The sequence below is a fragment of the Pseudomaricurvus alcaniphilus genome, from assembly GCF_011440395.1.
GTDB classification, from domain to species: domain Bacteria; phylum Pseudomonadota; class Gammaproteobacteria; order Pseudomonadales; family Cellvibrionaceae; genus Pseudomaricurvus; species Pseudomaricurvus alcaniphilus.
In genome coordinates this window covers 1,277,744-1,335,414 of record NZ_JAAOIX010000001.1, presented here as the reverse complement: position 1 = coordinate 1,335,414, position 57,671 = coordinate 1,277,744, and the positions used below count along the sequence as shown (strand labels likewise).

At 53.2% G+C, this 57,671-nt stretch carries 45 protein-coding genes (2 of these 45 running past the window's edge); 35 read left to right on the top strand and 10 right to left on the bottom strand.

Annotation, left to right across the window (positions count from 1 at the left end):
• The 10 genes from hrpA to G8764_RS05590 all read left to right on the top strand — a co-directional run.
• Window positions 1–717, top strand: the 3' end of a protein-coding gene (gene hrpA / locus G8764_RS05635) for an ATP-dependent RNA helicase HrpA (protein ID WP_279538401.1). Its footprint begins 3,219 nt before the window's first position; 717 of the gene's 3,936 nt are visible here — the last part of the coding sequence; the start codon falls outside the window, past its left edge; its stop codon occupies window positions 715–717.
• Window positions 718–735: 18 nt separating this feature from the next.
• Complete coding sequence (locus tag G8764_RS05630) at window positions 736–1,728, top strand: hypothetical protein (RefSeq protein ID WP_166162690.1); 993 nt, start codon at window positions 736–738, stop codon at window positions 1,726–1,728.
• 259 nt (window positions 1,729–1,987) lie between these two features.
• Window positions 1,988–2,425, top strand: a complete 438-nt coding sequence (locus tag G8764_RS05625) for an HvfA family oxazolone/thioamide-modified RiPP metallophore (protein WP_166162688.1) — start codon at window positions 1,988–1,990, stop codon at window positions 2,423–2,425.
• Between the two features lie 71 nt (window positions 2,426–2,496).
• On the top strand, window positions 2,497–3,366 hold the full coding sequence (locus G8764_RS05620; protein ID WP_341806305.1) for an HvfB family MNIO-type RiPP peptide maturase: 870 nt from the start codon (window positions 2,497–2,499) through the stop codon (window positions 3,364–3,366).
• 10 nt (window positions 3,367–3,376) lie between these two features.
• A complete protein-coding gene (locus G8764_RS05615; RefSeq protein WP_166162684.1) occupies window positions 3,377–4,135 on the top strand; it encodes an HvfC family RiPP maturation protein in 759 nt (252 codons plus the stop codon).
• Between the two features lie 352 nt (window positions 4,136–4,487).
• Window positions 4,488–5,426 carry a porin gene (locus G8764_RS05610; protein ID WP_166162682.1) on the top strand — a complete coding sequence of 313 codons (939 nt, stop codon included), beginning with the start codon at window positions 4,488–4,490 and terminating at the stop codon, window positions 5,424–5,426.
• 176 nt (window positions 5,427–5,602) lie between these two features.
• On the top strand, window positions 5,603–6,124 hold the full coding sequence (locus tag G8764_RS05605; RefSeq protein ID WP_166162680.1) for a hypothetical protein: 522 nt from the start codon (window positions 5,603–5,605) through the stop codon (window positions 6,122–6,124).
• Window positions 6,125–6,207: 83 nt separating this feature from the next.
• Complete coding sequence (locus G8764_RS05600; RefSeq protein WP_166162678.1) at window positions 6,208–6,921, top strand: MlaA family lipoprotein; 714 nt, start codon at window positions 6,208–6,210, stop codon at window positions 6,919–6,921.
• 217 nt (window positions 6,922–7,138) lie between these two features.
• Complete coding sequence (locus tag G8764_RS05595; RefSeq protein WP_166162653.1) at window positions 7,139–8,344, top strand: fused response regulator/phosphatase; 1,206 nt, start codon at window positions 7,139–7,141, stop codon at window positions 8,342–8,344.
• A complete protein-coding gene (locus tag G8764_RS05590; RefSeq protein ID WP_166162651.1) occupies window positions 8,341–8,835 on the top strand; it encodes an STAS domain-containing protein in 495 nt (164 codons plus the stop codon). The genes G8764_RS05595 and G8764_RS05590 overlap by 4 nt, the downstream gene beginning before the upstream one ends.
• Before the next feature lie 122 nt (window positions 8,836–8,957).
• Here G8764_RS05590 and G8764_RS05585 read toward each other — a convergent pair whose 3' ends face one another.
• The 3 genes from G8764_RS05585 to G8764_RS05575 are packed head-to-tail and all read right to left on the bottom strand — an operon-like array spanning window position 8,958 to window position 13,683.
• Complete coding sequence (locus G8764_RS05585; protein WP_166162649.1) at window positions 8,958–9,407, bottom strand: tellurite resistance TerB family protein; 450 nt, start codon at window positions 9,405–9,407, stop codon at window positions 8,958–8,960.
• Window positions 9,408–9,409: 2 nt separating this feature from the next.
• On the bottom strand, window positions 9,410–10,510 hold the full coding sequence (gene dusA, locus G8764_RS05580) for a tRNA dihydrouridine(20/20a) synthase DusA (protein WP_166162647.1): 1,101 nt from the start codon (window positions 10,508–10,510) through the stop codon (window positions 9,410–9,412).
• Window positions 10,511–10,530: 20 nt separating this feature from the next.
• Entirely contained in the window at window positions 10,531–13,683 is a 3,153-nt protein-coding gene (locus G8764_RS05575) for a hypothetical protein (RefSeq protein ID WP_166162645.1), read from the bottom strand.
• A gap of 51 nt (window positions 13,684–13,734) precedes the next feature.
• Here G8764_RS05575 and G8764_RS05570 point away from each other — a divergent pair, with 51 nt between their 5' ends.
• From G8764_RS05570 to G8764_RS05545, 6 genes are all read left to right on the top strand, one after another.
• Window positions 13,735–14,589: a S1 family peptidase gene (locus G8764_RS05570; RefSeq protein WP_341806304.1), complete on the top strand. Its 855-nt coding sequence runs from the start codon at window positions 13,735–13,737 to the stop codon at window positions 14,587–14,589.
• 15 nt (window positions 14,590–14,604) lie between these two features.
• Window positions 14,605–15,096, top strand: a complete 492-nt coding sequence (locus tag G8764_RS05565; protein WP_166162643.1) for an arsenate reductase/protein-tyrosine-phosphatase family protein — start codon at window positions 14,605–14,607, stop codon at window positions 15,094–15,096.
• A 172-nt stretch (window positions 15,097–15,268) separates the two neighbouring features.
• Window positions 15,269–16,015 carry a PEP-CTERM/exosortase system-associated acyltransferase gene (locus G8764_RS05560; protein ID WP_166162641.1) on the top strand — a complete coding sequence of 249 codons (747 nt, stop codon included), beginning with the start codon at window positions 15,269–15,271 and terminating at the stop codon, window positions 16,013–16,015.
• Between the two features lie 24 nt (window positions 16,016–16,039).
• Window positions 16,040–18,010: a ThiF family adenylyltransferase gene (locus G8764_RS05555; protein WP_166162639.1), complete on the top strand. Its 1,971-nt coding sequence runs from the start codon at window positions 16,040–16,042 to the stop codon at window positions 18,008–18,010.
• A gap of 38 nt (window positions 18,011–18,048) precedes the next feature.
• Window positions 18,049–19,266, top strand: coding sequence for an ABC transporter permease (locus G8764_RS05550; RefSeq protein WP_166162637.1), 1,218 nt, complete (start codon window positions 18,049–18,051; stop codon window positions 19,264–19,266).
• A 114-nt stretch (window positions 19,267–19,380) separates the two neighbouring features.
• Window positions 19,381–20,535 carry an ABC transporter permease gene (locus G8764_RS05545; RefSeq protein ID WP_207951674.1) on the top strand — a complete coding sequence of 385 codons (1,155 nt, stop codon included), beginning with the start codon at window positions 19,381–19,383 and terminating at the stop codon, window positions 20,533–20,535.
• Window positions 20,536–20,549: 14 nt separating this feature from the next.
• Here G8764_RS05545 and G8764_RS05540 read toward each other — a convergent pair whose 3' ends face one another.
• Window positions 20,550–21,401: an outer membrane lipoprotein-sorting protein gene (locus G8764_RS05540; RefSeq protein WP_207951673.1), complete on the bottom strand. Its 852-nt coding sequence runs from the start codon at window positions 21,399–21,401 to the stop codon at window positions 20,550–20,552.
• 57 nt (window positions 21,402–21,458) lie between these two features.
• Window positions 21,459–22,859, bottom strand: a complete 1,401-nt coding sequence (locus tag G8764_RS05535; RefSeq protein WP_341806315.1) for a DUF1302 family protein — start codon at window positions 22,857–22,859, stop codon at window positions 21,459–21,461.
• A 214-nt stretch (window positions 22,860–23,073) separates the two neighbouring features.
• On the opposite strand from G8764_RS05535, the gene G8764_RS05530 reads away from it, so the two are divergent.
• The gene (locus G8764_RS05530; protein ID WP_166162631.1) at window positions 23,074–24,288 is read left to right on the top strand and encodes a glycosyltransferase; all 1,215 of its coding nucleotides are present in this window, start codon (window positions 23,074–23,076) and stop codon (window positions 24,286–24,288) included.
• Window positions 24,289–24,425: 137 nt separating this feature from the next.
• Here the strand turns inward: G8764_RS05530 and G8764_RS05525 are convergent, their stop codons facing one another.
• A complete protein-coding gene (locus G8764_RS05525) occupies window positions 24,426–25,277 on the bottom strand; it encodes a PEP-CTERM sorting domain-containing protein (RefSeq protein WP_166162629.1) in 852 nt (283 codons plus the stop codon).
• A gap of 435 nt (window positions 25,278–25,712) precedes the next feature.
• Between G8764_RS05525 and prsT (G8764_RS05520) the strand changes: the two genes are divergently transcribed.
• From prsT (G8764_RS05520) to G8764_RS05505, 4 genes are all read left to right on the top strand, one after another.
• A complete protein-coding gene (prsT, locus tag G8764_RS05520; RefSeq protein WP_166162627.1) occupies window positions 25,713–28,496 on the top strand; it encodes an XrtA/PEP-CTERM system TPR-repeat protein PrsT in 2,784 nt (927 codons plus the stop codon).
• Between the two features lie 49 nt (window positions 28,497–28,545).
• Entirely contained in the window at window positions 28,546–29,217 is a 672-nt protein-coding gene (locus G8764_RS22900) for a DapH/DapD/GlmU-related protein (RefSeq protein WP_166162625.1), read from the top strand.
• 374 nt (window positions 29,218–29,591) lie between these two features.
• The gene (locus tag G8764_RS22895) at window positions 29,592–30,860 is read left to right on the top strand and encodes an N-acyl amino acid synthase FeeM domain-containing protein (RefSeq protein ID WP_166162623.1); all 1,269 of its coding nucleotides are present in this window, start codon (window positions 29,592–29,594) and stop codon (window positions 30,858–30,860) included.
• A 470-nt stretch (window positions 30,861–31,330) separates the two neighbouring features.
• Window positions 31,331–32,884, top strand: a complete 1,554-nt coding sequence (locus tag G8764_RS05505; protein ID WP_166162621.1) for a TIGR03013 family XrtA/PEP-CTERM system glycosyltransferase — start codon at window positions 31,331–31,333, stop codon at window positions 32,882–32,884.
• A gap of 67 nt (window positions 32,885–32,951) precedes the next feature.
• Here the strand turns inward: G8764_RS05505 and G8764_RS22430 are convergent, their stop codons facing one another.
• The 3 genes from G8764_RS22430 to prsK form a co-directional block, all read right to left on the bottom strand.
• Window positions 32,952–34,499, bottom strand: a complete 1,548-nt coding sequence (locus tag G8764_RS22430; RefSeq protein WP_243748551.1) for an ATP-binding cassette domain-containing protein — start codon at window positions 34,497–34,499, stop codon at window positions 32,952–32,954.
• A gap of 48 nt (window positions 34,500–34,547) precedes the next feature.
• Window positions 34,548–35,900, bottom strand: coding sequence for a PEP-CTERM-box response regulator transcription factor (gene prsR / locus G8764_RS05495; protein ID WP_166162619.1), 1,353 nt, complete (start codon window positions 35,898–35,900; stop codon window positions 34,548–34,550).
• A 99-nt stretch (window positions 35,901–35,999) separates the two neighbouring features.
• Window positions 36,000–38,078: an XrtA/PEP-CTERM system histidine kinase PrsK gene (gene prsK, locus G8764_RS05490; RefSeq protein ID WP_207951672.1), complete on the bottom strand. Its 2,079-nt coding sequence runs from the start codon at window positions 38,076–38,078 to the stop codon at window positions 36,000–36,002.
• Window positions 38,079–38,464: 386 nt separating this feature from the next.
• Here prsK and G8764_RS05485 point away from each other — a divergent pair, with 386 nt between their 5' ends.
• The 4 genes from G8764_RS05485 (at window position 38,465) to G8764_RS05470 (ending at window position 44,667) form a co-directional block, all read left to right on the top strand.
• A complete protein-coding gene (locus G8764_RS05485) occupies window positions 38,465–39,508 on the top strand; it encodes an SDR family oxidoreductase (RefSeq protein WP_166162617.1) in 1,044 nt (347 codons plus the stop codon).
• 55 nt (window positions 39,509–39,563) lie between these two features.
• On the top strand, window positions 39,564–40,874 hold the full coding sequence (locus G8764_RS05480; RefSeq protein ID WP_166162615.1) for a nucleotide sugar dehydrogenase: 1,311 nt from the start codon (window positions 39,564–39,566) through the stop codon (window positions 40,872–40,874).
• A gap of 194 nt (window positions 40,875–41,068) precedes the next feature.
• Complete coding sequence (gene prsT, locus G8764_RS05475; RefSeq protein ID WP_166162613.1) at window positions 41,069–43,885, top strand: XrtA/PEP-CTERM system TPR-repeat protein PrsT; 2,817 nt, start codon at window positions 41,069–41,071, stop codon at window positions 43,883–43,885.
• A 188-nt stretch (window positions 43,886–44,073) separates the two neighbouring features.
• A complete protein-coding gene (locus tag G8764_RS05470) occupies window positions 44,074–44,667 on the top strand; it encodes a hypothetical protein (protein WP_166162611.1) in 594 nt (197 codons plus the stop codon).
• 155 nt (window positions 44,668–44,822) lie between these two features.
• On the opposite strand, the gene G8764_RS05465 is transcribed toward G8764_RS05470, so the two are convergent.
• The gene (locus G8764_RS05465; protein ID WP_166162609.1) at window positions 44,823–45,695 is read right to left on the bottom strand and encodes an ExeA family protein; all 873 of its coding nucleotides are present in this window, start codon (window positions 45,693–45,695) and stop codon (window positions 44,823–44,825) included.
• Window positions 45,696–46,174: 479 nt separating this feature from the next.
• On the opposite strand from G8764_RS05465, the gene G8764_RS05460 reads away from it, so the two are divergent.
• The 10 genes from G8764_RS05460 to G8764_RS22890 all read left to right on the top strand — a co-directional run.
• Window positions 46,175–46,771: an XrtA/PEP-CTERM system exopolysaccharide export protein gene (locus G8764_RS05460; protein ID WP_166162607.1), complete on the top strand. Its 597-nt coding sequence runs from the start codon at window positions 46,175–46,177 to the stop codon at window positions 46,769–46,771.
• A gap of 63 nt (window positions 46,772–46,834) precedes the next feature.
• Window positions 46,835–48,376, top strand: coding sequence for an XrtA system polysaccharide chain length determinant (locus tag G8764_RS05455; RefSeq protein ID WP_166162605.1), 1,542 nt, complete (start codon window positions 46,835–46,837; stop codon window positions 48,374–48,376).
• Between the two features lie 4 nt (window positions 48,377–48,380).
• Entirely contained in the window at window positions 48,381–49,418 is a 1,038-nt protein-coding gene (locus G8764_RS05450; RefSeq protein ID WP_207951671.1) for an XrtA-associated tyrosine autokinase, read from the top strand.
• 4 nt (window positions 49,419–49,422) lie between these two features.
• On the top strand, window positions 49,423–50,919 hold the full coding sequence (locus G8764_RS05445; RefSeq protein WP_166162603.1) for a TIGR03016 family PEP-CTERM system-associated outer membrane protein: 1,497 nt from the start codon (window positions 49,423–49,425) through the stop codon (window positions 50,917–50,919).
• An 18-nt stretch (window positions 50,920–50,937) separates the two neighbouring features.
• Window positions 50,938–52,095, top strand: coding sequence for a non-hydrolyzing UDP-N-acetylglucosamine 2-epimerase (gene wecB / locus G8764_RS05440; protein WP_341806302.1), 1,158 nt, complete (start codon window positions 50,938–50,940; stop codon window positions 52,093–52,095).
• Window positions 52,080–53,036: an XrtA system polysaccharide deacetylase gene (locus G8764_RS05435; RefSeq protein ID WP_341806301.1), complete on the top strand. Its 957-nt coding sequence runs from the start codon at window positions 52,080–52,082 to the stop codon at window positions 53,034–53,036. Before wecB ends, G8764_RS05435 begins: the two co-directional genes overlap by 16 nt.
• Entirely contained in the window at window positions 53,014–54,564 is a 1,551-nt protein-coding gene (gene xrtA, locus G8764_RS05430; RefSeq protein WP_166162598.1) for an exosortase A, read from the top strand. The genes G8764_RS05435 and xrtA overlap by 23 nt, the downstream gene beginning before the upstream one ends.
• Complete coding sequence (locus G8764_RS05425; RefSeq protein ID WP_166162596.1) at window positions 54,564–55,922, top strand: O-antigen ligase family protein; 1,359 nt, start codon at window positions 54,564–54,566, stop codon at window positions 55,920–55,922. The genes xrtA and G8764_RS05425 overlap by 1 nt, the downstream gene beginning before the upstream one ends.
• Window positions 55,923–55,932: 10 nt before the next feature.
• Window positions 55,933–57,405 carry an oligosaccharide flippase family protein gene (locus tag G8764_RS05420; protein ID WP_166162594.1) on the top strand — a complete coding sequence of 491 codons (1,473 nt, stop codon included), beginning with the start codon at window positions 55,933–55,935 and terminating at the stop codon, window positions 57,403–57,405.
• A 122-nt stretch (window positions 57,406–57,527) separates the two neighbouring features.
• Window positions 57,528–57,671, top strand: partial view of a phosphotransferase gene (locus G8764_RS22890; RefSeq protein ID WP_166162592.1) — the 5' end (the start) only. 1,458 nt of this gene lie beyond the right edge of the window; the window shows 144 of its 1,602 coding nt (coding positions 1–144); its start codon is at window positions 57,528–57,530; its stop codon lies off the right edge, out of view.

Here is a 57,671-nt window from a genome sequence, read left to right as displayed (position 1 = left end):
GCCTATTTGTCGCGCTTCGGCGTACTGCGGCTGGCGCTGTTGCAGCTTGGCGGCAGCGTCAAACACCTGCGCAAGGACCTGCTCAAGGGCAAGGACCTGGGGTTGAGTGTGGTGGCGCTGGGCAAGCGCGACGCAGTGGTGGACGATATGCTGATGGCGGCGGTACAGGATTGCTGTTGCAGCGGGCCGCTGCCGCGCACCCGAGCCGAGTTTAACGCTGCACTCGAGGCTGGCCGCAAACAGATCGGCGCGCGGGCCCTGGCACTGGAGAAACTGCTGTTGGAGGTGCTGGTGCAGGTGGTGGCCATCAAGAAGACCATCAAGGGCAGCAAGAATGCCCTGGCCATCGCGGTGGCGGCCGGGGATATCCAGCAGCAATTGCAGCGCCTGATCTACCCGGGCTTTATGCACCGCACGCCGAGCCGCTGGCTGGAGCAATACCCGCGCTATCTGGCGGCCATCCAGCAGCGCCTTGACAAGGCGGTGATGCAGATGCAGAAAGACAAGCTCTGGAGTGCGGAAGTCGATGAGCTGTGGCAACCCTGGCAGCAGCGCCTGGAGAAAGACGGTGAGGCTGCGGTGATGAGCAACGAGGGGCTGCAGGAGTATCGCTGGATGCTGGAGGAGTATCGGGTATCGCTGTTCGCCCAGTCGCTGAAAACCCTGATGCCGGTGTCGGCCAAACGCTTGCGCAAGTTGTGGCAGGAGGTGGCATGATGGCAGCAGGGCGCAGCAGTGTTAGAGGTGGAACTGGCAGCAGTGATTGAATTTCAATGGCGGGATACACGTTTGCAACAGAGCAGCTATCGAGTGCAGGTGGGCGAGCAGTCGCAACAGTCGCAACATGAGTTGAGCCTGCAGCGCTGCTACCGCGACCCCGAGGGGCCGGTGGTGTTTATGCTGAGCGGGTTTGGCCGCGACAGTCGCCAGTTTTGGCCGGTGGATACGGATACTGGCCTGGCACCCTGCCTGGCGGCGGCGGGTTTCGATGTGTATGTGGCCGCCTGGCGCGGCAAGGGCGCGGGCACGCCGCGAGCGGGGCGCGATTCGCGCTGGGGGGTGCACGAGATTATCACTGTGGATATTCCGGCCCTGCTCGGCCAGGTAGCGCTATTGCGACCGGAGGCACCGTGCTTCTGGGTGGGCCAGGGGTTGAGCAGTGTATTGCTGGTCGCCAGCCTCTGCCGCCCCGGCGTGATTGCCAAGCCGCCGCTGGGTATCGTGCATTTTGGCGCTGCCCGTCGCAGTCACAGCGTTTGGCGGCGCATTGCGCTGGCCGGCTGGCAGGTGCGTTTGCAGTTGTCACGCTTGCTGGCCGGAGCCGCCGCTGGCTGGATCAGTCGCGAGAGTGAGCGCCTGTTCGACGATTATCGCCAGTGGTGCAGTGAGCAGCAGTGGAAGGACCCGGTAGATGGCTTTAATTACCGGGCGGCGGCCAGTTGTACCCGGCTGCCACCGAGCTTGTATTTGCAGGCGCCGGACATGCCCAGGATGCCAGGGGTGGCGGCGGACGGTGGTAATACCGAGATCAGGCTGTGGCTGCAGGAGCTGGGCCGCCACGATGCGCGGATCATCAACCTCAACCGGCACAACGGTAATTTGCACAATTATTTAGCCCGTAACACGCTCAGCCACAGGGACGCTTGCGACGATCATTTTGAGCAAGTAAAGGGCTGGTTTGCGGAAACCATGGCGGACAAGCAGGGGCTGGGCACCGGTCAGGCTTAAGCCGCCGCCAGTGCGCCTGACGCGCTAACGCGGTTATAAAGGGCTGCTTTTTGAGATTTTTTTGCACTTGCAAGTAACCGCTTCTGGCCTGTATACGTATTAACTTGTGTAGGTATTAACAATTACAGGTAACTGCCATTCGATGCGGGCAGTGGTTGCTATCATCGGTGCTACAATCAATACGGGTTGTTCCGTAGATTTGCAATGCGCTGTGACACCAAAACACTTTTTTACCACAACCAACTGAAAGGAAAAGGTTATGTCCAGGAAAATGATAACTCCGTTAGCGGCGGCTGTAGGTGCGGCATTCGTAGCCTCTGCCAGTATCGCTCCTTTGGCCTCGGCGGCTGAAAATCCGTTTGCGGCACAGCCCCTGCCTTCCGGCTATAACCTCGCCGCCCATCACGAAGGCAAGTGTGGAGAGGGCAAGTGCGGTGAAGGCAAAATGAGGGAAGGTAAAAAGAAGGAAGGCAGCTGCGGTGAAGGCAAAATGAAAGAAGGCAGCTGCGGCGAGGGCAAGATGAAGGAGGGCAGCTGCGGCGAAGGCAAGATGAAGGAGGGCAGCTGCGGTGAGGGCAAGATGAAGGAAGGCAGCTGCGGCGAGGGCAAGATGAAGGAAGGCAGCTGCGGCGAGGGCAAGATGAAGGAGGGCAGCTGCGGCGAAGGCAAGATGAAGGAAGGCAGCTGCGGTAATTAAGGGCAATTGCCACCGCAATACCCGCCGACGGAGTTGACTGCATGGGATTGAATCCCCCAGGGAAAGCAGCTGTGAAACCTGCAGGTGCAATCCAGGGCGCCGGTCTTGGTTTGCGCCGTGGGCTGCTGGACGGGCTGGTTGATGTCAGTCCGGCCGAGGTGCAGTTTATGGAGGTGGCACCGGAGAACTGGATTCACGTCGGCGGTCGCCTGGGTAAGCAATTTCGCCAGTATACCGAGCGCTTTCCGTTCGTTTGTCACGGCTTATCGCTGTCTATCGGTTCCACTGATCCGCTGGACTGGGATTTGCTGGCGGCGATCAAAGAGTTTCTCAAGACCCACAACATCCACCGCTACACCGAGCACCTCAGCTACTGCAGTGATGGCGGGCACCTGTACGACCTGATGCCGATACCGTTTACCGAAGAGGCAGTGCGGCATGTGGCCGGACGGATTGGGCAGGTGCAGGACTTTCTCGGCCAGCGTATCGCCGTGGAAAACGTCTCCTATTACTGCGCCCCGCAGCAGGAGATGGCGGAAATTGACTTTATCAATGCGGTAATCGCCGAGGCGGACTGTGACCTGCTGCTCGATGTGAACAATATCTACGTCAATAGCATCAACCATCGCTACGATCCCCTCCAGTTTCTCCAGCAACTGCCCGGTGAGCGGGCGGCGTATATCCATGTGGCCGGGCATTATGAGGAGGCGGAAGACTTGCGAGTGGATACCCACGGTGCCGATGTTATCGACCCGGTATGGCAGTTGCTAATGGCCGCCTACCAGCGCTTTGAGGTGGTTCCGACCCTGTTGGAGCGGGACTTCAATATTCCGCCTGTGGCGGAGTTACTGGGCGAGGTGAGTAAAATCCGCGCGCTGCAGTGCCAGTCCACAGCGGCGCCGCAGTCACAGCTCCGGTCCGCCGCGGCACCGGTTCGCTGAGTCGCTGGCAGTGAACAAGCCCACCAGTGCCTTTGCCCGAACCCAGCAGCAGCTGGCCAATCACCTGCGCGACCCCCGCCGGCACGAGCCACCGGCCAACCTGGAAGATCGGCGCCTGCAGATCTATCGCGACCTGGTGTTCAACAATATCGAAGGTTTCCTGAGTAGCGGCTTTCCGGTGCTGCGCAGCCTCTACGACGAGGCCAGCTGGCAGCAGCTGGTACGGGATTTTATTGCCTCCCACCGGGCCCATTCCCCCTATTTCCTGCAAATCAGCGAAGAGTTCCTGGCCTGGCTGCAGGAGAAGCGGCAACTGCGCGAGACCGATCCGGCGTTTATGCTGGAATTGGCTCACTACGAGTGGGTGGAATTGGCGCTGGATGTGTCCGAAGAGAGCCTGCCGGTAAGTGGTGACGAGCGCCTGTGCACGGACCTGTTGGCGCAGCATCCCCGGGTTTCACCCCTGGCCTGGCTGTTGAGCTATCAGTACCCGGTGCACAAACTGGGCCCCGACTACCAGCCCCAGGAACCGCCGCCGGAACCCACGTTTATTATCGTCTACCGCAACCGCCAGGACCGGGTGCAGTTTATGGTGACCAATGCGGTTACCGTGCGCTTGCTCAACCTGCTGGCGGCGGATACCGAACTCAGCGGGCGGGCTGCGCTGCAGCTATTGGCTGAAGAAATCCAGCACCCGGACCCCGAGCAGCTGCTGGCCATGGGGCACAACCTGCTGCAACAATTGCAGGCCAGCGATATCCTTTTCTGATCCCGGCTATTTTTACCTGGTGTTCAAGACTCCATAAATTTCAATCGGTTACTGGATCCCCGCCTGCGCGGGGATGACAGTCTGCGCGGGGATGACAGCCTGCGCAGGATGACAATAAGTCGTGTTTTTGGATGAGTATTAACTAATTGATTTTCAAACGGCTAGCCCTTTCTGCAATTGGAATTTTAGCGGCCCACAGCAAAACACAGCAAAAATTTGAATTATCACCAGGTCGTCATATTACTGAAATATTTCCCCATCAGAATGCGCCTCAAGACCTAATTGATGAGAAAATAGGTTGCGTCACAGAATTTTAGTTGGTTACCGAATTCACTACCTAAGGGGAAACACCATGAAAAAAGCACTTTTGCCATTGGCTATTGCCGCGCTGATGCCTGCCACTGTCCTGGCCGCTGGCCCTATCGATGGCAAGGTTTACGGCAAGGTCAATGTCTCTGTTGTTCAAGCCGATGACGGTGATGACAGCGTATGGGAACTGAACAGCAATGCTTCACGCATCGGCTTTTCCGGCAAAACCCAGTTGAACGAAGACCTGAGCGTTATCTACAAGCTGGAATACGAAACTTCCGTTGACGACGGTGAAAAGGACGATCAAACCTTTAACCAGCGCAACATCTACCTGGGTTTGACTGGCGGTTTTGGTACCCTGTTGGCCGGTAAGCACGACACCCCGACCAAACTGGCGCAGAACAAGATCGACCTGTTCAACGACCTGGAAGGCGATATCAAGAACACCTTTGAGGGTGAGAACCGCGAAAGCAATATCGTGATGTACACCACCCCCGAGCTGGGCGGTTTCGCCGCAACTTTGGCGGTTGTGGCCTCTGAGGGCGACGATATTGATGGCGACGGCCAGGAAGACGACGGTTTTGACGGCACTTCAATTGCGTTGAGCTACACCGCTGACAGCATTTACCTGGCGCTGACCAACGACCAGGACATCGACGGCATGGACAACCTGATGCGCGCCGTCGCCCAGTTCAATATCGCTGACCTGCAGCTCGGCCTGATGTACCAGGACGCGGAAAAGCACAATGGTTACGAAGAAGACGGTTATTTCTTCAGTGCCCAGTACACAATCGGTAAAGTTGCCCTGAATGCCCAGTACGGCGAGACTGAGGGCGACGGCAATCACGAAGAAGAGACCTTGTCCTTCGGTGCCGATTACAAGCTGGGCAAGGCCACCAAGGCGTTTGCTTTCTACACTGCTAACGAAGACAACGGTGCTGATGAAGACTACTTCGGCATCGGTCTTGAGCACAAGTTCTAAGCTGAACCCGGTCTCCTGAGCCTGCAAAGGGGTGCATAATGCACCCCTTTTTGCGTATCAGATGATTTAAAATAGCAGATCGTAGAGCCGCTATATGGTTAACAAACGTAGATCACTTTAAAAGCAGATCATTGGAAAAGAACGCCCCGCAAACCGGGCCCTTGTGGAGACCCCCTATGAAATTGAGTATCGTCAAGTCGCTGTCGCAGGCCGTGCTGATCTGTTGCAGTGTTACCGCGGCTACTGCCCTGGCAGAGGAGTGTGAATCCCAGGTGGATATGGCCGACAGCCTCAATTTTCACAAAATGCACATTGAATGCAGCGATGACGCGGTGATTCTGTACGATCCCAAGCCCTCGCCAGAGGATAAGAATGGCGTAAAAACCTACCAGCGCGACCCGGCAGCGGCTGCCGCTGATGCTGCACGGGGTGATGGCCCCGTTGCCAGCGCTGCCACTGTTGCCACAGGTGTTGCTGCGACCGCCCCGAAAAAGGGTGCCCTGGACCAGGACAATGCCGGCGTGATTTTCAATATTCGCGAGCCGTTCACACTAACCGGTGGCCCCCACTCAGCCATCACCGGGCTGTTTGCCCAGATGACACATTATTGTCCTGGCGGCTGGAGCAAGCTGAAAGAGTGGGCAGAGCCCGATCAAAACGGCTATTATTTGCACTATCAGTTCCGGTGCGCAGACTAGGACGCCAGATTAATGCACGTTATTGATGCCCTGCGCGGTCGGCTGAGCTAAACTTCGGCCCTGAGTTTTTAGGGAGTAGGTCAATGTTGTTAAAGTCACTGCAAAAATACACGCTGGTCGGAATGGCCGTGGCGGTGTTTGGTGTGGCGCAAGCTGCCAGTGGCAGCGAGCAAGACCCCTGGGAAGGCTTTAACCGCAAAGTGTTTGCCTTCAATGATACGATTGATCGCTATCTCGTGAAGCCTTTGGCCAAAGGCTACAAGGCCATTACCCCCGACCCGCTGGAAACCGGGATCACCAACTTTTTCGACAACCTGCTCGAAGTGCGCAATATCGTCAATGACCTGCTGCAGGGCAAACTGGGCCAGGCCGGTAATGACGGCGGTCGCCTGCTGATCAATTCAACAGTGGGTATCGCCGGCTTCTTCGATGTGGCCAAGCACTGGGGGCTGCCGGAAAACAGCGGTGAAGACTTCGGCCAGACCCTGGCCGGGTGGGGCACGGGACAGGGCCCCTATATGATGTTGCCCCTGTTAGGCCCCAGCACCCTGCGGGATACCTTTGGCATGCCGTTCGACGGTTTTCTCAGCCCGGTTCAGTATGTGGATGATGTGCCGACGCGCAACACCATCCATGGCGTGAGTCTGCTGGATAAACGCGCCTCACTGCTGGACGCCGAGTCCCTGGCCAACGGCGATAGATACGTATTTCTGCGCGAAGCCTATCTGCAGCGGCGCAATTACCTGATCAACGATGGCCAGGTGGCGGACGATTTTGAATCCGAAGAGGATTTTTAAGTGGCTTGGGTTGCGCCGGCTGCGGGCGTCGATGATTGATGACGGGATAATAAAGGAGTAGTGTTGGCCTATCCTAATACACTGCTGAAGTTATCAGGCAGTTTTCCATGCAGTTCCATACCCTTATATAAGACAGTTTGGCCTGAGACAATTTGGTTCAAGACAGTTTGGTACCAGACGGTTTTGGCAATCTGCTCCCAGTCCCTACCGGTGGCCAATGCTCCCCAGTAATCGCAGTTTACTCATTATCGACGATGATACTATTGTCCGGAAAAGTATTGTCGCCTATTTGGAAGACAGCAGCTTCCGCGTCCTGCAGGCCGATTGTGGCCAGCAAGGGCTGGCCCTGTACGCGCAACACCTCCCGGATGTGGTGGTGACCGACCTGCGGATGCCGGGTATTGATGGGCTCGATGTGCTGGGCAAGATCCATGAAATATCCCCGGATACGCCGGTTATCGTGATGTCTGGCGTGGGGGTTATCGCCGATGTGGTGCAATCCCTGCGGTTGGGGGCGGCCGACTTCCTGATCAAGCCGCTGGGCGATATGGAAGTGCTGGTACACTCCATCAATAAATGCCTGGAAACCCGGGAGCTGGTGGCGGAAAACCAGCGCTATCGGGAAGAGCTGGAAGTGGCCAACAGTGAACTGAAGGAACATGTCCAGACCCTGGAGAAAGACCAGGAGGCCGGACGCCAGGTGCAGCGCCGCTTGCTGCCGCCGACGCCGGTGTTGCGCGGTGACTACCGGCTGGAACATCGGGTAATCCCCTCGCTGTTTCTCAGTGGCGACTTTATCGATGTCGCCTATCGCTCTGAGCGCTATATGTCGTTCTACCTCTCCGATGTATCCGGCCACGGCGCATCGTCGGCGTTTACCACCATCTGGTTGAAACACGCGGCCACAGAGATCGTCAACGAAAACCAGTTATTCTCCCGCAAGGAATGTATCGTTGAAGATCTCAATCATTGGTTAACGGAGGTCAATCGGCAATTGCTCGATACCCGTTTGGGCCACCATATGACCTGTCTGCTGGGGGTTGTGGATCTGGAGTTGCACCTGCTGCACTATGCGGTGGCCGGGCACCTGCCCCTGCCGGTTTTGGTCGACCGCAGCGGGGCTCGCTTTTTACCCGGCAAAGGCCGGCCGCTGGGGCTGTTCCCCAACCAGCAGTGGCAGGCCCATGAGGTGGCGTTCCCCCCCGGGGCCACCGTTCTCGCTTTCTCCGATGGTATACTTGAGGTTATGCCAGAGGGTGACCTGCTGGAAAAAGAACAGAATCTGCTGCGCATCCTGGCGTCCGGCGGGTCGGGCATGGCGCAAGCCTTTGCTGCACTGGGGCTGGATGCAATCGCCGAGTCGCCGGACGATATTGCTATTCTCAGTATCGAGCGGGGCAGGCAGGGGTTTGACACGTTATGAACAAGGGCAAAATATGGGTCGCTAACAACGACGGCGTCTACCTGATCAAAATGGTAGGGGACGTGCGCTTGACCCTGTGTATGTCGTTCGACAAATTTATTAAATCCATGTTCGCTGCCGATGACTACAGCGCCATCATCTTTGATTTAACCGACGCCGAATCCATCGACAGCACCACGCTGGGGCTAATGGCCAAGATCGCACTGGGTGCGGCGCAGCGGAAAAACCTGAAACCGGCGGTTATCGCCACCGCACCGGGTATGCATCACCTGCTGGAGAGCATGGGCTTTGACGAGATATTCGAGCTGATGGATGACTCCCCGGTGGAAGACTTGCCGGCCACTGGCAGCGATTGCCTGGAAACCGGTGAGTACATCGAGCAGACCATCAAGCAAAAGGTGCTTGAGGCGCACAAGATCCTTATGGACCTGAACCGGCAAAACGCGGAAACCTTTCGCGACCTGGTAAAAACCCTGGAGGACAGTCGATAGGCGCGGCCAGTGAGGCGCCCCATCCCTACTCGTTACGGTCTTTTTGAGGCTTGAGTCGCCCTAAGCCTCTCCAAACATCCAGCCTCGCTCCCTCAAGCCTGTATTCGCCTCAACCCACTGGGCTAGTCCGGCCGTGCCAGCTGCTTGGCCCTGATAAACTGGCTGTGGGGCAGGTGGATCAGGTCGGCGATGCGGCGAATCAGGTGCTCTTCGTATTTATCCAACTGGCCATCGGCGTAAGCGATGCGCCACATGCCGGTCATCAGGTTAAGCTTTTCCTGGTTGCTGAACTCGTCGTTGATACAGCGGGTAAACTGGTAGAGGGAGGTGGCATCCCGGCTCTCGGAGCGGGCCAGGGCGATCATGTCGTCCAGCGCCTGGCCATCCACGGCAAACTGTCGTTGCAACTCGGCTTTCAGGGTTGCCAGCTCCTGCGCGTCGAAATGCTCATCGATGGTGGCCACTTCGATCATCAGGGCCGCTGCGGCCAGCTGCCGCAGCGCGTCCGGGTCGGCCGGGGGCTCGGTTTGCGGTAACAGTTCTGACAGTAGCGCTTTGAATCCTTGCAGCATGACTATGGGTCCACTGGGTTGGGCTGGTCCACGGCGGTGGTGTGGTCCATTGGGTTAACAGGATTGGCTTCATCGACCAGGGCAATGGCGTCCTCCAGTACCGCCAGCGAGGCACCGGGCTGATGCATGTTTTCACTCAGGTGGCGGCGAAAGCGGCGCGCCCCGCGTTGGCCCTGGAATAAACCGAGTACATGCCGGGTCATATGATTGAGGCGGTTGCCCGCCGCCAGCTGCTCGCGACAGTAGTCCACATACTGGGCGGCAATGGCCAGCCGCGATGGCGCTGGCCGCCCGGAGTTATAAAACAACCGGTCCACATCCACCAGTATATAGGGGTTGGTGTAAGCCTCCCGCCCCATCATCACTCCGTCCAGCTGGCCCATTTCAGCCAGGCATTGTGGCAGGGTGTGCAGGCCGCCATTGAGGACAATGTTCAGCTCCGGAAACTCCTGCTTCAAGCGCTGCACCATGTCGTAGCGCAGCGGCGGAATCTCACGGTTTTCCTTGGGGCTCAAGCCTTTGAGCCAGGCCTTGCGCGCGTGCACGATAAAGGTTCGACAACCGGTTTTGGCGACAGTTTCGACAAAATCCACCATGCCGGCGTAGTCGTCCATGTCGTCGATACCGATGCGGTGCTTGACGGTGACCTCGATGCCCACGGCGTCCTGCATGGCCTTGATACAGTCGGCCACTTGCTGCGGGTGGGCCATCAAAATAGCGCCGATCATATTGTTCTGCACCCGGTCGCTGGGGCAGCCGCAGTTGAGGTTGACCTCGTCGTAGCCCCACTCTTGCGCCAGTTTGCTGCACTGGGCCAGTTCGGTCGGGTTACTGCCGCCCAGCTGCAGTGCCAGCGGGTGCTCGCTTGGATGGTAGTGTAGAAACCGCTCCTGGTCGCCGTGCAGCAGCGCCCCGGTGGTCACCATCTCGGTATAGAGCAGGGCGTGTTGGGATATCAGGCGCCACAGGTAGCGACAGTGGCGGTCGCTCCAGTCCATCATGGGGGCGACGCAAAAGCGGTGGCTGTGGCAGCTCTTGTTGGCACGATCTGCACCGGCTGGGGCGGGATCGGCGGCGGAATTGGTTGGGTGATTTGGCAACATGCGCGCATTGTACCGCAGCTTTAGCGATTGTACTTGTCCAGGTGCGGAATGGCCGGAGCGGGGGCGAGGCCGGCGGCTTTACGGTTGGGGAAGGTTATGTTGGCAGCGGAGTCGATACCGAGAATACGGCCGATCACAATGTTGTTTTCGATGAGTTTAAACGCAGGATTTGATTTGATCGCTATCAGGTTGGCAAAGGGTTTGTCGGAGATGATCAGGTTGTCCTCGATCAAAATGCCGCCCTGGTGCTTGAATCCCTCTACCCCCCAGCTGAATAAATCCGCATTCTCGCTGTTTGGACCCTCGACAAAGACATTGTTCTTTAGCACCAGGTTGCCGCCGTTGGGAATGTCCACCAGCCGGCTGTCGCGACTGGTGGGTGCGGCGACGATAGAGCTGGTGATTTCCGTGTGGCGGGCCCGGGATTTGATTTCGTGCCCTTCGGTGTGGGTGTTCAACAACACCGTATTATGGACTTTTAGCGAGTTGACCCCGCTCAGTGCATAGATACTGTGGAAAAAAGCACCGTCACCCATGTCCTCGAAGCGGCTGTTCTGGACGACAATGTCACCGCCGCCGGCGCCCAATAACCCGCCCTGGGAATGATGGAAGTAGACATTGTCGAGGGTGAGACCGCTCCCCTCCAGGCGAACGCACACGCCATTGTCGTTGCGCACGGCAATCGAGTGGCACTCCAGCCCGCTGATAAAGGTATTGTTGCCCAGTATCAGCAGTGCGGCTTTGTCGGCCGTCGCCTTGCCAAATACTACTGCACCCGGCTCCGCAAGAATCTGCACATTATTCGCTTCCAGGGTCGCGGCTTCATTAAAAATGCCGGCCCCAAGCTGAATAATGCTGCCATCTCGGGCGGCATCGAACGCCTGCGCGAGGCTGGTGACCGCTTCGCCATCCAGATAAATAGTGCCGGGGTAGCCGCTGTTCTTTAACTCGGAGGTAAGCCCGGGCTGATCGCTGTATCCAATATTGTCGGATTGCCCGAACAGTGTGTTCCAGGGATTCATCCAGTGGCGGTGCGCTACGTAGCGGTCAGCGATCAAGTAGAAAGTTATCGCCACCATGGCGCCGGCCAGTAGCAGCGATCGGCGCCTGTAGCGCGCGCTAAGAGCGGTTGTGGTGAGGCTTTGCAGGCGAGCGGCCCAGTTTTGCGGGGCGGGGAATTGATTGGGTGCGGTCAGCGCTTGAGCGTCGGAGCTGACTTGCAGGGAGGGGGCGCCCAGGGTAAAGGTGACCCACACCAGCAGGTAGAACAGCAGGGTAATTCTGGGTTCGTCAAACAGGCTGTCAAACATGCCTACCATCACCGCGGCGGCGATCGAGGCGCTGATCGCCAGGGCCAACTTGAAGCCCTTATTGATGCTGCGCAACAATTTGATATAAAGCGCAATCAGCAGCAGCAAGAATACGCCCAGCCCGATCCAGCCTCCCTCAAAATAGGCATCCACAAAGATATTTTTTATGTGCCAGGCCTGGCGATCACTGGAGTAAAGAACCCAGTGGTCCCAGCCCCGGCTGAAGTCGGTATTTTGCAGCAGTTGCTTGCCGGAAGGGCTAAACAGCTCCACTGTGCCAATATCCAGTGGTTGTAGCACCCCACGGCTGAGTATGGCAATTTCGACCGGGCGGGAGCCATACCAGTGTGCGGCGCCGAAGTCGGTGAGTTGCAGGGATTTGTTAAAGGTTTGCCACTGGCTGGAATCCTTGTGGGTGTCTATGTCCAGCCAATGGCACTCTTTGTAGGCCTTGTATACCAGCCGTTCGCAAAACTCCACCAGCAGTCGTGCGCTGGTATCTTCGGTGGGGCGCAAACGGACTTTTAGTTGATAGTTGCCCGGTTCCTGAAACGGGAATTTCTGCCGGATATAGAGTGAACCCTTGCGGTCACCCTGGCTCAGGCGGATATAGCTGTCACTGCCGTCCTGCACATGCTCGGCAGTAGCGGCACTCTCGCTGTCCGCTTGTGACCAATAATAAATACGCGGAAAACTGCCTTTGCCGCTGCCCAAATTGAGTAGCGAGTCGTCCTTGCCAGGGTTTAGCGCCTTGTGCCAATGATCAAAACGCGGTTGCAGGTCTTCGGAGGTGTCTGCGAAACGGTTGGAGGTAAACTGGTTCCAGAGCACCAGCACAGTCAGCAGCGGCACCACGATTGACCAGAACCAAAAGTGCCTGGGTAGATTGCCGGTAAACTGCAGGCGCTGCCTCGGTTTTAATAAGCTGTAGATCTGGTATGCCCAACCCAGGGCAAATACTGTCAAACTCACCGCCAGCGCCGGGTAGTTGGCGCGACTGAAGGTAATCATGGCGGCGTAAACGCCGAGGCAGCAGGCCAGAGCGGTCAGCAGGAGTACCCAGGGCTTGTCGCGCCAGATGATAACCGGCAGAAGTAGAAATGGCAGGGTTAATAACAGGTGAGCTTCGGCCGCGGAGCCACCAGTGGCGGCGCCCGAGAACAAACCTGTGCCGTGATAGTCTGCGCTGAAATTCAGCAGCCCGGTAAACAGGGCTCGTTCCCAGCCGAGCGCCACTGCTGCGCCCAGGCAACTGAGAATCAGGCCGATAGTGATGATCTTGCCCGTTTGCTCCTGGCGGGCCAAACTTTGTCCAAGCAGTGGAATTAACAACAAGGCGAGGAAAAAGCCTTTCGCCAGGCGCAGGCTGTTGTAGTGGCTGTAGAAGCTGGTAAAGCTGTTGGCGTCAATGGGCTGCAAGGGCAGTAGCCCGCGCAAGGTGGTCACTGCTTGCCAGCCCACTAATATAATGAGCATGCACCAGAAGGATTTACGCCAGCCCAGCGGTTTGACCCAGGTCTCCCGTCGCAACAGCGCAACGGCAACGCTGGTTAATACCAGCAGGTCGAATTCATTGAAGAATATGCGCCCGGACCAGAGGTTCAGGTCCAGCACTGGCAGCAGTGCCGGTATTGCCACCATCCACAACCAGGGAAAGCGCACCAATAGCAGGCCGTAGAGCAGCAGGCCGATGCTGAGCTCCCACCGGGCTACAGGGAATCCGCCCAGTGTGGCGGCGACTATCGCAAACAGTGACAGAGATATGAGAAACTGCAGCACCCAGCCCCACAGGCGCAGGCGGGCACGAGGCTGTGAGCCAGCAGCGGCTGTGTCAATTGCAGGAGAGACTGCTTTCACTGTCATAGTGGTCTTCTGGCTCACCTGTGAAAATTAATTACCCAAGGATAGATCATTGTGCTTTTAAAAAATACGCAGCGGACGCTTCAGGAACAGTTTTTTACTGGAAAGTTCATCTCGCCAGCTGCAATTCGTCAATGGACGCTGCTGCTGGTGTGGATGCTTGCCACAGTTTCCGGTCGAGCCATAGCGCACGACACTAATTCGGTGTTGCCCGCCACCATCGCCAGCATCAAGCCTGGTGTGGTCGCTGTTGGCACCATGCGCCCGGTCAAGCGCTCAAACGCCGAGCGGCCGCCGGTAACCTTCAAAGGGTCGGGGTTTGTGGTGGGCAATGGCCGTTACGTGGTCACCAACTTGCACGTGTTGCCCGAATCTCTTGACAGCGATAACGATGAAACACTGGCGATATTTTCCGGTAGCGGCGGGCAAACCCGGGGCATGCCGGTAAAGATCGTACGCAAGGATGAGCTGCACGATCTGGTGGTACTGGAAATGCAAGGCGGGAAGCTACCTGCCTTGTCGCTGGCAGGGAAGGAGTTTCTGCAAGAGGGGATTGAAGTTGCCTGGACCGGTTTCCCGATTGGCATGGTGCTGGGGCTGTATCCGGTGACCCACCGGGGCATAGTGTCCGCCGTGACGCCGCTGGTGATACCCGCACACAATTCAGGCCAGCTGACGGCAGAACATATCCGCAGGCTGAAAGCACCCTTCGAGGTCTATCAATTGGATGGGATCGCATATCCGGGCAATAGCGGCAGCGCGGTCTATAATATCGATTCAGGGACGGTAATTGGTGTGGTCAACAGTGTGTTTGTAAAGACGTCCAAGGAGTCTGCGTTGAGCAGCCCCTCCGGGATTACCTATGTTATTCCCGTCAAGTACGTCATAGATCTGCTGCAGGGAATATAAGAAAGGCTAAACGAAGTGGAAAAACTGGTGATATTGGTGGTGTGTCGGGCAAACATTTGTCGCTCACCGCTGGCGGAAGGAGTGTTGAAATCGATAGTGAGCGAGAGAGGACTCACAAAAACCATCAAAGTGGATTCCGCGGGCACCCATGCCGGGTTAATATCCTCAAGACCTGACTTGCGAGCCCAGCGGGTCGCAGAAGAACACGGCATTAATATTCGCAGGTTAAAATCCCGGCGGATTCGGGCAAAAGACTTCCAGCGTTCCACCCATATACTGGCCATGGACCAGGACAACCTGAAAAATTTGCGGGAAGATTGCCCGAGTGAGCAGCAACACAAATTATCCTTACTGCTGGATTATTCAACAACTATTGAATCGAGCGAAGTCCCGGATCCTTACTATGGCAGTGAAAGCGGGTTTTTACAGACCTATCAAATGCTGCACACCGCGCTGAATGAATTTGTCGACAGTTTGATTGCAAAACAGTCAGCAGATGGCGAATAGTGGCGTACAAATCATCATCCGTTGGATGATTTCTCGTTTATAGACAATACTGAATAAGCTGCAGGTGTATTTATCGAGGGTATTCTTGCGCAAGACTAAACAGCGGCGAGCTATATGATATCGGCGCCAATGTACGAGAGCATAATTTTGTGCCTCAGGAGAGTAACCCCCTATGACCGAGCTATCGATTGCCGCGAATTTCGATAAGTATTTTGAAGTTAAAATCGCTGATACAGACGCACTGCGCGACCAGGTATACGGTATACGTTACCGGGTTTACGCGGAGGAGTTCGGGTTCGAAAAAGCCGAAGATTTCCCCAACAAGCTGGAGAAGGATGAATTTGACAATAAGTCGATTCACTGCCTGATTTCCCATAAGGCCTCGGGCAAGCCTGCGGGCTGCGTCAGGGTAGTGCCAACTTTCGGAAGTAGCGAGAAGGAGTTGTTACCGCTGGAAAAATACTGTGCGGCGAGCCTGGACAGGGAGTTTATCCAGGCCATGGACCACCCGCGAGACAGTATCTGTGAAATATCGCGCCTGGCAGTCGACACCGCGTTCCGGCAGCGGCCGGGGGAGAAAAAGACGCGCTTGGGTTCTGTCGATGAAACGATGCACAGCAAAGAGGAAATCAGAAGCTTCCCATTAATTGCTGTCGCCGGCTTTCTGGCCTGTATCTCAATCACCAAGCTGGTAAAGCGGCCGAATACGTTTATGATGACTGAGCCATTTTTACCTAGGCTATTGGCCAGATCTGGAATTTTGGTGGAACGGGCGGGCTCCGATATTGATTATCACGGTATAAGGGCCCCTTATTTTATTACATCTCAGAAAGCGGCGGCCGGCCTGCGTAGCGACCTGAAAGAGCTATATGCTTTGATTGCCCCGAGGCTTGAGCAACACCCTGCACTAAGGGGATAAAATGTGCATCTGTGGCACCTATAAATGAACAATCATCTACAAGAATTTAATTACCAGGACGCATTCTCTCGAAACATCGGTTGGGTAACAGAAGCTGAACAGCAGGTGTTGCAGTCGAAGCGAGTGGCGATTGCAGGCGTCGGCGGTGTTGGCGGTGTGCATCTGCTGACCCTGACCCGGCTTGGCATTGGCAATTTTAATATTGCTGACCTGGATATATTCGAACAGGGCAATTTTAACCGCCAGGCCGGTGCTTTTATGCACACGGTAGGGCGGCAAAAAGTTGAAGTAATGGAGGAAATGGCGAAGGGGATTAATCCCTCGCTGGATATCCAGAGCTTTGCCAATGGCGTGTCATTCGACAATATTGATGCCTTTTTGGACGGTGTAGACCTCTATATCGACGGGTTGGATTTTTTTGTGCTGGATATTCGCCGGGCGGTATTTGCCGCCTGCGCCGAAAAAGGTATCCCGGCGATCACTGCCGCGCCGCTGGGCATGGGCACAGCATTTTTGAATTTCCTGCCCGGCAAAATGACTTTCGAGGAGTATTTCAGGCTGGAGGGACGTTCGGCAGAGGAACAGCAATTGCTCTTTATGCTGGGGTTGTCACCGTTAATACTGCAAAAAAAATACCTGGCAGATCACTCCAGAGTTCGCTTTGGCAATAAAAAAGCCCCCTCTACACCGATGGCTTGTGAGCTGTGCGCCGGTGTGGCGGCAACCAATGCATTAAAAATATTGCTTCGCCGGGGCGATGTTGTTGCGGCTCCCCACGGATTGCATTTCGATGCATACCTTAATGTTTTGAAAAAAACATGGCGGCCCTGGGGCAACAATAACCCCATTCAGAAGTTGATGTTCCTGGTGGCAAAGCGGTTTATCGACAAGGCCGGGGCCAGTGAAATAGAGGAAGCACCGCCGTTGCTGACCCCCCTGGAGCGAGTTCTGGACAAGGCCCGTTGGGCCCCCAGTGGTGATAACACCCAGCCCTGGAAGTTTGAAATCCTTGACGACGCCAGCTTTCGCATCCACGCCTCCGATACCCGTGACTGGTGTTTTTACGATCTGAATGGCCAGGCCAGCCAGATCGCGGTGGGTGCCTTGCTGGAGACCATAAGCATTGCCGCCAGTGGTGAGAAGCTGGCAGCAAAATTTACCCGGCAGGCAAGCGCGCCCGAAGACAAGCCCGTTATCGATGTGGAGTTGGTTCCCTCTGACCAGGGCCCCAGCCCGTTGCTGCCTTATATTCCAGTTCGATGCACGAACCGGAGGCCATTCCAGTCCACGCCACTGACCAGCATACAAAAGCGGGAGTTGGAGCAATGCCTCGGCAGTGACTACAAGGTCATCTGGATTGAAGGCGAACATCGCAAGCAGATGGCCAAACTGCTGTTTGACAGCGCCGAGATTCGCCTGACGACGGAGGAGGGGTACCGGGTTCACAGTCAAATTATCGAGTGGGACAAGCAATTCAGCGAGACCAAAATCCCGGACCAGGCCGTGGGCTTTGATGCGTTTACACTCAAGCTGATGCGTTGGAGCATGCAAAGCTGGCAGCGCGTGCAATTCCTGAACAAATACCTGGCGGGTACTTTGGCACCCCGTATTCAATTGGATTTGCTGCCGGGCAGAAAATGCAGTGCGCATTTTATTCTGCTCGCCAAAAATGAGCTGACTGATATAGATGACTTTCTTGCGGGTGGCAGGTTACTGCAACGCTTTTGGTTGACCGCGACCAAGCTGGGGCTCCAATTCCAGCCTGAAATGACGCCGTTGATCTTTTCGAGATACGTGGCAGATGGGGAGCCCTTTACGGAAAATGAAAATGCTCGCGCGACGGCCAAACAGGTAGCGGAAAACCTCAGCGGCTTTCTTGAAGGCGCCAACGTGCGCCGCGCTGCCTACATGGGCCGTCTGGGCCACGGGCCAATGCCTCAGGCACGCTCTATTCGCCTGCCCCTGGCCGCGCTATGTACACGTCCACCCGCGTGAATCCACTAATGTATGTGTAATGCTGGCAGGTTGCCCGGATGATGTTGCTCGCTTTACGTAATTTATCCCGTCATCGCAAGCGCACGGCGATAGCGCTGGCCACCATAGGCTTTGGCGTGGTGGCCTCGATCCTGGTGGGCGGGTTTATTGACTGGATTTTTTGGGGCATGCGGGATAACACCATCCATTCACGCCTTGGGCACATTCAGGTCACCAGGCCAGGTTACCTCGAAACCGGCAGCGCTAACCCCTACGCTTTTCTATTGAGCGACAGTCAGTTGGCTGAGATCGAGCTCGAATCGACCCCTGGGATAAAGGTAGTCTCACCCCGCCTGGCATTTTCCGGCATGATCAGTAATGGCGATATCACCATTGGCTTTATTGGTGATGGCGTTGACCCGGGTAAAGACGCTCCCCTCAGTCGGGGCCTGGTCGCTATGTCTGGCCGGGGGCTGGAGCCGGGTGATACCGATTCGATATACCTTGGGGGCGGGGTAGCTCGCAACCTGGGAGTGGGGGTCGGGGATAGAGTTGTCTTGCTGGCAAATACCAGCACCGGTGGCCTGAATGGTGTCGAGGCCACGGTGGTGGGCTTGTTCCAGACTGCATCGAAAGAATTTGATGACGCCGCTCTGCGTCTGCCGCTGGAAACAGCGCGGCAATTACTGCGGGCCGAGGGCGCGCATAAATGGGTGATTTTGCTGGACGATACCGAGCTGACTACGCCTGTTATTGAGGACTTGAGGCAGCGCTACCCGCAGCAGCAATTCGACCTGGAATTTACCCCCTGGCTGGACCTGGCGGAGCTGTACACTCAGACGGTCAAGTTGTACTCCAGCCAGATGGATGTTGTGCGCTTCGTAATCAGCGTGATTATTGCCCTCAGTATCTACAATATCCTGGTTATGGGGGTGCTTGAGCGCACCGGCGAGATCGGTACGCTGATGGCGCTTGGCAACAAGCGCCAAGGCGTTCTGTCACTGTTTGTGTGGGAGGGGTTGGCGTTAGGTGTCCTCGGAGGCTTGCTTGGCAGCCTGGTCGGCAGCGGCATAGGTGCATGGCTTTCCTATGTGGGGATACCCATGCCGCCGCCGCCGGGAATGGAAATTGGCTATGTCGGGGAGATACTGTTGTCCTGGCAACTGGTGGCGGGGTCTCTGCTGGTGGCAGTGCTGACAACTTTTATCGCCAGTCTGTATCCAGCCTGGAAAGCCTCCCGGATGAATATTGTCGATGCATTGCGTCATAACCGCTAATTGTTGATGGTAATTAGCCCTTCATAATCAGAGCCTGAATCAGGAGCATTTTGAACCATGTTCGCACTGGCATTGCGCAATGTCTTTCGCCAAACTCGCAGAACTCTGATTACGATGTCCACAATCATTGTTGGCGTTGCAGGGTTAATTGTGATCGGCGGCTTTGTGAAAGATATATTTATTCAGCTGCAAGAGGCAACCATCCACTCCCAGGTCGGGCACATCCAGGTATACCGTGAAGGGTACACGGAAATGGGCCGGCGCAATCCCTATCAATATTTGATCGATGACCCGAGTCAATTGGTTGAATCCATCTCCTCCCGACCACATGTGATCGATACCTTACAGCGATTGAACTTCTCTGGCCTGGCCAATAATGGTCGCGCAGATATGAACATCATTGGCGAGGGGGTAGAGCCAGACAAGGAAGCACAACTGGGTACCGCCATTACCATCGTCGAGGGTCGACAGCTTACCGCCGCGGATGAGTTTGGCATTGTGATGGGGCGGGGTGTGGCGAAGAACCTGCAACTCAAGCCAGGCGACTATGTTTCACTGATGGTCAGTACCGCTGAGGGCGCCTTGAACAGCCTTGAGTTCGAGGTGGTTGGCACCTTCAAATCTTTTGCCAGCGATTACGACAACAGCGCTGTGCGCATCTCCCTGCCGGCCGCGCAAGAGCTGGCGGCAACATGGGGTATTCACAGTGTTGTCGTCTCCCTCGATGCCACGGAGCACACCGATGCCTTGGCAAGTGCGCTCAAGAGCGAGGTAACCAATGATGGCTACGAAGTGAAAGTGTGGTATGAGATCGCCGACTTCTACAGCAAGGCCGTCAATCTGTACAGCAGCCAGCTGGCAGTACTGCAGTTTATTGTGTTGTTGATGATCCTGCTGAGTGTCACCAACAGTGTGAATATGGTGGTTCATGAGCGCGAAGGGGAGTTTGGCACTCTTATGGCGCTGGGCAATCGGCAAAACGAAGTGTTTCGCCTGATCCTGGCAGAAAATACTATCCTGGGTTTTCTCGGGGCGGGTGCGGGAATTACAGTCGGTATATTACTGGCCGAGATCATATCGGGCCTGGGTATTGAAATGCCGCCGCTGCCCAATTCCCAAGTGGGCTATATTGCCAATATTCGGCTGGTGCCATCGGTGATAGCACTGGCCTTTGGCGTGGGTTTTATGGCTACCGTGCTGGCGTCTGTGTTACCCGCTCGCAGAGTGTCCCGGCAACCCGTGGTCGATGCGCTGCGTAAAAATATCTGACGCTATCCGCCCGATCAATTACTCAGCTTTTTCAGGTACTGCTTGGTGAAAACCTTATCGGGTAAGTCGCGCGCGGCCATATTGGAATAATCAAGGATCGACGTTCCCTCCCGGTTGGAGGCCTCCACCATAACCAGGCGAGAGGGGCGAGACTGGCCAGCCATTTCCACATAGCCGTCATAGTGACAGGTTTTTATGATCCGATTGGAAACCGAGTAAAATTCTGCTTTGTAGGGGTGAAAGTTGTCGCGATTGACCCAGTAAAGTACCCGTTTGTAAGTCACACCCCGGCGCGCTGCCAGTAATTCAAGTTTGTAGTATTGCTGGTCCTCAATAGTCTCTATATCCAGCAGCTTGGGGTTATAGTCACCTTTGAAGTTAGCTCTGGCAATATCGCCATTGGATACCTCGCCGGTTAACTTGGCGGAGAGGGGCAGGCGTACCGGCTGTGACAGGTTGCGTAAAAATGCCCACAAATCCTGATCCCGCATTAACAGTATGTTGCCCTTGTCGATGGCCGGCGCGGTAGTCATCAGCAGGGTTCTGTCGTTGCCCTTGGAGAGGATACGATACTCGCGCTCCTCCGGCTCCTGCTCCGGTCGTGTGGTGGTAATTTTCACATCTACCTGAAAGCCCCCGGCGGGAAAGCGTATGTTGTCGGCTTTTTCAACGATTTCTTCCGCGGAGAGCTCAGCAAGGAGTGGGTCGGATGCTGGTTCAGCAGCATCGGCAGCGTTAGCCAAGGGGGTAAGCAGCAAAAATACCGCGGCGACCAGGCCCCTGGCGTAACCAGTAACGGAGGAGGAAGCCAAAGCCGAAGTGTTGTCGGCATTCCCTGTGAGTCTGTTGGCGGATAGTATGTTCAATGTTTAAACCCTCTGGATAATTTATCCACTGTTATATAGTTCAGGCTGGCCATCCAATCAAAAGGTATACCTGAGGTTGGTGTAGACGCGGCTACTGTCTTCAAAGCGACCAAAAATTCCAACATCCTGGCCGCCAAAAATATCGGCTCCCGCCTGCACATACCAGTTTCTGGAAAACTCCCAGGTAACCCGGGGGCGAGCCATCCAGTCACTGCGATTTAATTGGGTGATCAGCGTCAACTCAGCTTCCAAAGTGTCGTTAATTTCAACTTTGCTGTAGACGCTGACGCCGCTTTCAAATTCATCGAACATCAGTTTGTCGTCGTGATCGGTGTACCAGCGCTGGTAAAACTGAAAATTTAGCAGAGTATTGTTAGCGGTCGTATGTTCAATGGCGACAATGTAGTCGAGGATGTCCTGCTGGATAACGCCGTTGTCGATGGTCAGGTCTTCAATGTTGATGTAGGTGTTTTTGTTGTAGACGGCTTCGCTTTTTAACACAAACGGGCCGAAATCCTTGGCCAGGGTGGCGCCAAATTGATGAATACGGGTGTGTTCAGGAGTGACGATCACGGTAGGAGTAGAGGTGAAATCTGTTTCAATAAAGAAAGTCGGGTCGACATTGATGCTGCGATAGTAGAACGCAGAGATATCCCAACCGCCTTTAAGCATGGAGCCGCGCAGGCCAAATGAACTGTTAGACAGATCCCTTGAGGGTTCTTTCGGCTTGTTGACTCGCAACGCCACGTTTGCCGGTGGTTCGATACTGAGCGGGTAAAAGTCATCCCCCGGAACGCCTATATCGTTGTAGGTCATATAGGGGATCCAGATAAATTCACTGTGGAAATCGCTGCCAAAATATTCGGCGCGAGCCGCCCACTGGGGAATGCGGATCTGGTCGAAATCCTGGGCCACAAACTGGCGCATATCTTTAGCGGAAACCACGTCGGCGAAAAACAGGCCTACCATCTCCCCCCAGACAATGTGTTGTCTGCCCAGTCGAAACTCCACGTCACCGGCAGGAATGTCCAGGTAGGCTTCGTGCACATCGGCGTACAGGTCGCGGTCGTCCCTCACCTCGCCTGGATAGTGGTTGGTCAGGTCAAACACCGCATCGTAGGTCGCGCGACCGCTGAGATTCCAGGACATACCGTTGTCAAGGTTGCCATTGGTGGACAGGTGCAGGATGCTGCGTGCCTTGGAGGTATGGCTGGGAGAAGGGTAGGTGTGGGCGGCTTCAAACTGGATAAACCCGGTAACCGGGGATTTGATATCGTTCGACATGCTGTCATCATCTGCCAAACCGAACAGGCTTTCAGCCGAATCAGTTGACTCGTCATCTGCAGTGGAGGGTTCGTCCTCGGCCGGCTCGGTGTTGAACAGGTCGTCAAATGAATCGAGCGCCAACAGGTACTGATCAGACAGGGCTGCATTGCTCTGGCAGGTGACCAGAAGCATGGTAACCAATGTGATAATCCACTGGCGAAGGCTCATTGTTGCGGTTTGATTCTGTTTTCTCATAACGTAATTGACGTCCATGACTCTAGTACTTGATTATAGTCGTTAAAAACCAACTATGTTCCTGGGCTGTTCTACTCGAAAAAGGATTATAAATGATAATCAGGCGGATTATTGGGCGTAAGCTGGCGCTTTGGGTCATGGGGTGGTGAATTTGTCAGAAAACACCAAGCGCAAGCCCAGGGTCCTGTTTATTGCGGAGGCTGTGACCCTGGCCCATGTGGCGCGCATGGCAGTGCTTGCCCAGGGGCTGGAGCAGGACGGTTTTGAAGTCTGTTTCGCCGCAGACCCGCGTTACAACAAGCTGTTTCCCGGGTTGCCCGCTGATTGTCGCGAAATCTGGTCTATTGCCAGCGCTGATTTTACCCGTGCGCTGGCGCAGGGGCGGCCGGTCTATTCCAGCGCCATATTGGAGCGCTACGTAGAAGATGACCTGGCATTGATTGACAGTGTACGCCCGGACTACATTGTCGGAGATTTTCGGTTATCGCTCTCGGTGAGTGCGCGCCTGCGCCAGGTGCCTTATTTATCAGTATCCAACTTCTATTGGAGCCCCCTGGCGAATTTGGCCTGTCCTATCCCGGAGCATCCATTGGTTGGCCTGCTGGGGCTCTCTGTAGCTCAGTTTTTGTTCAGTCTGGTGCGTCCGGTGGCTTTTGCCCATCACGCGGCGCCGGTAAACCGGGTCCGGAAAAAGTTTGGTCTGAAACCGCTAGGGCACAACCTTAACCGGGCTTACACCGACAGCGATATGCTGCTGCTGGCAGACATCCCTGAGCTGGCACCGGGTTTGGAACTGGCCAGCAACCACCGTTTTATCGGTCCAATACTGTGGTCGCCGGAGCAGGCGCTGCCCGACTGGTGGGAGACGTTGGAGGACAGTATTCCTTGCGTCTATATAACCCTGGGCAGCTCCGGCCGAAACGATCTGTTACCCGCCATTATCAACGCTTTACAGGGCTTACCGGTGCAGTTACTGGTAACCACCTCGGGCAACCCGCCGCCCGATATACAGGCGAGCAATGTGTACTATGCGGATTTTCTGCCCGGTGATATTGCCACGGCGAAGGCGGATCTTGTGATTTGCAACGGGGGCAGTCTATCGACTTATGAGGCGTTGCGTTGCGGGGTGCCGGTTATCGGTATAGCGGGTAATTTGGATCAGCACTTGAATATGAGGGCGGTGGATGCTCTGGGCGCCGGAGTCTATATGCGCAACGACCAGCTGGATTTGCTGACGCTTAAGCATGAGGTGGCCCGGAAGTTGGCGGGACAGGAACGTACTTGTGAAGTGGCGAGCCGGCTACAGGCGAAATTGGCAAGTGTTAACCCGTGCCGGGAGTTAACAGCTGCTTTTAACAGCGTATAACAATCATGCGATTGTAGGTTGAATGACGTTTTCCGCTTGCATAGGAGAAGTCCAGAAAGAACAACGGCCTCAATTGAGGCCGTTGTTTGGTTTGAACATCAAACCTGTGTTACTTACTTACGGAGTCGCTGCTGATCTTAAGCGTCGACTGAAGTCTTGCGACGACGATAGGCGGCGCCAAGACCCAGTAAGCCGAGGCCCAGCATGCCCAGAGTTGATGGCTCTGGCACAGCTTCGATCTGGTCAAGGGTCAAATCGATCGCTGCAGATCCACCCATTGGATCAATAACCAGTACCAAGGCACCGAGGCTGCTCCAGTTAACAACCATGTTGCCAGGCGCACAGGTGATAGAGGTTACACCTGGTGCTGGGTTAACAGCGCCACAAAGTCCAGGGTTGTCGAATGCGGCCAAGTCAATAAAGGATGTTGTTGGAGCGGCAACCGCAGAAGATACAAAGTCAATGTAGGTCCAGTTAGCGGCGTCAGTATAGGCACCGATTCTGAAGGCAAAGCCGCCATCAGCTGCAACCGTGGTTACTGCAAAGGCAGAGTATCCACTCAAGTTGACGCCACCTAAGCCGGTATAGTCCAGGTTGTCAGTGAAGTTACCTGCAAGGCCATCACCGCCATCCCACTGAATAGTAGCAGTGGCCGTGGCCAGTGAGTCAACACTGAAGTCGAATACGCCTGCGCCGACGCTGGCTGACACATCGCGAGTAGCGCTACCAACGGCAGTGCCATTGTTGTCGTTGCTCAGCAACTCCACGAACAAGTCTCGCTCGCCGCCAATAATATCCGTGCCGAGGGTAGAAACGGTGCTGCTGGCTCCGCCATCTGGCGCTCCGCCTGCGACTGCGATGGTGTCAGTTAATTCGGCCTGATCGGTTGAAAACAGATCAATTGGCAGGCCAGCGGCGTTGGCGCCTACGCTAACACCACTGATCGCTACTGCCATTGCGGTTAGTGCAAAAGTACGTTTAATGTTCATTTAGGGTCTCCTTTGACTCCGTAAATTAGTCCACGCTAGAATTAAAGCAAACGCTGGGCCAAAAAATAAATATCTATTAATTTCAATATGTTACGTCTCGCTAAAAGCTTTCCGAATACTGTAGGCGGGTCTTCTGTAAAAAAAGCTGACAAGGCCCCATCGGTGCAGCTTCTTTTATATAGGGCATACTCTTCCCGATTTACAATGAGACCGGAAGATGGATCAAGTCACCGGAATATAGAAACGTTGTTTGTTACCAGCAGACAAGTTCAACCTTGACCTGTCAATTGACGGCAGCGATACTCATCACGCAATTTGCGTCCTGCTCCTGATGTATTCTCTATGTCCTGATGTAATCTTACTATAGAGAGGTGTAGCATTGGCGCGTACGATTTAAGCTAGACAACTAAAGCTAGACAACATATGGAAAGGTTAATGCTTCAAATGACAGCTCAACGGCGCTTATTTAATTTTCTTTTGGTTTTTGTGATTCTGGGGCTTGGTGCTTGTGGCTCACCAGTCAGTGAGTCGGAGCTTTATGAGCGGGCAAAGCTGTCATTTCAGTCTGGTAAAACACAGGCAGCTATTATTGATCTAAAGGAGCTGCTTAAAAATTCACCTGAAAATGGTGAAGCCCGCTCCCTGCTTGGGCAGGTGTACCTTGAGACAGGTGACTCGGCGTCTGCCGAAAAAGAGCTGCAGCGGGCTATGCTGTTGAAGGCTGACGATAATGTGGTCATCCCGGCGCTTGCAAAGGCCCTTTTGCAACAAAGCAAGTTCCAGCAAGTCATCGATTTACTGCCTACTTTTGATTTGACGGTAGAAAGCCGCGCCAGTGTGCATACGTCCCGAGCGAGGGCATACATGGCGCTTGGTAATCCCGAGAGCGCGGCTACTGAGTTGGAGACCGCGCTTTCAAATGTGCCGGATTCCGTTGAAGCCGTGGCAACAAAAGCCGCTATTGTGGCGGAGGAAGACCGTGTAGCGGCGCGCCAGGTTTTATTACAGATTACCAGCGAGAATAAGGAGTATGTGCCTGCATGGCTGATGCTGGCTCGACTGGAGCAATTGGATGACAATGCCGCCGCCGCAGAGGTCGCTTATGCCAAAGCCATTGAGCTTGAAGGTAACGGCGTTCAGTATTTATCGCGGGCATTAAACAGGATTAAACTTGAGAACTACGAGGGCGCCCAGGCGGATATCAATGCAGCTCGCAAATTGCTGCCTGATTACTATGAAGTACATTTTGCCCAAGGGGTCGTGTTCCTGAAAACTGGCCGGCTTGAGGCCGCCAAGAGTGCATTGGACGCTGCTTATGGTGCCAATAAATGGTTTATGCCGGTTAAGTTTTTCCTTGCAGAAGTCAATTTAAAGCTGGGTAATATCCAACAGGCGGAAACCTTTGCTGCCGAATACGTGGCCGGAAACCCGGATCACATTCTGGGTGCTGTGCTCTACGCCACCATTTTGAATAAATCAAACAAGTTCCAGGATGCCGAAAAGGTGGTCGCTCCTTTGCTCATTGAGTATCCGGATGACTTTGCACTGCAAGCCCTATTAGCGGATAGCAGAAGGGGGCAGGGAGACCGTAAGGGGGAGCTTGAAGTTGTAAAAAATATGTACAAGTTGCGGCCGGAGTCAACGGCAATACAATTTCTTTATGGGGCAGCACAGCTGGCCGCGGGGGATGCGGCCAAGGGCGTTGAAATGCTGACCCAAGTTCTTGCGGCGGAACCGGGCAACCTGCAGGCGGCCAAAGAATTGGTCGCTCACTACTCCAAGCGCAAGGAGTATGCGAAGTCAACAGCAATCGCCGAGGCATTTGCAAGCAATAACAGGCAGTCAGCTGGAGCGCACAGCCTCGCTGGGCTGGCTTACGCCGATAAAGCTGATTGGGTGAAGGCGCGAGATGCGTTTGAACAGGCCAGGCAGATTGTGCCCGGTGATGTAGGTGCCAACCATAACCTGGCAGTGATCGCCTTGCAAAACAAGGATTATGCCGAGGCGCGTCAGCGCTATCGGGACGTGTTGCGAGAAAACCCGGATCACACAGACACGTTAGTTCGCCTGGCAATGGTTGACCAGGCGGAAGCCCGCAGCGGAGATATGGTAAAACACCTTGAACAGGCTATTACAAGTGATCCTAATGCCTTAGCTCCGCGCATAATGCTTGCCCGGCACTATCTGCTTGGAGGCCAGCCAAGGTCGGTGTTTGCTACTTTGAATGATTTTCACACCAGGAATTCCAACGTTCCCGCTGTTATAGAGTTGCTTGGTCGGGCACAGCTGGCATTGAATGCCCATAATGAAGCCGGGGTGCTGTTTGCGCGTTTGGTTCAGATTGCGCCGGACTATGCGGAAGGGCATTTTTTGCTGTCCCAAACCCTGGGGGTATCCGGCGAGAAAAAAAGGGCCGAAGCGGAGCTGAAACGAGCCATCCAGCTTGATCAGGACCATTTTCTGGCACGCCTGAATCTTGCGCAGACGTATAGTAAATCCGGCGATCTCGAAAGTGCAGCAGCACAGCTTAAAAAGTTGAAAGTGCTGGCGCCAGAAAATCTTGATGTGCAATACCTGGAGGCAAATCTGGCCAGGTTGGGTGGCGACAATAAAGAGGCACTTAAGCTGTTTGAAAAAGTGTTTCAATCTTCGAACAGTGTGACCTCATTGCTAGCCCTGGCCCAGCAGGAATGGGATCTCGGCATGGAAGACTTGGCCGTGCAGCGATTGGAAGGTTGGGTTAAGAGTCACCCAACCGATAACAGGGCGCGCATCTATCTAGCGGGCCTGTATTCCAAAGCGAAGCGGCCGAGCGACGCTGTGTCACAGTATAAGAAGGTCCTTGAAAGTGCGCCCGACAACTTGTTGGTAATGAATAACCTGGCATGGGAGTTGCGCGACACAAGCCCAAAACAAGCCCTGGAATATGCTGAGCGGGCCTACAAACAAGCGGGAAGTTCGCGGCAAATCGCCGATACACTGGCGTTTCTGCTGATGAAAAACAAAGACTACCAGCGTGCGCTACGAGTCAGCGAAACAGCTACGGCTGATTTGTCCGTGGGGGAAGGTGATCCGACACTGTTTTACCATCGAGCACTGATCCTCGAATCCAACGGTAAAAGTAGCGAGGCAAAAAATATACTGCAAGCGTTATTGGCAAGTGCCGACAATTTCCCTGATCGCCCCGAAGCTGAGAAGCTGTTTAACAAGTTGAATTAACAACGTGTGTTATTAATATTGAGTTTATGGATAAAGGGATACATTGGTAGTGAAAACCCAGTTTCTTGATTTTGTATTATCGACAGTATTTCTGGTGATTTTGGCACTTGTCAGTTTGTTTATGACAGCCTTTTTTGTTCATCCATTTACCTATGCCTTGTTTAGCGGCTTTTATGTTATTGCTGATGCTCTGGTCTTTTTGCTGGTATTCGGGCTGTTATCGGCCCTGGCAACAAGGTTGATACTCCGTATGCACCCGATGAACCCTGGTGAGTACGGGATGGACGATGTGATGTTTACCTGGTGGAAGCTTTTTACCGTAATTTACGAGTTTGGGCGCGGCGCTCTGTTACCCTTCACCACGGTATTTGCCAAGCCTTTAGTCGCCAAGCTGTTTGGGGCCAGTGTTGGCAAGGATATTGCCTTGGGTGGTCACCTGGTCGACCCGCAACTCATTTCAATTGGTGATGAAGCGATTATTGGGCAGGGGTCCGTGGTTACCGCGCACACCATAACCAGCGGCAAATTGATCCTGAGCCCGGTATTTATCCACAGAAATGCCACTGTCGGCGTAAATGCAGTGGTAATGTCAGGTGTTTCTATTGGGGAGGGTTCGGTAGTTACCGCTGGCTCAGTGGTGCCGCCGGATACAAAAATACCGGCTATGGAACTTTGGGGGGGGATGCCGGCTAAAAAAATCAAGTCGCTAGGGTCGGTGTAACCCCTTCGGAGTTGCATGTTAAGTGGTTTTGGTTTGCCCGGGTGATAGGGTTATGTGCGGAACCTCCAGCCCTGTTTGGCTGGTATCGAGCCCGGTAATAGCTAGTAGCAAAGCCCGTTTAGCAAAGCCCGTTCCAGGCTGTAAAAGATGCTTTTGCTGCAGGAGCGGGGATTGTTAAGTACGTCCGCTTATTGCAGTTGGTTTAGTTGATAATATACCCGATAATGTCAGGATGGTTGACAGATGTTCGCGGATACTGGGCTTTTCCGAAGCTTTTGTGTCGGCCAATAAATAATAGGGTTCGAAGTTCCAATGCTGAAGGATTCAGGTTAGACGTCCCCGCTTGTATTAATTTTGATAGTTGAGAATTGACCGTGGCCATCAGGATCAAAGTAGCATCCACTGCGCGGGAGTTAGACGACGTTTATCGATTGCGTCACGAAGTTTATGTCGAGGAAAAGCGCAGGTTTGAGTCATCAAGCCACCTGGATAGCGGCCAGCGAATTACCGATAAATTCGACGCCATGCCAGGGGTGTACAATATCGTTGCCTATGCGGGTGACGAAATTATCGGCGCCCTGAGGATCAACAAAGATTCCGAGGTGGGTTTACCCGCCGAGCAGTATTTTGATTATAGCGCCCTGAGGCGGCGGACCCTGGAGGAGCATCAACAGGAAAATGCTGCACACAGAGGTACCCCTCCGTGTATCGTCGGGGTAGGGATGCTTGCCATCTCCAGGGACTGGAGAAACCGGCGCAATGTCTTGTATTCGATTTTCAAGTCTGGCATCGGTTTGATACACACCCTCGATGGTACCCATATTATATGCTCAATAAGCGCTGAAACTTTATCGCTATATGGCCGCCTCGGTTTCGAGCAGCTGGGTGGACCAAAGTGGGTAGAATCTGTGCATGATCATATGATCCCATTGGTGGCCAATTTTGACACTGTCTTTCAGTGGGCGTTTGGCGAAATCAGCAAGAAAGTCGATCATTTTTGGCTGGATAATTTCTGCGGTCAGTTTGAGCGGGTATTGCTCTCTCCGGGCGAAGTGCTGTTTGAGCAAAATGATGCCGCTGAACATGCTTATGCCGTGGATGAAGGCCTTATATCCATCTCCCGCAAGGACCCGGAAAGTAACGAAATGGTGCTGGCCAACCTCTCCTGCGGTGCCTTGTTTGGGGAGCTGGCCATCTTTGATGGCGAAAAGCGATCGGCGAAAGCTACGGCTCTGGTGAACACCGAGCTGATATCCATTGAGCGATCCCAGATGTTCGATAGTCTTAAGGCACACCCGGAAAACCTGGTGCAGCTGTTGAGGCATTTCGCACAGAGAGTAAGGGAGACGGATAATCTGGCTATGGTTCAGGCTTTTGCGGCCCATACCAGCAAGGTTAGTTTTGCGTTGGAGAAGCTATGGCAGACCGCCGAGCCAGACCGGAAAAACCCTGAATGGCGCACGGTAAAAATAGGCCCAGCGCAGCTGGCGAAGACGGCAAATGTCACGGAGGACGAGGTTCGCCAGGATTTGGAGATGCGCCAGGCGCAGGGATTGCTTCAATACGGAGAAAAAATAATTCGTTTTATGCAAGAACCTTCCGAAGGCTCGGTTCTACGAGTCTCAAATGAGTCACCTCTCTGATTTTTTGTGATATAGTTCACATTCTTGGCGCAAATATCATTTTTTAGACGTTTCAATTTCGGAGAAGCAGGTTTTTATAACTGATTTCTAGATTATAAGAATGTGTTGCTCTTATAATGTTTTTGATAAACGAATACGTTATAAGGCTCTAATTCTGCTGGAAATCCCGAAAATGTAGCTCATACTATGCAAACTAAATGGAACATCCGGGCTTAGTTTTTATTCGTTTTATATCTGAAAAGATTATAAAAGATGATTTTAATGCCAAAAAGGTTTTGGTCACTTTTTCAGTTGAGCTGACAGGGTTGAGCTACCAGAGTTGAGCTACCAGAGTTGAAGTGAGACGAAGCCAGGTGAAATGATAGTCCGTCCAGTTGCCATTATATGGCGCAGGCAGTTGGACCCGAGGGGTCGCGTAAGGATACGAAATTTTAAGGAACCATTAACAGGATTTAAGCTGGGGAAGGAATATGGCTAATACGGAACTATTGCACCCTTTTAGCGCGGAAGGTACCAAGACTCGTACTGCTATTAACCGCGCCAAGATCAAGGGTGACGCTGATAGCGTAGTTGAGGATGCGGTAGAACTCGGTGCTGCTCCAGTCGCAGCAATCGATGAATGCTCCGGGCAGGCGGCGTTAAAGTCGCCACGATTACATTTTTTCCGGGGTACTTTCAAGCTCTTTGGGCAATCGCTTAATGCCGGCTTTGTAGCCTTGTTTGTGGCCGATCTCGCGGCGATGGCCTTCGTCTTTAACACGCTCATCACACCGAACAACGCGTCGTTCTTTTTTGCTGCTGTGGTCTCATTCAGCATGGTATGCATGGGCCTGTACGATGCGCGCCAGAGGGAGACTGTGCGTGGCGTAGCGTTCCACCTGCTGGCGGCATTGTCCCTGTCGCTGCTGGTGTCGGTCGTGACGGTCAAAACCCTGGACATGGGGCCAGTGTCAGGTTCCGAGCTGCTGCACGCTACTGCATGGTCCTTCCTGCTGTTGGCTGCATTGCGCTTCTTGTTTCACTCTGTGGTCGACGGTCGGGTTCTGCGGCGTCGGGTGCTGGTGGTGGGTACTGGCAAGCGCGCCCGGTTTATTGAAAGACTGCGACGGAAAGCGGACCAGCGCGGCTTTGAGTTGGTCGGATTTGTCGCTTCCAACACCTGCCAGCACTGTTACATCCAGTCAGATAAGCTGATCAGCATCGAGAGTGGGCTGTGCGAGTTTGCCCTGAATCACGAAGTGGATGAGATTGTTATCGCCCTGGATGACCGACGCTCCGGGTTGCCCACTGATGAATTGCTCGATTGTCGAATGAGTGGCATCAAGGTTACCAAGGATCTTGACTTCTTCGAGAGGGAAGCGTCACTGGTTCAGTTGGACCTGATTCAGCCCGGTTGGCTGATCCATGCCCAGGGCTTTAATTCGAATACGTTTCGCTATTGGGAAAAAAGGCTGTTTGATATTGCCGGTTCTCTGTTATTGCTGATTTTCCTGTCGCCGGTCATGTTACTAACGGCGATCGCCATCATGATTGAATGCGGATTGGGCTCCACGATATTTTACAACCAGGAGCGAGTCGGGCGCGGCGGCAAGTCGTTTACCCTGTTCAAGTTTAGAAGCATGTGCGAGGACGCTGAGGCTGAGGGTGAGGCGCAGTGGGCGAAGAAAAAAGACCCAAGGGTTACCAGGGTCGGGAATGTTATCCGCAAGTACCGTATCGACGAAATTCCGCAGCTTTGGAATGTAATTCGGGGTGATATGAGCCTGGTCAGCCCGCGCCCTGAGCGCCCGCAGTTTGTTACCTCGCTGCGTGAAAAGAACGCATTTTACCATGAGCGCCACCGCGTAGCCCCTGGTCTGACAGGTTGGGCTCAACTGTGCTTCCCGTATGGAGCGTCTGAAGATGACTCCATACAAAAGCTCAAGTTTGACTTGTATTACATCAAGAACCACGGGCTGATATTCGATTTCTATATTCTCGCCCAAACTGCAGAGGTGGTTCTCTTTCAGCGGGGGTCACGTTAACCACGGCCCCGTGGCGAAGTGAGTAGCTCCAAGGCGTATTGGCTCAAAGGGCAGCAAATGGAAGCCTTTATGTTGCCCTGCTTTCCATCCAGTGGCGCTCATACTCGATTTCACCGTCGCAGAGCATGACCACTCTGCCAGCCATCTCCATTACTTTGGAGTCATGGGTGGAAAACACGAAGGTGGTGCCATGCTCCTGGTTTATAGACTGCATAAGCTCCAGGATGCCTTCGCCAGTTTTGTGATCGAGGTTGGCGGTCGGTTCGTCAGCCAGGACTATAGACGGATCGGTGGCAAGAGCTCGAGCTATCGCGACTCTCTGTCGCTGGCCGCCACTGAGCTCGTTGGGGCGATTGCGCATTTGTTTGCCCAGCCCCACTAACTCTAAAAAGTGACCGACTCGCTCCTTGCGCTGCGCCTTGGAAAATTTTTTGCTCTGCAGTAGTGGGTATTCCACATTTTCCCAAGCCGACAGCACCGGCAATAAATTAAAAGTTTGGAAAATAAAGCCAATGGTCTCTGCCCTCAGGTGAGACAATTGGTCTGGCGATCTGTCCTCGACGTTGTGCCCCGCTATCCAGACCTTGCCCTTATCCGGGGTGTCGATGCAGCCAATCAGGTTGAGAAGTGTTGACTTGCCACTACCGGATGGTCCAGCCAAAGCCAGGAACTCGCCCTCTTGTACATTCAGCGAAACTTCCTTAAGTGCATAAATTTCCTGTTCACCTAAAACGTATTGTTTTGAGGCTTTCTCGATTTTTACCACTTCCTTTTTGTCAGAGGAAGCCGATACCGGTGCTGAATGAGTGGCGGAGTAACTTGCCTTGATTGCGGCAGGACTTGCGGTCTCGGAGGGGGCATCGGCAATCACCTGAACTTGTATGCACGCCTCGTCTTCATAGGTGGCGCTAGTCATTACCAGACGAGCCGGAAATACAGTGCCGTCCGCGCGTTGCGCGGTTGTTTCAATGGATATGCGAGTGTCCGGCTGGTTGCGGTAGTCGCGCAAAGCTTCCTTAAACTCATCCTGGTGTGAGGGGGCGATCAGGTCGACTTGGGGGATACCATTGAGATCTTCGGCCGTTTCATAGCCGAAAATTCTCGCGTAGGCGTTACTGCTATTTATATGCACACCATCTGTGATGTATGCCACGGACTCTTGCGCTGTCTCCAGCAATTGTTCAAACCGGCGCGCGGTTTCTTCGTAGCGCGGCTGCAACTCCTCAAGCTTTCTCCGGCATCTCTGGGCGTAGACCTCCCGGACTATGGCGCGTCTTAGCCGATCGCCCTGGCCCCGAAGAAATACGTCGCTGGCGCCGGCAGTCAGTAATTGTTCGGTATGTTCTTCAGAAATTTTAATGGCACAAACGAGCGAGGGGATTCTGGCTCGCTCTGCTACCTCGATCGCGTCCTGGGCGGTAAAGTTCGGCGGGTTTTCCGTAGTGATTAGCAGCTCCCAGTTGCGATCAACCAGGCACTCTGTCAGCTCAGATAGAGAGGATACGCGATGGACTCGAGCGCTATAGCCTGAGCTGCGCAGCAAATTGACGAAGTATTCTGTATCGCTTCCCGGCTCGCCGCAAATCAATAGCTGGATAGTGGCTTTTAATTGCATATTTTCCTCTCGAAGCTGTGACTCTTGTCAGTGTCAGATACAGCGTGACTATTTCAGGTTGTACTTTTCCAGCATGTTATAGAGTGTAGGGCGGGTAACCCCCAGGTGTTTAGCGGCTTCCGAAATGTTGTGGTCGGCGTGGTTCAGCGCCCGCAAGATCGCTTTCCGTTCAGCCTCGTCCCTGACCTCTCTTAGATTCAGCGGCTGTTTTTCAGTCTCCGACTCGCTAATCTCCAGGTCCTCCGGGGTGATGTAACTGTTGTCAGCCATAATCACAGCCCGCTTGATGCGGCTTTCCAGTTCCCTGACGTTGCCGGGCCAGTCGTAGTCTTCAATGGCTTTTATTGCCTCCGGCGAGAAGCCCTTGAGAGGGCGGGAGTTCTCTTTACTGAAGCGGTTGAGGAAGGCGCGGGCCAGTACCAGGGCGTCCCCCTCCCGGTCTTTTAACGGGGGGATGTTGATAGTGATGTCGCTGATGCGGTAGAAAAGATCCTCCCGGAAGCGGCCGTCGGTAATGTATGTGCTTAAATCCTGGTGGGTAGCGCAGATTATGCGCACATCGACAGGAATTTCTGTGCGTCCCCCGACGCGTTCGATCACGCGCTCCTGAATAAAACGCAGCAGCTTGGCCTGTAGCTCCAGGGGCAAATCACCAATTTCATCGAGAAACAGGGTGCCACCATTGGCGTACTCGATTTTCCCCGGGGTTTGTTTGTTGGCCCCGGTAAAGGCGCCTTTTTCATAGCCAAACAGCTCGCTTTCCAGCAGGTTCTCGGGAATGGCGGCACAGTTTATGGCCACCATTTTTTGCTTGGCGCGGGGGCTGAGGTCATGCAGGGCACGGGCAAATACCTCCTTGCCGGTACCACTGGCACCCAGTAGCAGGGTGGTCAGGTCGGAAGGGGCCACTTTTTCTATGGTCCGGCAGAGCTTGAACATTTGCGGGCTGGAGGCAATGACACCTTTTAGTGGCAGGTCATTTTGCTGCAGTTGAAAGCGCCGATTTTCCTCTTCCAGTTCATGCACGCTGTATGCGCGCCCCACCATTAGGTTGAGCAACTCCGGATCCACCGGTTTTTGGTAAAAGTCATAGGCGCCCAGAGCGATTGCCTTGACCGCGTTTTCCCGGTCGTGGTCGCCTGTTACCACGATAACTTTGCTGGAGGGGGAAAGAGAAATGATTTCCTTCAGTGTAGCAAACCCCTCGGTAACCCCGCCTGGGTCCGGTGGTAAGCCAAGGTCGAGCAGTACAACCCCCGGTGGCTGTTTGCGCACCTGGGCTATGGCGTCGTCCCGATTGCCGCAGATGTTTAGCTCGTAGTCGTCAAAGCACCAGCGCAACTGACTTTGCAGGCCCGGGTCATCTTCAACCACCAATAAATGCTTCCCTGCCTCACTCATTATGCTTTAACTCCATTATTACGCCTTGCTAACATGCATCCGATAAATAGTTTGTGTCTATATTGCCAGTGCTACAACTAACAGGTAATTATAGTTGGATTAACAGGGAAGTGTTATCCGAAACAGCGAACCTTTGCCGAGACTGCTCTCAACCTGAATATTTCCACCCAGCGAATGGATATAGTTGCGGCTCTCGTAGGCGCCAATGCCCATGCCGGTTAGCCCTTTGGTGGAGTCAAAGGGCTTAAACAGGCGATCCCTGATAAACAATGGGTCCATGCCGGTACCAGTATCCTGGATTTCGATGGTGCAGAGCTGCGCTTCTTGCCGGAGCTTGACAGTAACCTGGCCTGGTTCCGGGGTGGCCTCCTGGGCATTTTGAATCAGGTGCCCAAACACGGTGGTTAATTTCTCTTGATCCGCATGGGTGGTCACCGGCTCGGAGGGGGCATCGAGCAGCGGTACCGGTTTGCGCTTGCTGTGCTGGGTAATGGTTTCGGCCAGGAGCTTATTCAGGTTGATCGCAGTTACCCGGTTGGCACGCTCACCCCGTTTCATCTGCTCCAGCAGGCGGGTCATACGGTCGACGGAATTTGACACCGTGGTAAGTACATCGTCGATAAACGCCGGTTTGTGCTTGTGCTTTTCCGCATTGGAGATGATCAGGGATTGCTGCGCCAGTATGTTCTTTAAATCGTGCATGGTATAGGCGGACAGACGATTGAAGGCCTCAAATTGCCGGGCCTCGATCAGGGCCTGCTCTGATTGGTACTGGGCTAACAGTATGGCCGCCTGCTGGCCGGCCATTTTCAGCAAGTCGTGATCTTCCCAGTTCAGGCTGGTGCCGAGGCTGGATTGTTTCAGCAGGGTGAATCCCAGCACGCGCTGTTCGATAATCAATGGTACCAGCAGCCAGGCCCCGGGAATGTTAAGCATCCAGTCGGGTAATTTGAGGTTGGGGTAATTGTCCGGAGTTTCGCGGTACTCCAACAAGTCGATGACCCAAAAGGTTTCGTCCAGGAAGCGCTCCAGTGAGTGCAGTTCGGTGCTGTTTTTTGCTTCACGGCCCTCGGGTTCTGCCATATTCCAGCAGTTTGCCAGTACATAGGTGGATTGTTCATTTCTGCTCCAAAGCAGGCCGGCCGGGCTTTGTACTATCTCCGCCAGGGAGTGGCAAATCCTGTCCAATACGGTTTCCGTGGTATTGCTCAGGTTTTTGGTAAAGCGAAGCCATTCCTCCCGGTAGTCGTACTTGAAGCTGTAAAAGTGCTTGCTCAACAGGACTCGGGTTTTCTTGCGAATATTGTCGGAAAACAACAGGATGGCGAGCATAACCCCTGCGCCGACCAGGAAAACCACCTGCAGTAGTGAGCCCCACTCGCCGCCATAGAGCCGAATGTAGTAACCCATGCCGGCCATGGCCATCAGGTAGGCACCGGCACCAATAAGGGTTACTGAGTGAAAAACTGCATCGCGAGAGACGTGAATGCCGATGTCGAGCTTGGAGTTTCTTGCGACAGAAACCGCAATTAACGGTACCGCGAGGGCATTGACGAAACCTCGGGCGCTCCAGAGTTCGGGGTTTATTGCTTTAAACAAAAGCGCATTGGAATAGACGAAAAAGTCGTAGGCAAACACCACACCAATGCCGAGGCACAGGTACTTCATCGCCCAGCGTTGATCGGAGTTAAGGTTTCTGATCACTTGCTCGGTAAGAAGCAGACCGATGATGGCCAGGGCCACCCAGGAGATCAGGCGGATTTCCAGCAGCAGGGGTTCTACCCTGGGAAGATTGCCAATGGCGCTAATGTTGGCGGCCATAAGGGGCCACACCAGGATGTTAAGGGCCAGCACGCCTACCAGAGTCCACCACAGCCAGCGGGGAAATATTCGAGTCGCACTCTCTTCCCTTTCGCTATCGATAGTGCCCAATAAGAAGTAGCACCAGCAGATGGTACGTGCCAATTCCAGTGCCTGTACCACTGTGGCCGGCAGATCGATCACGAGTATAAGTGCCTGCGCCACCCCCCATAGGGTGGTAGCGAGGCAAGCAATAATTAATCGCCGTCCTAAAGAAGTACCGCGGGACGATATAATCAGCAGAATGCTGAGAATGGCAAAGGCAACAAATGCCGTTAGATAACTATAGAGCCCGGTATTTGTCAGGGGAGGTATCAATCCTGGTTCCTTTTGCTAAACTTCTTCAAGTGGCGGTTTGTTCGGGCGGTTTACTATTCGATACGGCTTTGGGCCAGTGTGGTCCCAAGTATAGCTAATCTTTATCCAGAAACTCCGTGTGCTTATTTGAGGTCATTCCCGCGCAGGCGGGAATCCATAGATTTCAAGCTCTTACTGGATCCCCGCTTGCGCGGGGATGACAAAAAGCAGTGTTTCTGCGCGAACATTGGCTATTATTCGAGTATAGCTATTAATCAAGGAGGGTAAACAGGAGCTAGTGTCGAATTGATGTGAATCCTGCCACCATTATGGATAATATACCACCCCGAAAATGTTGCCCGATACATACCCGCTGCTGCGCTGTTTTATAGATCAAAGGATGAGCGATGACGCCTTACCAATCCCGCTGTGAAAATTTAATTGAAACCCCCCGGATCTGGTTGATTACCGGGGTGGCGGGGTTTATCGGCTCCAATTTATTGGAACAATTGCTGAGGTTAGGCCAAACCGTGGTGGGCCTGGATAATTTTGCCACCGGCCACCGTAAGAATCTGGACGATGTACGTGCGGCCGTCGGCGACTCTCACTGGCAAAACTTCACCTTTTATGAGGGCGACATTTGTGACCTGGCGGCCTGCCAGCGGGCAGCGAAAGGGGTTGATTATATATTGCATCAGGCGGCGTTGGGCAGTGTGCCGCGCTCGCTGGAAGATCCCATTCGCACCAATCAATCCAATATTGATGGGTTTTTGAACATGCTGGTGGCGGCAAAAGATGCGGGGGTTAAGCGGTTTGTATACGCGGCATCTTCCTCTACCTATGGGGACCATCCGGAATTACCAAAAGTTGAGGATCGCATTGGCAGGCCCCTGTCGCCCTACGCGGTAACAAAGTACGTCAATGAGCTCTATGCCGATGTTTTCGCAAAGTGCTATGGCCTGCAAAGCATTGGTCTGCGCTATTTCAATGTCTTTGGGCCAAGGCAGGACCCGCTCGGCGCCTACGCAGCGGTAATCCCCTGCTGGTTTCAAAATATCCTCACCCGCCAGCCGTGTATGATCAACGGCGACGGCGAGACATCCCGTGACTTTTGCTATATAGACAATACGGTCCAGGCGAATATTCTGGCGGCCACCAGCGATAATGTGGATGCAATAAATCAGGTCTATAATGTTGCTTGTGGGCAGCGCACCAGCCTCAATCAACTGTTTTACCTGATACGAGAGTTGGTTGCGGCTGAGTTTGCTGACCTGTCCGATGCAGAGCCCCATTATCGGGAGTTCAGGGCCGGCGACGTGCGTCACTCGTTGGCGGATATTGGCAAGGCGTCGAGCTTGTTAGGCTATAGTCCTACTCATGAGCTCGCGGACGGCATCAAGCAAGCGGCTGATTGGTACATAAAGAATTTAAACAGACTGCCCCAGGATTAAAGGCGGTTATACAACACTGGAAATTATCGGAATATCGCGGAGATCACGTATCAGTATGGAAAGACTGGCTATTGTAGGGTTGGGGTATGTAGGGTTGCCATTGGCGGTTGCGTTTGGCCAGCAAATAGACACCATAGGTTTCGATCTCAATGAAAGGAAGCTGGAGCATTATCGCAATGGTCGCGATCCCAGCGGTGAGGTGAATGCAGAGCAACTGGCGGCTGCCACCAAGCTGCAGTTTACCAGTGATGCCGCCGAGCTGGCCCAGGCCGATGTCATTGTAGTGGTAGTGCCAACGCCCATTGATCATGCTCGACAGCCAGACCTCAGCCCGCTGCAGGGCGCTTGTAAAACCGTTGGTAAATACATGAAGCCGGGTTGTACCGTGGTGTTTGAGTCGACAGTCTACCCGGGCTGCACCGAAGAAGTGTGCGTTCCTATATTGGAGCAGTGTTCTGGCATGCAATGGGCTGGCCGAACAGAGGCTTCGGCGACGGCTGGCGAAGGCTTTTACATCGGTTACTCGCCAGAGCGGATCAACCCGGGTGATAAGGAGCACCGCCTTGAAACCATAGTCAAGGTGGTGTCCGGCGATACACCTGAGACGCTGGAGCGGTTGGCGACAATGTACGAAATGGTGGTCAAGGCCGGTGTACACCGGGCGGCCAGTGTCAAGGTCGCGGAGGCGGCCAAGGTGATCGAAAATACCCAGCGGGACCTCAACATTGCACTGATGAATGAGTTGTCATTGATTTTCGACCGGCTGGATATCGACACTCTGGATGTTTTGGAGGCGGCCGGCACCAAGTGGAATTTCCTGCCGTTCCGCCCAGGTCTTGTTGGCGGGCACTGTATTGGTGTCGACCCCTACTACCTGACCTACAGGGCCGAGGCGGCGGGGCATCATCCACAGGTGATTTTGGCGGGGCGACATATCAATGACGATATGGGGCGCTTTATTGCCGAGAAAACGGTCAAAAGCCTGGCCAAGAAGGGCAAGAGTATCAGTGGCTCCAAAGTGGTAGTGCTCGGCTTGACGTTTAAGGAAGACTGCCCGGATCTGCGCAACTCAAGGGTAATCGATATTGTCCATGAGCTACAGGAATTCAATTGCGATGTGTTGATACACGATCCCATGGCGGAACCTGATGAGGCGTATCATGAATACGGTGTTCAGCTGGTTCCCTGGGAGAATTTACCCAAAGCGGATGCTGTTGTTCTGGCAGTACCTCATCGGCGCTATAAGTCCCTGACGGGAGCTGAGTTACACGCCATCCTGGCAGCGGATGGAATTATCATGGATGTAAAGTCCTGTCTCGATCGCAAGGAGATGGAGCAAGCTGAAATAGATATATGGCGGCTCTAAACTGGACCCCTGACCACTGGTAAGTGGTGGGGTTGGCATGCAGCCCCATCCGCTTCTGTGTATTTTTATTATTAGCTCCTAAAATCAGGGTGGTTTGCTTATTTGGGGTGGAATTGAGCGCCAAGGGAAGATGTGTTATACACATACAACAATTGCCTGCGTATAAATTCCAAGTCCAATAATGGTGACCACCGGTGATACCCCGATCCTTCCTTTCTCTTTTCTCGCTTATCTTCGCGTTTGGAATCGCCTCCACCCAGGTTGTCGCCAGAGAATCGGCGCATGATTATTATGAAAGTGCCCAGCGCTATCATAATAACGGGGACCAGGAGTCCGCCCTGATCGAATTGAAAAATGCGCTCAGTCAGGATAAACGGCATGTACCTTCCCTGCTGCTATCGGGCGATATCTATCTATTGCAGGGCAACTCTCCGGCTGCGGAATATGCTTATGGAGAAGCCCTGCAACAGGGGGCGGATGTGGCTTATACAGTCCCCAGAATTGCCGAAGCCTACTTACTACAAAATAAATACGAAAAATTGCTCGAATCGTTAAATGTAGACCAGCTGAGTGGCAGCGGAAAAGCAGAGCTGCTGGGCTATCGGGCACTAGCCCAGCAGGGGATTAAAGACAACCTGGGCAGTGAGCTGTCCATCGCTCAGGCACTGTCAATTGACCCTCAATCCCGAGTGCCTAATATTGCCAAAGCGCAACTCCTGCTGGAGAAAAAACGCCCTGATGCGGCACAAACAGTGACCACGCTGTTGATCAAACGCTATCCGCGTGACGCTCGCTCCTGGAATATCCGCGGCGCAGTGCTCAATGCCCTTGGGTTCAGTGAGGAAGCTATTGCAGCTTACAGTGAGGCCGTAAAACACAATCCCAACCTTATCAGCGCGCGTCTGGCGCGTGCCGCGTTGTTGGCTGCAGCAGGCCGTCGAGATCAAGCAGTCATAGATGTCGATTATGTGCGCACCCAGTTCCCGGGCGATCCCGGGGGCGCCTATTTGAAAGCTCAGTTTCTGGAGTATGAGGGAGAGACAGCCGCGGCACTGGAGCAGTATGGCATTTGTCTCGAAATCCTGTCGCTCGCCCCGCCTGAGTATTTTACCCGGCACGCCATGCCAACCATCATGGGGGCGATCTCCGCCATCAAGACCGGGGAGCCACAGCGGGCCAGAACTTACCTGGAGGCCTATCACAAGCACGACAGCTCTAATGTTCAGTCGGGAGCAATGCTCGCGGGTTTGCTGCTTGAAGATGGCGAGGCTACCGCCGCTCTAAACGTGCTAAAGCCGCTGCTCTCGCAGGCTCCGGATAACCCTGAGTTACTGGATCTTAACGCCAGGGTGCTAAATAAACTGGGGTGGTATAAGCAGGCTGTCTCAGAGCTGCAAACATTATTGAAATCCGATCAGGGTAACCTGGATGTCGAAGCGAGAATTGCTCGAAACCGGATCATGGCAGGGGAGGTGGACCAGGGCATCGCCGATATGGAAAGGGTGTTGTCGCGCGATGATACTCGGGTTGAGGATACATTTTTTCTGATAACAACCTACCTCAAAAAAGGTAACTATGCCCGGGCAATAACCCTGTCCGAGAAGTTGATAGAGCTCGCTCCAGGTCAACCGGAATTTCTGAATGTTCTCGGGCGCAGCTATATGTATAACGGGAACCTGGAGCGCGCCCATAAGATAATCCGGGGTGCGGCAAACGAACATCCCGACTTCCTTCCTGTGTTGATCAGTCTAGCCGAGATTGAGACCGCACAAGGAAACCTTCAGCAGGCGCGCGATCGTCTTCGCTCGCTGGCTAATGCCTACCCTGAAAGTGGCGAGGTTATGTTGCAGGGAGCACGGGTGGAGCGCCTGCTGAAGAACCCCGAATCAGCCCGGAAATTGGCCGAAAATGCTGTGTCGAGCAATAGAAACTGGGTAGAGCCACGCAAGTTTCTTGTCTATTTACTGTTGGAAATGAACGAGCGTGCTGAGGCAGAAAGATTTGCCAGAGAAAGTGCATCGATAATCCCGGACAGTGAGGAGCTGAAGTTTCAGTTGGCGCAGGTGCTGGTAGCGGTAGGAAAGCCCGATCAGGCGCGTAACATTTATAAGTTAATGTCGAGAGGTGCCGATACTGATCACGAATTACTGTATCGCATTGCCCAGCGTCAAACTCAGTTAGGTGTATTTTCTGACGCTAGCAACTCCCTGTTTCGCGCAGTCAGAATCAAGCCTGACTCCTTAGAGTATCATCAAGCTTTTATCCAGACTGAGCTCAACCAGGAGAACTACCAGCAGGCCTTGGAGTTGGCAATCAAATTGGGACAAGATTTCCCTGAGAGTTCCGCCCCCTATGTTTTGCGTGCGGCAGCCTATTCCGGCCTTGGCCAGAAGCGAGACGCGGCGACGCAAATGGAAGGAGCAAGACAAATTAAACCCGATGATCGCGATCTTTTGCTTGGGCATTACCGAGCGCTGGAATCGCTGGGAGAGCTCGATCAAGCGGAAAAGGTGCTCGCCGATTGGCTGGAAAAATCGCCCCAAGACCAGGCGGTGAAGCTCGCCTATACGGACTTGATGATTGCCAGGAAGCGTTGGCCTGAAGCGGAAAAACTACTGGGAATCATGATTGAAAAGCAGCCGGACAACCCTTTTCTGCTGAACAACTTGGCTTTTGTCTTGCACGAAATGGGCCGGCCCGAGGCAGTTGATATTGCCCGTAAAGCCCAGAGGCTCGCTCCAACTGTGCCGCATATCAACGATACCCTGGGCTGGATTCTGGTTGGCAATGCGCAAGCTGAAGAGAGCCTTCTGTATCTGCGTGAGGCCGTTGCCCGACAATCTGATTCTCCCGTTTTAAGGTACCATCTTGCGGTTGCCTTACATCACCTGGGGCGAAACTCCGAGGCAGTGAAGCACCTTACTCTAGCTTTGCGTGAAGATGGCGAATTTGAGGGGCGCCAGGCGGCGGGCAGGCTGCTGGATGAAATCAAGTCCGCAGGCTCACTCTAGTGTTGTTTTACAGTTGGTACGGGGAACCCTCGCGGGCTTTCTTATTTTAGTCGTCAAAATGTGCTGATGTGTCAGGAAATTTTACGCCGCACATGTCGGAAATCCCTAAGTCCTTGTTTGTTAAATATAAATATTTTCGGCACGCTTATTGCCTTTTAAGTTGTAGGTGCTTTAAGGCGTAAAAAATTATGAAAAAGGTGCTAATAACAACATTCTTCTTTTGGCTAAGTGCTGTGGTTCAGGCTGCTCCTGTTGCATTAACGTCCTCCATCCAGTGCAGTGCCGGTAATCAGCAAAATGGTATAGCTATTGGCGATGTCACCGGGAACCTGGGAGGTGCCACGGATTGCTGGGGTACCTACGATGGAAATGACCCCGGCCCTTCAGGGGATGGCTTCTCCATTGGCACTGATACCTATGCTTTTTTAGCAAAACAGGACACGCCCGGTGGCTTGTCAGGGACTAATATTGGTCTGGTGGTTTCGCCTTCGGGGGGTGCTCCGTCAGGAACCTGGGAGTTTGATCCGACCAAATTTAGCGGCCAGAATTTCCTTATTGTACTTAAAGCTGCGAGCAAACCAGGATACGCGGTGTGGTTGTTCTCCGGTGCTGATGCCGCTTCGTACAGCGGGACCTGGCTTGTAGCTTGGGGAAAAAACCTCTCGCACTTATCGATATACCACAGCGGCCCCACATTTGGTAATGAGGTGCCTGTACTGCCAACTTTGTGGCTGCTAGGAGTGGGGCTGGTGGCTGTGCTAATAAGCAGGCGTAAACGCTAGTTTCAGGCCGTTACGCAGTCAGTTGACAAAACGCGCCAAGTGGCGCGTTTTGTGTTTTGGTTGGTGCCTGAGTTGGTAATGCAGGGTATCCAGTCGTCCCCTCGCAAAGGAAGCGATCAAGCGATAGGCATTGGGCTGTGTGTTCTATATGGAGATTAGATGCTGCGCAGTTTACTAGGGTTAGTGGCGTCGTGACCCCCGCCGTAGGGGGTTAGTAATTGCTCCTGAAGCAGGCTGTTGACCACCAGTTTGGCGTCTTCAATACCTATCTGATGAGATTCTTCCACCATTCCATGCAAAAGCAGGCGGCTGCATATCAGGTTGATCAATCTGGGTATGCCGCGGCTGTGCTGGTGAATCAAGGGGAAGATGTCATTGCTCAATTTTGGGTCGTCGTTCCAGCCTACCCGGGTCAATCGATATTTCACATACTCCTCGGTCGCATCCGGGCTTAGGGGCTCGAGGTGGCAGGTGGCAACAATGCGCTGATGCAGCTGCTCCAGGGATGAAGAGAGAATGGTTTGGCGCAGCTCAGTTTGGCCAATCAGGAATATTTGCAACAGGGGCTGGTTGTTGTGTTGCAAGTTGGTGAGCAAGCGCAACTCTTCCAGGGCTTCGGCAGGCAGGTCCTGGGCTTCATCGATAATCAGTAGTGAGCGGCGGCCTTCACGGTTCAACTTGAGGAGGAAATTCTTTAAGTTGTGTAAAATCAATGACTTGTATTCAGTGGCGCCATCGAGGTTGAAGTTGAGGGCGATTAGCCGGATTAGGTCGTCGCCTTTGACCTGGGTGCAGGAAAGGCTGGTGAACATAACTTTGCCGCCATCGAACTCGGAGGTCAGGTCGCTGATAAGCGTCGATTTGCCGGTGCCCGGGTGGCCGGTCACCATGACAAAGCCCTCGCCCCGGTAAAGCGCATATTGCATATAGGCCTTGGCGTGTTTGTAGCTCGGGTGGGCAAAACACAGTCTCGAGTCAGGCGTCAGCCTGAAGGGTTCTTCCCGAAGTCCATAAAATTCTTCGTACATTGCAAATATCCATTAAATTTTTAAGGAAGAAAGCAGTAACTGGAAGTATACTTGTAGAATTAGGCGCCAACAACGAGACTTTACGCTATTGTTGTACTGGTCGACCACCGCTCTAATAAGAACTCCAAATATAGTATAGGCCTGTTGTCCATCTAAGGCCCAAATTAGAGCGGAAGTGTAGCAAAATTAACCGGCGGCTATTTGGTTTTTTTGTATTGCTATTTTGTTGTCCGTTTGGTCTCATAGCGCGCAGGAAAGGGAATTTATGTCTGTAATGGATAAAAATATAAGTTTTTATATCTTTTTGTTCTGCTGCGGTGTAGTCAGTACCCGCGGTCATATTCCCGTCTATAATATTCAAGATTCGTGACCTGCAGATTCATGACGGGCAGTTTCGTGTAATGAAATATCCTGCAGCGAAGAGATTGGGAGGTCGGTTCGTGATAACAAACACTGGGAAAAAGAGGGCTGGGAATAAAATGAAAGTAGCGTTTCGGTTAGTTGTAGGCATGTGTTTGTTAGCTTTGGTGGGGTGTGCCGGTAATAACTACCCACCACCGGGAACGGTCCAGGAATATGATTATATTGTCGGGCCGGGCGATAATCTCGAGATATTCGTCTGGGGTAACCCGGAATTGTCGACTTCGGCTACCGTGCGTCCGGATGGTAAATTTACCACTCGCCTGGTAGAAGACCTTAGGGCCAGTGGCATGACGTCCACAGAGTTGGCCAGGGAAATTGAGCGCGCTTATGGCCGCTACGTGAAAAACCCGGTGGTGAGCGTCATTGTAAAAGGCTTTGTCGGCGTCCCGACTCAGCAAGTTCGCGTCGTCGGTGAAGCGGCCCAGCCAACCAATGTCCCCTTCCGCAAGCATATGACAGTGCTGGACTTGATGATTGCCGTGGGTGGACTAAATGAATTTGCTAATGGCAACAAATCAGTACTGGTACGATATACGGACGGCGAGCAAAAGGTCTACAACCTGCGCCTGGAGGATTTGCTCGAGGGCGATATAGCTGCAAACACGCCTTTGATGCCTGGCGATATTGTTATTATTCCCGAAGCCTGGTTTTAATCGCGGCAAGCGATTGAATTTCTCAATGACTCCAGTATTTGCCAAGGGTAGTGTTCGCAAATCATGTATGACTTAGTAGCTCAAATATACGGATACGTCCTGGGCGTCTGGCGTTTCCGCTGGCCCGGATTGGCTTTGGCCTGGATTTTAGCCATCGCAGGCTGGGCATATGTCTGGACTATCCCCGAAGCCTATAAGGCAACTGCGCGCTTGCACGTGGATAGCAGCAGTGTGCTGAGGCCGTTGTTGCGCGGCCTTGCCATTCAGCCGGACGTCAGTCAGCGAGTGGCGATGATGAGCCGAACTTTTCTCAGCCGCCCCAACCTTGAAAAGCTGATTCGGATGTCAGACCTGGATTTGACCGTCAAGACCGAGCTTGAGCAAGAGCGGTTGCTGGACAAGGTTAAACGCTCTATACGTCTGGCGGGGGAGCGCAACAACCCGTCGTTATACTCCGTTTCATTCCAACATGAGAATCGCGATACCGCCAAACGCGTGGTGCAGTCCCTGATCACCGTGTTTATCGAGAGCACGCTGGGGGATAGCCGCAAGGATAGCACGGGTGCGCAGGCGTTTATTAATCAACAGATTGCCGAATACGAATTGCGCATGTCCGAGGCGGAAGCAAGGCTGGCGGATTTTAAACAGCGCAATGTGGGATTGTTGCCAGGGGAGACCGGTGGTTATTACAATCGTTTGGCGAGTGCCCAGGGGCAGCTCGAGCAGGCCAAGTTGGAGCTCAGTGAGCTTGAGAATCGTCGCGAGGCGCTGACCAAACAGCTGAAAGGTGAAGAGCCGGGTGCTTTCTCAGGCACGTTCAGTAATTCGACTTCTCTGTCGCCCATTGATCGACGTATCCAGATGCTGCAGGAACAGCTAGATCGGTTGTCGATCAATTACACCGAACTTCACCCCGAGGTGGTGCAGATCAAACAAAAGATAGCGGCGCTGGAGGCAGAGAAGCAGGCAGCCTATGACGCACTGAAAGGCGACGATTCGTCGGCAGCCTATGCCAGCCTGGGAGCCAGCCCGGTGTACCAGAGTATGCGCACTATGCTGGCGGAAACCGACGCGAAAGCGGCGGAACTAAAAGTGCGGGTCGCGGAATACCAGAGTCGGGTTAAAGCTCTGGAAGACACGGTGGATAATATTCCTGAGATCGAAGTAGAGTTGCAACAACTGGATCGGGACTACGGTGTTATCCGCGCGCAGCACAGTGCTCTGTTGCAGCGGCGCGAATCCGCGCTACTGTCAGAAAAGGTGGAAAAAAACGCGGATGATGTCAAATTCCGAGTAATTGATCCGCCCTTTGTACCGCTGAAGCCAACAGAGCCGAACAAGCTTTTATTGAACACCTTGGTGCTGGCGGCGGCGCTGGGTGCTGGCGTGGCGTTGGCCTTCCTGCTTTCACTGTTTAAGCCGGTGTTTATGGACCCCCGTACTCTCGGTCAGAGTCTGGGGTTGCCAGTGCTGGGGATAGTTTCAATGATTCCCACTCCGGAAGCAGCACGCGCCTCGCTTCGCAGGGCGATCGTGTTTGCGTCAATGACCGTTTGTCTTCTAGTGGTGTTCGCCGGGGTCAATATTGGCTGGAGCGTACTTTAAACACATGAACGGTAGTGGAATGATGGATAAGAACGGCACCAGTATTATTGAAAAGGCGATGGGTAAGGTCGAGGGGAAGTTGAAATCCCCCTTGATGGCGCCGCCTGAAACACCACAAGTTTCGGTGCCCCTGAACACAGGTGTGCCGGTTGATGCGAATAACTCCGTAGAAGCAGACCGGGATTCTGTGATCTACAAGGCGCCGGTAGAGAATATTATCGGTAAAACCGGTCGCATCACCCATACGGTACCGCTGGCAGAGTTGGAGAAGTTGGGTATGGTTAGCCCTAACTTCCCGCGCAATCGCATCGCCGAAGAATACCGGACCATCAAGCGACCGTTACTTATGAATATCGAGGCTAAAGGAGCCTCGGCTGTGAAAAATGCCAACCTGATTATGGTAACCAGTTCCCTGTCGGGGGAGGGCAAAACGTTTTCAGCGGTAAACCTGGCGATCAGTATGGCAATGGAGCAGGATCGCACGGTGCTGTTAGTGGATGCCGATGTTACCAAGGCTTCTGCGGCACGCTTGCTGGGTATTCCGGATGACCGTCCGGGGCTGTCTGATGTGCTGGAAGGCTCGGTAAAAAAATTCAGTGATGTGCTGGTGCATACTAATATCCCCAAGCTGCGCGTACTGCCGGCGGGCACTCTGCATGAACATGCCACAGAGTTGTTGGCCAGTGAGAATATGAAGCTGCTGATGCGGGATATGGCGGAACGTTACCCGGATCGAGTGATTATATTCGATTCTCCACCGTTGCTGATGACCTCGGAGGCCAGTGTGCTAGCCAATCACATGGGGCAGATCATGTTTGTGGTGGCCGCCGAGGAATCAGCCCATGAGGCCGCAAAAGAAGCCTTGGGGCAATTGGGCAAGGACAAGATTGTTGGCCTGGTATTAAACAAGGCGCGTGCGAACCCGTTCCTCGGCCAGGGCTATGGTTATGGCTATAGATACGGATACGGGTACGGATACGGCTATGGAGACGGTGTACGCAAAGTTGCCAAAAAAACCGAGACTACGGCCGAACAGGATTGAGCGCTTGTCATTGAAAAGAATTTCCAAATTAATCCATCCGACGGCCTGTAGTGTCCTATTGGCTGCCGGCACTTGCCCTGCTGGGGCAGCGTGGGAGGCTACCGCTGACGTCAGTGTCGCTGAAACCTACACCGACAATCGCTGCTTGAGTGAAAGTGACGAGAAAGGAGAATGGATTACCTCGTTGACACCTCAGGCGGCTTTGCAGGGTGAGAGCGCGCGAGCCTCACTAAGCCTGCAGGCATCGGTGGAGATGAACTCCCAGAACAACAAGCGCGGCGAATGCTCCTCATCCCGATTTGGCGATGACGGAGACAATGATCGAATCAATCCACGGTTGAGCGCCAATGGCAGTCTGGAGGTGATCCGGCAGATGTTTTTTATTGATGCCAGCGCATCTGCCAGGCAAAACGCCATTGATTCATTTTCCAGCTTTAGTGACAGTAATCTCAGTGCTCGTGGCAACCGCAATACCACTTACAGTTACAGCGTATCGCCGTATTTTGTTTCTCGGATCAAAGATTTTGCCGATGTTACCCTCCGTGCAAGTTATAGCGATCAATCCAACACGGCGCGGGCGGTGGATGACAGTGCGAGAGAGTCAGCAAACCTGTCTATTCAAGGTGTTTCGGGTTCGCGTCTGAGTTGGGGCCTGAATGGTAATTACAGCCGTGAGGATTACAATGAGTCCCAATTGCTGCCGGGTGAAGAAAATGAACTTGCGTCGGCATCAGCTACCTTGGGTTATCAGATCAGCCGTAAGTGGCAGGTAAATGCGACTGCCGGTGAAGACTTTAACGAGTTTTCGACGATCAGTAATGATATAGAGGGTGGTTTCTGGGACGTTGGCGTGAACTGGACACCTAGTGCTCGCACCAGCGTGAATTTGGGCTACGGCGACCGTTTTTTCGGTGACACCCAGCGCCTCTCAATTGAACATAGGCATCGCCGCAGTCAGTTCAGTTTGAGTTACAACAAAAGCCTAACGACCAGTCGCGAGTTACGTGAGCAAGACGTGTTTATTCCATTGCTGGACGATGCAGGAAATCAGCAGACGTTGGGAGGTTTGCCCTTATTTGTGGCCTCCACTGCCACCACGCTCACCCGCAGCCCAATCCTGGAAGAGCGCCTTCAGGCTAGCTATAGTATCAAGGGGCGGCGCACTACAATGGGCTTTAATGTATCAGTCTCAGACCAGAGTCGCCTGGAAGACCTGTTGGATTCCAGGTTTATTAATTACAGAATTAACGCCGATCGCAGCCTGGCAAGTAATGTGAATTTGAATGGACTAATCAATTTTGAAGAACAACGGGCTGATAGCGGGTCTTCCTTGGGGGAAAACTCTGATACATGGCGTTATAGCTTGGGGGTGACGAAGGGGCTGGGGGTAAACACCAATCTCGCGCTCAATTTAACCCATACGAATCGCAGTTCGGCAGACGACGGTGAAACCTACAAGGAAAACCGGGTTATGGTGAGCCTTACGATGAATTTGAAATAGTGATTGAACCCTGACGCAATGGTCACCGCAAACAGACAGCCCGCTAATCCGGACATGAAAACGTTACTCTGTGTAGTGGGCGCCCGTCCCAACTTCATGAAAATAGCGCCTATCATGCGCGCGCTAAAAAATCCGATATACCGCATCAACGCCAAGTTGTTACACACCGGCCAGCACTATGATGCCGATATGAAAACCTCGTTTTTCGACCAGTTGGCGATCCCAGAGCCCGATATCGACCTTGGAGTGGGTTCCGGTTCTCATGCGGTGCAAACCGCTGACATTATGAAGCGCTTCGAGCCTATATTGGACGAATTACTTCCCGACGCCGTGCTGGTAGTCGGTGATGTCAACTCCACTATTGCCTGTGCGCTGGTGGCAGTGAAAAAAAATATCCCCGTGGTACATGTGGAGTCTGGCCTGCGCAGCAACGACCGCAGTATGCCGGAGGAGATCAACCGCATCCTCACCGACCAGCTATCCGATATTCTGTTTACCACGGAACGCTGCGCACTGACCAACCTGACCCGTGAAGGTATCAGTGCCAACAAAGTATGCTTTGTCGGTAATGTCATGATTGACACGCTGCGGCATAATTTGCCTCGTGCTGCTGCGGTGGCAACCACCCTCGGTCCATATGCCAATGAGGATCAGTTGCAGGCGGTGGCGGAAGGTTACGGTTTGATGACGTTGCACCGCCCCTCCAACGTAGATGACCCGGCAGCATTGGCCCGGCTGCTGGGTGTGTTGAGTGAAATAAGCCAGCGGCTGCCGTTAGTGTTTCCTGTGCACCCGCGAACTCGCAACAAAATCGCTGAGGCGGGGCTGGAGCAAAGCCTGAAGGACAACGGGGTTATCCTGTTGCCACCCATGGGGTACCTGGAAATGCTCGGCCTTATGCAAGACGCGAAAGTCGTGTTGACAGATTCAGGTGGTATCCAGGAGGAAACAACTGCCCTTGGTGTACCCTGTATTACCCTGCGCGAGAATACCGAGCGCCCCATTACCATTGCCGAGGGTACCAACACCCTGGCAGGCTCCGATCCGGATGCGATTCGCAAGATTTTCGAAGAGATTATGAGCTCTGGTGGCAAAGCCGGCGCTATTCCCGAATACTGGGATGGCAGAGCGGCGGAGCGCATAGCCGAGCGTTTGCAGGAGTGGCTGCACGCCTGACCCCCATGCCGGCAAATGACCTGATCAATGCCATGACAGTCGATGTGGAGGACTACTTCCAGGTCTCCGCGTTCGAGCAGAATGTCAACAAGAGTGATTGGGACAAGGTCCCCTGTCGGGTCGAACAAAACGTCGATCGAATCCTCGACCTTTTTGATCAAAACGAAACTAAAGCTACGTTTTTTACCCTCGGTTGGGTGGCGGAGCGCTACCCGGCTATGGTGCGGCGTATTGTCGATAATGGCCACGAATTGGCCAGTCATGGCTGGGAACATATTCGGGTGGTTAACCAGTCGCCAGCGGAATTTTATGAAGATATCTGCCGCACGAAAGGCCTGCTGGAAGATCTGTCCGGAGAAGAAGTAAAAGGTTACCGTGCAGCCAGCTACTCCATTGGCAGCAGCAATTTGTGGGCACTGGATGAACTGGAGAAGGCGGGTTATCTATACAGTTCCAGTATCGCACCGGTAAAGCACGATTTATACGGTATGCCAGAGGCATCCCGGTTTCCGTTCAAGGCAGCGTCGGGCAAGCTTTTGGAAGTGCCCATTACTACAGTCACCATTGGTAGCAAGAATATTAATTGTGCCGGTGGTGGCTGGTTTCGGTTATTTCCTTACGGCTTTACCCATTGGGCCATGTCCCGTGTCAACAAGCGGGAGCAGCAGCCCTGCATTTTCTATTTTCACCCCTGGGAAATCGATCCCGAACAGCCTCGGGTAGAAGGTGCCAGTGCCAGAGCCAAATTTCGTCATTACCTGAATCTCAGTAAAACAGAGAGTCGCCTCAAGCGATTGTTGAACGATTTTAGCTGGGGCCGTATGGACGATATATTTCTGGATAGTGGCCCCAGTGGGATTGGCAGCGCTGAAGTTGACGCAAGCCACGCGCTGAAAACCAGGGGTAGCAGGGTGGGGAATGGTATCTCTGAGTTGGACTAGACTGAAGCTCGGGGGCGGGTTAGTTGTATTCCTGTGGCTGGCGGCTATTGCCCTGCTATGGGATACGTACCTTGGAATCATCGACCTTTGGTCACGATCTGATACTTATACCCATGGGTATATCGTGCTGCCGACCACTATCTATCTGGTTTGGCGTGCTCGAGCTCGTTGGTTAAAGGTCGCGGTCAAGCCGCAGCCGCTAGCATTACTATTTGTTGCAGGCTGCCTCGGAGCTTGGTTGCTTGGCGCAGTTGCCGGGGTGCAGGCGCTGGAGCACCTGGCCGCAATATGTCTGTTGCCTCTTTTGGTATGGAGCGTGATGGGCAATGCCTTTACTCAGGTGATTCTGTTTCCTCTCTGTTTCCTGGTATTTGCGGCGCCTATCGGCGACTTCCTGATTGACCCAATGATGGCGTTCACCGCCGACTTCACCGTGGCGACAATTCGCAGTCTTGGTATTCCTGTGTATAGGGAGGGCTTGTATTTTTCCCTGCCATCCGGTGACTGGTCGGTAGTGAAAGCCTGTAGCGGTATTAGATACATTATCGCTTCCTTGACCCTGGGCGCGTTGTATTCCTACCTAACCTATACAAGGTATTGGAAACGAGCAGTATTTATTCTTTTTGCGGCATTGATGCCGGTACTGGCGAACGGGCTCCGAGCTGTCATTATAGTCCTGATCGGCCATTTCAGTAATATGGAGCTGGCGACGGGTGCCGATCACCTGGTCTATGGCTGGGTTTTCTTTGGAATAGTGATTTTTGCGATGTTCTGGATTGGTAATTTCTTTGCCGATGCGCCGGAAAACTCAGAGGCTGGAAGTCCGCAAGCTAAGGTTGGACCCCCAGTACGCACGCAGGTTACATGGGCCTTTGCTGCACTTGCAGTGATTATCGGCTTTCGTGGCTGGCAAGAGGGTGTACAGGTTGAGCCAGGGCAAACGGAATTTTCCAGGCTGGTACTACCACAGCAGGTTGATCAGTGGCAGCTCGGCTTGCCGTTGCTCGAACAATGGCAGCCCAGGTACTTCAATCCGGCACAGACACTGCATGGTGCTTATCGACTCGGCACAGATCAAGTCGGTCTTTATTGCGCCTATTTTCCCTATCAAAATGAAAACTCCGAACTCACCAGTTCGGTGAACAACCTGGCGGGAGTGGATCGCCAATGGCGAGTTATGAGTATATCGACGCGACCAATAAACGGGTTTGATGTTATTGAAACTGTTTTAAGAGGCAGAGATTCTGAGTGGCTGATGTGGAGCTGGTATCAAGGCGCCCATGGAGCGACATCAAGCAGGGTTAACGCCAAGCTGCATGAAGTCTGGGGGATATTGACCGGGCGGGGATCGGCTGGTGCAGGGTTTGTGGTCTATCATAAAGTAGATCCAGACAGGCAGGCAGCGGCAAAGGTATTGGCAAAATTTATGGAAAGCCTGGCGCCACAAGTTGCGCAGCAACCGGCAGGGCAATTGTTCGAGCGCGACGGAATTGAGCGCGTGGGAATAAATAGTGAGGTAGACCGCTAATGCCGCCTCTTTCTGCACTTGCCTTCTTTTTAATGTTCTTTGCCGGCACCGTGATGGCTTTTGCGAGAGGCCCAATATGGGGGCTTTTTGTTTATGTCGGGGTGTTCTATGTACATCCCCCATCACGTTGGTGGGGGGATGAAATTCCTGACTTGCGCTGGTCATTCTCTGCGGCAATTATTTTGCTTTTGAGCACAGCAATTCACTATAAAAAAATCGCTCTAAAAGAACCTTGGTACCAAAACACCCCTGCCAAACTCTTAATTGCGTATGCAGTATGGATGTGGATCCAATGTTTGTGGGCAGTTCATATTGATGACCACCTGGATGGTACTATTTTGTTTACAAAATATATTGTGCTGTTCTTTTTGGTCTATCTCATTATCGATACCAAGGAAAAACTGCAGCTCTTTGCACTGGCTCATGTGCTGGGCTGTGGCTATCTTGGTTGGCAAGCCTACGAAGCAGGTGGCGGTAAACTGGATGGTGTTGGAGGCCCGGGCATTGATGAGGCCAACCGCCTGGGGACACATTTGGGGACTGGAGTGATGTATGCCGCTATGTTTATCCTGGTTGCTGAGCAGCGTATTAAGCTTGTCACTTTTGCTGTTATGCCCCTGATTCTCAACGGCATTATCCTTACCCTGAGTCGTGGTGCTTTCCTTGGGATGGTGGCTGGCGGTATATCTCTTTGGCGCTTGCAGCCTAAATCCAAGGCCAGAATGTTTAAAATCTACGGCGCTTTGGGAGTTGTACTCTTTATGCTGCTGGCGCATGATCAATTCTGGGCACGCCTGGGTACCTTGACAGCCGATGACGAGGAGCGTGATAGCAGTGCCAGTTCGCGCCTGATTTTTATGGAAGCAGAGTGGGAGTTGTTCAAAGATTACCCAATGGGCAAAGGCCATAGGGCATTCCAGCATCTAAGCCCTATTTATCTGGCTCCCGCGGTGGCTGCCAACCCCAGTATGAATTCTATCAAGGGCAATCGTTCGTCGCATAACATGTATATGGCGATACTGGGGGAGCAAGGTATTCCCGGTGCTATCATCTGGCTTGGGTTGATGTTCTGGGTGTGGCGCACCCTGGTTCGCTTGAAAGCTCTTGATAAACAGGGGTTGCCGGAAGAGTTTGCCATGTACAGGGCGGCTTTTGGCGGGGCCTTGATAGTTGTCGCAGTTGCCGGTTTATTTTCAAATTACTTCAGGGCCGAAGTGCAGGTATGGGCCCTGGTTTCCTTGCTCATACTTGAGCGTTTAGCGATCCAGCAACTTAACGAGAGAAAAATTACACAAAGTGATCCTGTTGAGCAGCGACCCGAAGCTATAGGGCGGTTTTATCGCCCCTCAAACTCCTAAAGGAATCTCTGTGCCATCTGATAGCTACATTGTAAAGCGCGCACTATTTATCTCGTTTGTCGAGCGTTATGCCAACACTTGCCTGCAGTTTGTCTCAATTATGGTGTTGGCGCGTCTGCTTACGCCAGAAGATATAGGTATTTATACCGTCGGTCTGGCGATTATTGGCATTGCCCATATGGTTCGAGATTTTGGTATTGGTAAGTACCTAGTCCAGGAGAAAGAGCTTACCAAAGAAAAAGTATCTGCTGCTTTGGGTTTAACAATCTGTTTTGCCTGGACCTTAGGGTTGATTGTCTGTGTGTTAGCACCCTATGCGGCTGACTTTTACAAAGAAGAATCTATAAAAGAAGTCATATATGTTGTCGCATTAAATTTCCTTATTATTCCCTTTGGGGCCATGGCGCCTGCACTATTAAAGCGAAGCATGAGTTTCGGCACCATCCTAAAAATAAATCTAGCTTCAACGTTTGTGAGTGTCGTAGTAGGGATTTCACTTGCATACAGTGGCCATGGCTATATGAGCATGGCTTGGGCCAGTGTCGCCAATGTTGCAGCTAGCGCTATTATGGCGCAGTGCTATCTGCCAGCAAAGTATCGGGTTTGGCCCTCGCTCAGAAACTCAAAAAAAATATTGGGTTTTGGAAGCCATGTGGTTGGTGCGAATCTCGCTAATGAACTCAACTCCAGCGCGTTAGACTTAATGGTGGGCAAGGTTCTCGGTTTTGCTACTCTGGGCTTTCTGAGTCGCGGACAAGGTTTTGTAAAAATTTACGATAATGTTATTCAGAAAGCGACGGCTCCAGTAATTTCGGCTCATTTGGCAATGAAACATAGAACAGGTAAAGAGCTGGAAAAATCCTATTTTTACACGGTTGGTTACGTCACCTTGGTGGGTTGGTTTTCGCTGGGCTTTATGGGGTTGATGAGCGCAAATCTTATCAATCTTCTATATGGAGACCAATGGGACGCAGCTGTTCCAATCGCATCTTTTCTTTGTCTATTGGCTTGTATTGGTATTCCGAACTCCCTTGCCAGAAATTTATTAATGGCAACAGGTAATGTGAAAATCAATTTTAGGTTAACGCTTACATTTGTTGTTTTGCGAATCGTTCTAATTGCTCTGTTTGTTCACCAAGGACTTGACGTACTACTGTCCAGCTTTTTAGTTCTAATATGTATAAACTTAGTAGTAACCAATTTTATCGTTTTTCATAAGTACGAATTTCAGTGCTTGCAGTTCGTTCAAATAATCATGAAGAACCTGGCTATAAATGGTTTGTCACTTCTAGTGCCAGCTTATTTTTGGGTTACTCCTAATAGCGAAAATACACGCTTGTTTAGCGAAGTTCTTATGGCTGGATCGGCTTCGTGCCTAAGTTGGATAGTCTTGATTTATTTGGTAAAACACCCGGTTCGTCACGAAATTAATAATTTGCTAAGTCATATAGCAAAGCGCTGCCAGAGTCCCTCGTTACCATGATCCCTTTTCCTAGCCAAATCCGCAAATTGGCCGAGGCATCCACATCGAAGGATGTAAATAAAATTATTCGTCGAAGTGGGTCTGCGCGAACAGCTGCCTGGCCGTTACTGATACATCCGGCAGTGGAAAGCAAAGCTCTGCTAATTGTAAAAAAGCCAAGTGCCTCGGTTTTTATTTTATCTCATTTATTCTCAGAAATTCACGTGGCAGTGCCGGACTCTTCGATAACAGCAAGTCTGCAGGAGTTTTATAATAAATTTAACAAA

Bases quoted from the DNA above. Each gene is read 5' to 3' on its own strand.
- G8764_RS05625 (WP_166162688.1), top strand. From the start codon at position 1,988: ATGTCCAGGAAAATGATAACTCCGTTAGCGGCGGCTGTAGGTGCGGCA.
- G8764_RS05585 (WP_166162649.1), bottom strand. From the start codon at position 9,407: ATGCTGCAAGGATTCAAAGCGCTACTGTCAGAACTGTTACCGCAAACC.
- G8764_RS05450 (WP_207951671.1), top strand. From the start codon at position 48,381: ATGAACGGTAGTGGAATGATGGATAAGAACGGCACCAGTATTATTGAA.
- G8764_RS05480 (WP_166162615.1), top strand. From the start codon at position 39,564: ATGGAAAGACTGGCTATTGTAGGGTTGGGGTATGTAGGGTTGCCATTG.
- G8764_RS05590 (WP_166162651.1), top strand. From the start codon at position 8,341: ATGAACAAGGGCAAAATATGGGTCGCTAACAACGACGGCGTCTACCTG.
- G8764_RS05525 (WP_166162629.1), bottom strand. From the start codon at position 25,277: ATGAACATTAAACGTACTTTTGCACTAACCGCAATGGCAGTAGCGATC.
- G8764_RS05425 (WP_166162596.1), top strand. From the start codon at position 54,564: ATGCCGCCTCTTTCTGCACTTGCCTTCTTTTTAATGTTCTTTGCCGGC.
- G8764_RS05455 (WP_166162605.1), top strand. From the start codon at position 46,835: ATGTATGACTTAGTAGCTCAAATATACGGATACGTCCTGGGCGTCTGG.
- G8764_RS05605 (WP_166162680.1), top strand. From the start codon at position 5,603: ATGAAATTGAGTATCGTCAAGTCGCTGTCGCAGGCCGTGCTGATCTGT.
- G8764_RS05600 (WP_166162678.1), top strand. From the start codon at position 6,208: ATGTTGTTAAAGTCACTGCAAAAATACACGCTGGTCGGAATGGCCGTG.
- G8764_RS05460 (WP_166162607.1), top strand. From the start codon at position 46,175: ATGAAAGTAGCGTTTCGGTTAGTTGTAGGCATGTGTTTGTTAGCTTTG.
- G8764_RS05535 (WP_341806315.1), bottom strand. From the start codon at position 22,859: ATGCTTCTGGTCACCTGCCAGAGCAATGCAGCCCTGTCTGATCAGTAC.
- G8764_RS05485 (WP_166162617.1), top strand. From the start codon at position 38,465: ATGACGCCTTACCAATCCCGCTGTGAAAATTTAATTGAAACCCCCCGG.
- G8764_RS05610 (WP_166162682.1), top strand. From the start codon at position 4,488: ATGAAAAAAGCACTTTTGCCATTGGCTATTGCCGCGCTGATGCCTGCC.
- G8764_RS05555 (WP_166162639.1), top strand. From the start codon at position 16,040: ATGAACAATCATCTACAAGAATTTAATTACCAGGACGCATTCTCTCGA.
- G8764_RS05595 (WP_166162653.1), top strand. From the start codon at position 7,139: ATGCTCCCCAGTAATCGCAGTTTACTCATTATCGACGATGATACTATT.
- prsR (WP_166162619.1), bottom strand. From the start codon at position 35,900: ATGAGTGAGGCAGGGAAGCATTTATTGGTGGTTGAAGATGACCCGGGC.
- G8764_RS05560 (WP_166162641.1), top strand. From the start codon at position 15,269: ATGACCGAGCTATCGATTGCCGCGAATTTCGATAAGTATTTTGAAGTT.
- prsT (WP_166162627.1), top strand. From the start codon at position 25,713: ATGCTTCAAATGACAGCTCAACGGCGCTTATTTAATTTTCTTTTGGTT.
- xrtA (WP_166162598.1), top strand. From the start codon at position 53,014: ATGGTATCTCTGAGTTGGACTAGACTGAAGCTCGGGGGCGGGTTAGTT.
- wecB (WP_341806302.1), top strand. From the start codon at position 50,938: ATGGTCACCGCAAACAGACAGCCCGCTAATCCGGACATGAAAACGTTA.
- G8764_RS05470 (WP_166162611.1), top strand. From the start codon at position 44,074: ATGAAAAAGGTGCTAATAACAACATTCTTCTTTTGGCTAAGTGCTGTG.
- G8764_RS05465 (WP_166162609.1), bottom strand. From the start codon at position 45,695: ATGTACGAAGAATTTTATGGACTTCGGGAAGAACCCTTCAGGCTGACG.
- G8764_RS05505 (WP_166162621.1), top strand. From the start codon at position 31,331: ATGGCTAATACGGAACTATTGCACCCTTTTAGCGCGGAAGGTACCAAG.
- G8764_RS05575 (WP_166162645.1), bottom strand. From the start codon at position 13,683: ATGACAGTGAAAGCAGTCTCTCCTGCAATTGACACAGCCGCTGCTGGC.
- G8764_RS05550 (WP_166162637.1), top strand. From the start codon at position 18,049: ATGATGTTGCTCGCTTTACGTAATTTATCCCGTCATCGCAAGCGCACG.
- dusA (WP_166162647.1), bottom strand. From the start codon at position 10,510: ATGTTGCCAAATCACCCAACCAATTCCGCCGCCGATCCCGCCCCAGCC.
- G8764_RS05545 (WP_207951674.1), top strand. From the start codon at position 19,381: ATGTCCACAATCATTGTTGGCGTTGCAGGGTTAATTGTGATCGGCGGC.
- G8764_RS22430 (WP_243748551.1), bottom strand. From the start codon at position 34,499: ATGCAATTAAAAGCCACTATCCAGCTATTGATTTGCGGCGAGCCGGGA.